This window comes from Pseudomonas linyingensis (assembly GCF_900109175.1).
Lineage (GTDB): Bacteria > Pseudomonadota > Gammaproteobacteria > Pseudomonadales > Pseudomonadaceae > Geopseudomonas > Geopseudomonas linyingensis.
In genome coordinates this window covers 1-56,827 of the sequence record NZ_FNZE01000022.1, presented here as the reverse complement: position 1 = coordinate 56,827, position 56,827 = coordinate 1, and the positions used below count along the sequence as shown (strand labels likewise).

Below are 56,827 nucleotides of genomic sequence, written 5' to 3'. Positions count from 1 at the left end.
AAGCGCGGACTGGATCGCGGCTTGCAGGCGGCCGTCGACTCGCTCAAGGCGCAGTCGCGCAAGGTGCAGACGCGCAAGGAGAAGGCCCAGGTGGCAGCCATCTCGGCGCACAACGACGCGCCCATCGGCGAGCTGGTCGCCGACGCGCTGGAGCGGGTCGGCGGCGAGGGGGTGATCTCCGTCGAGGAGTCGCGCACCACCGAGACGGTGGTCGACGTGGTCGAGGGCATGCGCTTCGACCGCGGCTACATCTCGCCCTACTTCATCACCGACCCGGAGAAGATGCAGGCGGTGCTCGATGATCCCTTCCTGCTGCTCTGCGACCACAAGATCGGCCTGCTCAAGGAGCTGGTGCCGCTGCTCGAGCAGATCGCCAAGAGCGGCCGCCCGCTGCTGTTCATCGCCGAGGACATCGAGGGCGAGGCGCTGGCCACCCTGGTGGTCAACCAGATCCGCGGCGTGCTGCGCGCGGTGGCGGTGAAGGCGCCGGGCTTCGGCGAGCGGCGCAAGGAAATGCTGCAGGACATCGCTGTATTGACCGCCGGCCAGGTGATCTCCAGCGAGCTGGGCCTGCGCCTGGAGCAGGTCGAGCTGCGCCAGCTCGGCCGCGCCAAGCGGGTGGTGGTCGACAAGGAGAGCACCACGCTGATCGGCGGCGGCGGGCGCAAGGAGGCCATCGAGGCGCGCATCGCGCAGATCCGCACGCAGATCGAGGCGGCGAGCAGCGACTACGACCGCGAGAAGCTGCAGGAGCGCCTGGCGCGGCTGGCCGGCGGCGTCGGGGTGATCCGCGTCGGCGCGCCCACCGAGGCGGAAATGAAGACGAAAAAAGATGCCCTCGACGACGCCATCGCCGCCACCCGCGCGGCCATCGAGGAGGGCATAGTCCCCGGCGGCGGCATGGCCCTGCTGCGCGCGGTGCCGGCGCTGGCCGCGCTGGAGGAACAGTGCGCCGGCGACGAGAGGACCGGCGTGCAGATCCTGCGTCGCGCGCTGGAGGCGCCGACCCGCACCATCGCCGAGAACTCGGCGGTGGACGCCGGCGTGGTGGTCGCGCGCATCCTCGGCGAGAGCGGGCCGGTCGGCTTCGACGCGGCGACCAACCAGTACGTCGACATGTACGACGCGGGCATCGTCGACCCGACCAAGGTGGTGCGCATCGCCCTGGAGAACGCGGTGTCGGTGGCCAGCGTGCTGCTGCTCACCGAGGCGACCCTGACCGAGGTGCCCGGCAAGGACGAGCACGAACACGAGCCGCCCATGCCGGGCATGGAGTGACGCCATGCGCGCTGACCGCATCGACAAGACTCCCGCCGCATTGCGGGTAACGCCCAACTGGCCGGCAACGGCCGAGGCGCGTGCTGCCTTCTCTTGGGAGGCCGAAGCCAAGGGGCTGACCGGTCTGCCCGGCGGCGGCCTCAACCTGGCCTTCGAGGCGGTCGACCGGCATGCCGCCGGCCCCCTGCGCGAACACGTCGCGCTGCGCCTGCTGTTTCGCGACGGCTGCCGCCGCGAGGTCAGCTACGGCGAGCTGGCGCGGCTGACCAGCCGCTTCGCCGGCGCCCTCGCGGGGCTGGGCGTCAAGCCCGGCGCGCGGCTGTTCGTGCTGTGCAACCGTGGCCTGGAGCTGTACCTGGGCGTGCTCGGCGGCCTCAAGGCCGGCTGCGTGGTGTCGCCGCTGTTTTCCGCCTTCGGCCCGGAGCCGCTGGAGACCCGCCTGCGCCTCGGCGAGGGCGCAGTGCTGCTGACCAGCGAGTCGCTGTACCGACGCAAGGTCGCGGCAATCCGCGACCAGCTACCCCTGCTCAAGCAGGTGCTGCTGTTCGACGACAACGGCGGCAAGGTGCAGATCCCCGGCACCCACGACCTGCGCCAGCTGATGGACCAGGCCGGCGACGACTTCCCGGTGGCGCCGACCAGCGCCGACAGCCCCTCGCTGCTGCACTTCACCAGCGGCACCACCGGCACGCCGAAGGGCGCGCTGCACGTGCACGGTGCGGCGCTCACCCACCTGGTCACCGCCAGGTACGCCCTCGACCTGCACCCGGACGACGTGTTCTGGTGCACCGCCGATCCCGGCTGGGTCACCGGCACCTCCTACGGCATCCTCGCCCCGCTGCTGCTCGGCGTCACCAGCGTGGTCGACTGCGCCGACTTCGACGCGGTGCGCTGGTACGGCATCTTGAGGAGCGAAAAGGTCAGCGTCTGGTACACCGCGCCGACCGCCATCCGCCTGCTGATCAAGGTCGGCGACGAGCTGGCCCGCGCCCATAAGTATCCGGCGCTGCGCTTCGTCGCGAGCGTCGGCGAGCCGCTCGACCCCGAGGCGGTGTGGTGGGGCCAGGAGGTGCTCGGCCTGCCGATCCACGACAACTGGTGGCAGACCGAGACCGGCGGAATCATGCTGGCCAACACCGCGGCCATGGCGATCAAGCCGGGCTCGATGGGCCAGCCGCTGCCGGGCATCGAGGCGGCCATCGTCCACCGGCGCGAGGACGGCTCGCTGGAGATGCTGGGGGATGAGGCCATCGGCGAGCTGGCGCTCAGGCAGCCATGGCCCGGCATGTTCCGCGCCTACCTCGGCCAGGAGGAGCGCTACCGGCGCTGCTTCGCCGGCGACTGGTACCTCAGCGGCGACCTGGCCCGCCGCGACGCCGACGGCTACTACTGGTTCGTCGGCCGCAGCGACGACGTGATCAAGTCGGCCGGCCACCTGATCGGCCCGTTCGAGGTGGAGAGCGCGCTGCTCGAACACCCGGCGGTGGCCGAGGCGGCGGTGATCGGCAAGCCCGACCCGATCCTCGGCGAGACGGTGAAGGCCTTCGTCTCGCTGAAGGGCGACTTCACCGCCAGCGCCGAACTGCACGACGGCCTGCTCGCTCACGCCCGCCGGCGCCTCGGCGCGGCGGTGGCGCCCAAGGAGCTGGACATACTGCCCAGCCTGCCGCGCACCCGCAGCGGCAAGCTGATGCGCCGCCTGCTCAAGGCCCGCGAGCTGGGCCTGCCCGAGGGCGACACCTCGACCCTGGAGAACCCGACATGAGTTCGGTGCCCTACCCGGCCGAGTTCGCCGTCACCCTGCTGCGCGACATGCTGCGCATCCGCCGGATGGAGGAGCGCGCCGCCGAGCTGTACGGCGAGGGCAGGATCCGCGGCTTCCTGCACCTGTACATCGGCGAGGAGGCGGTGGCCACCGGCGCGCTGCACGCGCTGGAAGCCGGGGACGCGGTGGTCGCCACCTACCGCGAGCACGGCCACGCGCTGCTGTGGGGCGTGCCGATGGACGCGATCATGGCCGAGATGTACGGCCGGCTGGAGGGCTGCTGCCACGGCCGCGGCGGCTCCATGCACCTGTTCGACGCCGCCACGCGCTTTCTCGGCGGCAACGCCATAGTCGCCGGCGGCCTGCCGCTGGCGGTCGGTCTGGCGCTGGCCGAGCGCATGCAGGGCGGCAGGCGGGTCACTGCCTGCTTCTTCGGCGACGGCGCGATGGCCGAGGGCGCCGCCGCCGAGTCGCTCAATCTGGCCGCGCTGTGGCGGCTGCCGGTGCTGTTCTGCTGCGAGAACAACCTCTACGCCATGGGCACCGCGCTGTCCCGCGCCCAGGCGCAGACCGACCTGGCCGCCAAGGCCGCGGCCTTTGGGGTGCCGGCCCGCGCGGTGGACGGCATGGACGTGGTCGCCGTGCACCAGGCCACCCGCCTGGCCGCCAAGCAGGTGCGCGCCGGCCACGGCCCGGTGTTCCTCGAGTACCAGACCTACCGCTTCCGCGCCCACTCGATGTTCGACCCCGAGCTGTACCGCGACAAGGCCGAGGTGGAGTCCTGGCGCCAGCGCGATCCGATCAAGGGCTACGCCGCGCGGCTGATCGCCGACGGCCTGCTCGACGCGAGCGGCGTGGCGGCGCTGGAGGCCGAGGCGGCTTCCGAGGTGGAGGCGGCGGTGGCCTGCGCCGAGGCCGGCAGCCTGGAGCCGGTCGAGTCGCTGCTGACCGACGTCTACACCCCGGAGCGGCAGCCATGAGCCGCACCAGCTACCGCGAGGCGCTGCGCGAAGCAATGCGCGAGGCACTGGCGCGCGACCCGCGGGTGTTCCTGATGGGCGAGGACGTCGGCCGCTACGGCGGCACCTTCGCGGTGAGCAAGGGCCTGGTCGACGAGTTCGGCGAGCAGCGCGTGCGCGACACCCCGCTGTCCGAGCTGGCCTTCGTCGGCGCCGGCATCGGCGCGGCGCTCGGCGGCATGCGGCCGATCGTCGAGGTGATGACCGTGAACTTCTGCCTGCTCGCCCTCGACCAGCTGATGAACACCGCCGCCACCCTGCGCCACATGTCCGGCGGGCAGTTCTCGGTGCCGCTGGTGGTGCGCATGACCACCGGCGCCGGGCGCCAGCTGGCGGCGCAGCACTCGCACAGCCTGGAGGGCTGGCTGGCGCACATCCCCGGCCTGAAGATCCTCGCCCCGGCCACCCTGGAGGACGCCCGCGGCATGCTCTGGCCCGCGCTCGAGGACCCCGACCCGGTGCTGCTGTTCGAACAGGGCGCGCTGTACAACGTCGAGGGCGAGCTGGACGAGACGGAGGTGGTCGGCATCCGCTCGGCGCGGGTGCGCCGGGCGGGCTCGGATCTGACCCTGATTGCCTACGGCGGCACCCTGGCCAAGGCGCTGGAGGCCGCCGAACAGCTGGCCGGCGAGGGGATTTCCGCCGAGGTGATCGACCTGCGCGTGCTGCGCCCGCTGGACGACGCCACCATCATGGAGTCGGTGCGCCGCACTCGCCGCGCGCTGGTGGTCGACGAGGGCTGGCGCAGCGGCAGCCTGGCCGCCGAGATCATCGCGCGCATCGTCGAGCAGGCGTTCTTCGACCTCGACGCGCCGCCGGCGCGGGTGTGCAGCGCCGAGGTGCCTACGCCCTATGCCAAACATCTTGAGGACGCGGCGCTGCCGCAGGTGCCGGCGATAGTGGCGGCGGCCAGGGGACTACTCGGCCGATGATCGAATTCCGCATGCCCTCCCTCGGCGCCGACATGGATGCCGGCACCCTGCTGCAGTGGCAGGTGGCACCGGGCGATGCGGTGCATCGCGGCCAGGTGGTCGCGGTGGTCGACACCGCCAAGGCGGCGGTGGAGATCGAGTGCTGGCAGGAAGGCCGGGTGTTCGAGCTGCTGATCCAGCCCGGCGACAAGGTGCCGGTGGGCACGCCCATCGCCACCCTGCTGGAGGCCGGCGGGTCGGCGGAAACCGCACCGCGCCGCCCAGCCCCAGTCGCAGCCAGGAAAGCAGCCCAGCCGCAAACACCGAATCCCCCGCCAGCCGCAACGCCCGGCGCCGCCCCGGCTACTCGTACCCGCATCACCCCCGTCGCGCGCCAGCGTGCCGCCGAGCTGGGCATCGACGCCGCCACGCTGACCGGCACAGGTCCGCAGGGCGCGGTGACCCTCGCCGACGTCGAGGCCGTCGCGACCCAAAAGCCCGCCGTGCAACCGGCCACGGCGCAGGACCGCCACGCCGCCATGCGCCAGGCCATCGCCGCGGCGATGAGCCGCTCCAAGCGCGAGATCCCGCACTACTACCTGAGCGAGACGGTGCCCATGGCGGTCGCGCTGGCCTGGCTCGCCGCCTACAACGCCGAGCTGCCACCGGAGCGGCGCCTGCTGCCAGGCGTGCTGGTGCTCAAGGCGGTGGCCCTGGCGCTGGGCGACTACCCGCAGCTCAACGGCTACTGGATCGACGGCGCCTTCCGGCCGGGCCCCGGCATCCACCTCGGCGTGGCGGTGGCGCTGCGCCAGGGCGGGCTGATCGCCCCGGCGCTGCACGACGTGGCGTCCAAGCCGCTGCCGCAATTGATGGAGGAGCTGGGCGATCTGGTGCAGCGCGCGCGCAGCTACTCGCTGCGCAGCTCGGAACTCTCCGAGGCCACCCTCACCGTCACCCAGCTCGGCGACCAGGGGGTGGATGGCGTGTTCGGGGTGATCTACCCGCCGCAGGTGGCGCTGGTCGGCGTCGGCCGCATCGCCGAGCGGCCGTGGGTGGAAGACGGCAGGGTGTGCGCGCTGGCCTGCGCGCAGTTCAGCCTGGCCGCCGACCACCGCGCCAGCGACGGCCACTACGGCGCGAGCTTTCTCGCCGAGGTGCGCCGCCGCCTGCAGCAACCCGACAGTCTGTGAGGAGCAACGACGATGGATGACGCGCAACTGCGCCGCGAGGTGCTCACGGCCCTGCAGGGCATCGCCCCGGAGGTCGAGCCCGCCACCCTGCGCGGCGACCGCCCCCTGCGCGACGAGGTCGACCTCGACTCGATGGACTGGCTGCGCTTTCTCGCCGCCCTGCACCAGCGCCTGGGGGTGAACATCCCCGAGGCCGACTACCAGCAGCTCACCACCCTGAACGTGCTGCTGGCCTACCTGCAGCGGCGTCTTGCGGCCGGATGACCGGGCCTCCATGGCCGGGGGCGCTCACCTATAGTCAGTCGACTGCTTCCTGCAGGAGACCGACCATGAACCTCGACCAATTCCGCCAGCGCGGCCCCTTCGAATGGGAAATGCCCCAGCACGGTGCCATGCGCGTGCCAGGGGTGATCTTCGCCTCGCGCGAGCTGCTCGATGCGATGGACGCCAAGGTCGGCGAACAACTGGCCAACGTCGCCGGCCTGCCGGGCATCGTCGACGCCGCCTACGCCATGCCCGACGCCCACTGGGGCTACGGCTTCCCGATCGGCGGGGTGGCGGCCTTCGACGCCGACGAAGGCGGCGTGGTGTCCGCCGGCGGGGTCGGCTTCGACATTTCCTGCGGCGTGCGCACGCTGCACACCGGGTTGAAACAGGCCGACATCGAGGCGGTCAAGGAGCGCCTGGCCGACGTGCTGTTCCGACGCATTCCGGCCGGCCTCGGCAGCACCGGCGCGCTGCGCCTGAGCGGCAAGGAGATGGGCGCGATGCTGCGCGGCGGCGCCAAGTGGGCGGTCGAGCAGGGCTTCGGCAGCCCGGCGGACCTGGCGCGCATCGAGGAAGGCGGCAGCATGGCCGGCGCGGTGCCGGCCGAGGTGTCGGCCGAGGCCAAGCATCGCCAGCGCGACGAGATGGGCACCCTCGGCTCGGGCAACCACTACCTGGAGGTGCAGGTGGTCGACGAGCTGTTCGATCTGACGGCGGCGCATGCCTACGGCCTGGCGGTCGGCGACGTGCTCGCCACCCTGCACTGCGGCTCGCGCGGCCTGGGCCACCAGATCGGCACCGATTTTCTGCGTGAGATGGTGATCGCCGCGCCGCGCGCCGGCATCGCCCTGGTCGACCGCGAGCTGGCCTGCGCACCGCTGAAGTCCGAACTGGGGCAGAGCTACCTCGGCGCCATGCGCGCGGCGATCAACTGCGCGCTGGCCAACCGGCAGATCCTCACCCACCTGGCGCGCGAGGCGTTCGCCGAGCTGTTCCCCGGCATCGCCATGCCGCTGCTCTACGACGTGTCGCACAACACCTGCAAGGAGGAGAGCCATCTGGTCGACGGCCAGCGCCGCCGGCTGTTCGTCCACCGCAAGGGCGCCACCCGCGCCTTCGGTCCCGGCCACCATGAGTTGCCCCCGGAATACCGCGCGGTCGGCCAGCCGGTGCTGATCGGCGGCAGCATGGGCACCGCGTCCTGGGTGCTGGCCGGCGGTGGCAGCCAGAGCCAGGCCTTCGCCTCGGCCTGCCACGGCGCCGGGCGGGCGATGAGCCGCCACGAGGCGCTGCGCCGCTGGCAGGGCCGTAGCGTGGTCGACGAACTGGCCCGGCGCGGCATCCTGATCCGCAGCCCGAGCCTGCGCGGCGTCGCCGAGGAGGCCCCGCTGGCCTACAAGGACGTCGCCGCGGTGGTCGAGGCCGCCGAGCAGGCCGGGCTGGCGCGGCGGGTGGCGCGACTAAGGCCGCTGGTCTGCGTCAAGGGCTGAAGCAACGCGGTGGCCAGCCCGAGCGCATTGCCCGAGCCATCGAAAAATAATCGAACATGCCCGTACCGATGCGACTCAGCGGGCCTTCTCCGGGCCGCGCAACAGCAGGAGCAGCGGAAGGGTCGCCAGGGTGATGAACATCATCAGGCGAAAATCCTGCAGGTAGGCCAGGGTGACCGCCTGGCGACTCACTTCGCGGTCGAGGGACGCCAACCCCTGCACCGTTTCCAGGTTGTAGACGCCGGCTTCACCCGCCTGTTTCAGCGCCTGGCTGAACGGCGTGAGGTAGTCGGCAAACGCCGCGTGGTTGGCCTGGGTGCGCTGTGCCAGATAAGTGATCACCAGCGAGATGCCGATACTGCTGCCAATGTTGCGCATCAGGCTGAACAGCGCCGTGCCCTCGTTGCGGTGGTGCGGCGCCAGGGTGGCGAAGGTGATGGTCGACAACGGCACGAAGATGAAACCCAGACCCAGCCCCTGGACGAAGCCGGTGCGCACGATGTCCCAGCCGCTCACGTCGAGGGTGAAGCCGGTCATCTCCCACAGCGACAGGCTGGTCAGCAGCAGGCCGGCGAAGATCAGGTAGCGTACGTCCATCCGTCCGCCCAGGCGGCCGACCGTCATCATCGCCAGCATGGTGCCCACGCCGCGCGGGGCGAGCAGCTGGCCGACATCGATCACCGGGTGACCCATCAGGTTCTGCATGAACGGTGGTAGCAGCGCCATGGTGGCCAGCAGGATCACCCCGACCATGAAGATGAACAGCAGACCGACGCTGAAATTGCGGTCGCGGAACAGCCCCGGCTCGATGAACGGCTGGTCGCAGGTGAAGATGTGCGCAACGAACAGGTACAACGCCAGACCGGCGAGCACTGCCTCGCCCACCACTTCGGGGCTGGAAAACCAGTCGAGCGATTCGCCGCGATCCAACATCATCTGCAACGCACCGATAGCCAGGCTGAGCATGGCGAAGCCGAACAGGTCGAAGCGCCGGGTGCGGTCGAGCGGCGTCTCGCGGACGAAAGCGGCCAGGCCGAACCAGGCCAGCAGGCCGAACGGCAGGTTGATGTAGAACACCCAGCGCCAGTTGTAGTACTCGGTCAGCCAGCCGCCGAGCGACGGGCCGAGGATCGGCCCGACCATCACCCCCACGCCCCACAGCGCCATCGCCGAGCCGTGGCGTTCGGGCGGCCAGGTGTCGAGCAGCACCGCCTGCGACAGCGGTACCAGGCTGGCACCGAACACGCCCTGCAGCAGGCGGAACAGCACCAGCTGCTCGATGCTCTGTGCCGCGCCGCAGAGCATCGAGGCCAGGGTGAAGCCGATCACCGCGCCGACGAACAGGCGCTTGCGACCGAGGCGGGCGGCGAGAAAGCCGGTCAGCGGCATGCAGATCGCAGCGGCGACGATGTAGGAGGTCAGCACCCAGGTGATCTGGTCCTGGGTCACACCCATCGCCCCCTGCATGTGCGGCAAGGCGACGTTGGCGATGGTGGTGTCCAGCGCCTGCATGGTGGTCGCCAGCATCACCGACAGGGTGATGAAGCCGCGGTGCGCGCTTTCCACTCCGGCTACGGTCATGGGACGAACCTCAGAGCGTCAGCCCCAACAGGCTGCGGCGATGGCCAGTGTCGATCGTCACCACGGCACTCAGCCCAGCGCGCAGTTGCGGCATGGCCGGCGCTGCGTCGAGGCGGATGCGCACCGGCACCCGCTGGGCGATCTTCACCCAGTTGCCGGTGGCGTTCTGCGCCGGGATCACCGAAAACTCCGCGCCGGTGGCCGGGCTCAGGCTCTCCACCACGCCATGCCAGCTCGCATCGGGATAGGTGTCGATGTGGATGGCGACCGGCTGGCCGGGATGCATGTAGGTAAGGTCCTTCTCGGTGAAGTTGGCCTCGACCCATAGGTTGCCGTCGACCACCAGCGTCAGCGCAGTGCCGCCGGCGTCGAGGTATTGCCCCGGCTTGGGCAGCCGGCTGACGGTTCCCGGCAGCGCGGCGCGTACCTCGGTGCGCGCCAGGTTGAGGCGAGCCTGCTCCCGCTCGGCCTGCGCCGCCAGGTAGGCGGGATGCGCCTCGACCGAGGCGTCGACGCTGCCGCCCAGCGACTCGCCGATGCGCCGCAGATCCTGCTCGAGGGCAATTATCTGCTGGGCGGCGACATCGCTGGCCTGGCGCACCTGGTCGAAACGGGCGGCGGAGACGAAGTTGCGCGCAACCAGATCGGCCTGGCGCCGCTGCTCGCGTACGGCGAAGGCATGGCGAGTACGAGCCAGGGTAATTTCCGCCTGCTTGGCACGGTAGCTGGCCTTGAGCGCGGCCAGATCGGTGCGTACCTGCGCCAGCCTGGCCTCCGCCCGGGCGACCGCAATGTGGAAGGTCGCGGGATCGAGACGGAACAGCAACTGGCCAGCAACGACCGCCTGGTTTTCCTGCACTAGCACCTCCCTGACGGTGCCGGAGACCTCGGCGCTGGCCGGAACCTTGTCGGCAGCGACGTAGGCGTTATCGGTCTCGACTTCGGTGCCGCCGCGCAGATAGACGAGGGCGCCGAGCAGCGCGGCGAGCAGTGGCACCACCACCAGCAGCAGCAAACGTTGACGCCGCCGCCGGAACGGGTTGACCGGCAACTCGGTAACAGGAAGCTCGGTGGCGGGCAGAGCTTGGCTCATGGCACGACTCCTGGTGAGAGTTCTTGTTCGTTCTTGCCGGAACATGCGCTGGCCCCGGCGCCCCGCGGCGCGCCGAGGTTGTCGCGCATCTGCCCCAGAGCGAACAGCAGCGTGGCGATCTGCTCCTCGTCGAGGCCGCCGAGGGCTTGGGTGCGGACCATGGTCGCGGCCTGGTCGATGGCCTGCAGATGGGGCGTAGCGGCGGGAGTCAGGAACAACTGGTAGGCGCGCCGGTCCTTGGGGTCGGCGCGGCGCTCGACCAGTCCGGCCTGCGCCAGTTGGTCGATCAGCCGCGCCAGGGTGATCGGCTGCACCTCCAGCAGTTCGGCCAGCTCGACCTGGCGGCAGCCTTCCTGGCGCGCCAGGTAAACCAGGGCCCGCGCTTGGGCCTGGGTCAGCGTGCTGCCCTCCAGTCGGCATTCGAAGGTGCGGCGCATCAGCCGGAAAACATCGGCCATCAGGAAGCCGAGACGGTTCTGGTAGAGATTCATAGGGCGCCTCGAAAATAATAAGTAAACCTTACTATATGCAAGGCATGCAATCACCCCGAAACGAGGGTTGCCCGACGCTTGAAAGTATGGCTGGCGAGGCACCCAAAACGCTGGCAAGCACGCTCAGCCGTGAACGAGCAGGCCCATCCCATGCGAATTTTGATACGAATTAAAGACTGGCTATCGGCGCAGCAGCGTGATAGGGTCCTTAGCGTTAGTACCAAGCTGAATGTCAATTCGGCAACTTGTCGCAGCAGCTGACAAGTGTCGAATCGTTGGTTATCAGAGCGGGCCAGACACCCAAGTCGCCCCCACGCTGACGGACCATACCGCATTGACCAGGCCACTCGGGACCGAACCTTTCCCAGTGAGCACCTGTCATCCTAAGTACATACCTGCCAGCTTAAACTTCGCCACAGTGCGCTGTTTCAACTAGCTGTCCCTGCTCCGACCAGGTTCATTCGGACCACCCAGCTGGGTGGCGATTTCGGAGTCTTTATCGAGCGGTCCTTTAGCCGCCATCCGTAGGAAACACACAACAATGTCGATTCAATTCCAGGCCCAGGCCGCCATGAGCGCCCTCGCCAATGCCTTCGCTCCCCATCAGTGCCAGTTCCTGGCCGCCACGCGCAAGGGCAACTTCAGCTTCACCGTGGTCAACGACAACGGCGTGGCCCGTCACAGCGAGCGCCTCTACCCCGATCAGTATCTGGGTTCCGGACGCCTCGAGAAGGTGATCGAGCGCGCCAAGAAGTCGCTGACCGCCTGATCATCCCAGCGTCCAACGAAGCCCCGCCCAGTGCGGGGCTTCGTGCATTCAGGCCCGGCGAAATGCCGCGAGCACCCGCCCGCGCTCAGGAAAAGCGCTCGTTGAGCAGCGCGAACAGCCGCTGGCGCTGCGCCTCGTCCTCGTTGACCAGGTGATGGCGCGCGCCGGGCAGGATCAGCTGCTCGGGATCGCGGAACTTGTCGCCCAGCACCTCGAGGTTGTGCTGCCAGTCCACCGTCATGTCGGCGTCGCCCTGGATGATCAGCGGGCTCTGCCCGGCCGAGCGCGGCGCGTTCTCGATGCGCGGAATCCAGCGCGCCAGCGCACCGACCCAGGCGGTGGGCAGCACCTGCGCCTGCAGAGGGTCGCGGCGCACGAAGTCGAGGAAGGCGCTGTCGCTGGAGTTGTCGGTGAAGCGCCGGGCGATCTGGCTGACGAACGGGTTGAGCAGGTGGTAGCTGAGCTTGGAGCGCCGCCAGGCGCGCGGCCGGATCAGCGGCGACAGCAGCACGGTCTGGCCGAGATTCGGCCGTGGTGCGCCGGTCAGCAGGTAGTCGAGGAGGATGGCGCCACCGGTGCTCTGCCCGAACAGGTGCCAGGGCTGCGGCAGGTTGAGCATCTCGGCGGCTTCGAACAGTGCGGCCAGCACGGCCTGGTATTCGGCGAAGTCGTCGATGCTCGCCGGCACCCCTTCCGACAGACCGTGGCCGGGCAGGTCGCAGGACAGCACGGCGAAGTTCATCGCCAGCGCCCAGTCGAACACGTGGCGGTACAGGCCCATGTGGTCGTAGTAGCCGTGCAGCAGCAGCAGCGTGGCGCGCGCACCGTCGCGCCACCAGCCCTGCACCGCCAGCCGGCGCCCGCCGACCTCCACCCAGCCGAGGCGGCTGTGAATGTCGGGACGGTGCTGCAGGCCGTAGTACTGCCGGTAGGCCTGTACCTGCGGGCCGTGCTCGGCCGCGGCGGCGGACAGCGGCGGCATTTGCTGGCGCAGGCGTTGGGGATCGAAGGTTTCGTTCATAAGGATTCGGCCGCGCCTTTCGCTAAAGTGCGCTGGAGTGCGCTGATCGGCCACTGCCTATGATCTTCAGACCGGACGCACAACATGGCAAGCTTGGCCGACATTTTCTGCCGACCCACCCGCCATGCCCCTGCCGCGCCGCAACACCATCCTCCTCAGCCTGCTCGCCCTCGCCGCTGCCCTGGCGCTGTGGAGCCTCAACCAGTGGTACCAGGCCCGCTACATTCGACCCTTCAGCGAGACCACCGTGCTGTTCGACGCCGGCACCCTGCGCCTGCCCGCCGAACTGGCCGGCCCCGGCAGCATCCGCGTGGTGCACCTGTGGGACCCGCCGTGCCCGTGCAACGTCGGCAACCAGCAGCACCTGGCCGAACTGCTCGAACGCTTCGCCGGTCAGCCGGTGAGCTTCCACGTCTGGCAGAAACCCGGCAGCCGCGGCCAGTTGCCGGATACCCTCAAGGCCCTCCAGCCGCTCGCCGAGCTGCCCGGCGCCGAACAGCTGCCGGCCAGTCCGGCGGTGGCGATCTGGGACCGGGACGGCAAGCTGGCCTATGTCGGCCCCTACAGCGAGGGCGCGGTGTGCACCTCGGCCAACAGCTTCATTGAGCCGGTGCTCGAGGCGCTGCTCGCCGGACGGGCGGTGCACAGCACCGGCAGCCTGGCGGTGGGCTGCTATTGTGCGTGGAACGACTAGAGGGACCGCTTATGGCTCTGCTATTCCCCCCACCGCTGGTGGTCGTGATGTTCGCCGGCCTGATGTGGCAGCTCGCCAGGCACCTGCCGTTCGGCGGCTTCGCCTTCGCCCTGCAGCGGCCGCTGGCCGCGCTGGTGCTGCTGGCCGGACTCGGCCTGATGGCGGCGGCAGCCTGGACCCTGCTGCGCGCGCGCACCACGGTCAATCCGCTCAAACCCGAGCGCACCACGCGGCTGGTGACCCACGGCGTGTTCGCCCACTCGCGCAACCCGATCTATCTGGGCGACGCGCTGCTCCTGCTCGCCCTGGCGCTGGGCCTGGGCAACTGGCTCAACTTCCTGCTGCTGCCGCTGTTCGTCGCCTTCATCGACCGCTTCCAGATCGCCCCGGAGGAGCACGCGCTGCAGCGGCTGTTCGGGGACGAGTTTCGCGCCTACTGCATGCGGGTCAGGCGCTGGCTGTAGGGCGGGTTAGCCGCGCAGCGGTGAACCCTACGCATCCCGAGCCTCACAGCTGTTCCAGACACCCCGCCAGCCGATCGCCAAGGTTCTTCAGCAGCCGCTCGTAGCCGCCGGCCTCGGCCTCCAGTTCGAAGCCCAGCGCATCCAGCTCGGCCAGGCGCACCGGCAGGCCTTCGCTGAGGGTCTGCGCCAGGCGCGGGCGCAGAGGCGGTTCGCTGAACACGCAGCTCGGTCCGGCAGCCTGCAGCTGCTCGCGCATGGCAGCGACGTGGCGGGCGCCCGGCTGCACCTCGGCGCTGACCGCGAACACCCCTGCGTGCTGCAGGCCGTAGGCCTCCTCGAAGTAGTCGAAGGCCTCGTGGAAGACGAAGAACGGCTTGTCTTTCAAGGGTGCCAGGCGTGCCTTGAGGCGTGCGTCGGTGGCAGCCAGGCGCTGCTCGAAGGCGGCCAGGTTGGCCTGGTAGCGCGCGGCGTTGGCCGGATCGGCCTTGGCCAGGTCGGCGGCCATGCGCGCGGCGATCACTCGGGCGTTGGCCGGCAGCAGCCACAGATGGGCGTCCAGCATGCCGGGGCGGTGGGCGTGGTCGTGCTCTTCGGCCGCAGCGGTGTCGGCATGGCCGTGTGCGGCGTGCTCGTCGTGTTCCTCGTGATCGTGCGCCGCGTGATCGTCGTGCTCGTGCTCGTGCTCGTCATGCTCGTCGACGTGCTCCTCCTCGGCGTGGCGGTGCGCCGCGCCGAAGTGACGCAGGTGCAGGCCGGCCAGTTCCTGCACGGCCAGGCTGGGTCGCTCGCGGCCTTCCAGCACCCGCGGCAGGAACACTTCCAGGTCCGGGCCGATCCAGTACAGCAGCTCCGCCTCGCGTACCCGGCGGATGTCGGAGGGGCGCAGCGCGTAGTGGTGCGGCGAGGCGCCCGGCGGCAGCAGCACCTCGGGCGTGCCGGCGCCGTCCTGCACGGCGGCGGCGATCAGTTGCAGCGGCTTGATGCTGGTCAGCACGCGGACCTCGGCCAGCGCCGGAGTGGCCAGCAGCCAGGACAGGGCTGCGGCCAGGGCAGTGGCGGGCAGCAGAGAAGACAGACGGGGCACGATGGCATCACTCATGGCAGGGGAACGGTTATATAATAACGTCCCTTTACTCGGGAGTGTCGGCCATGACATCCACTCCGCTCGCCTGTCACCCCCACGACCACAGCCATTGCGTGGCCAGCGCCCTCGCCACCGCCGACGACCTGTGCGCGCGCAGTGGCGCGCGTCTGACCTCCCTGCGCCGCCGCGTGCTGGAGCTGGTGTGGGCCAGCCACCGCCCGCTCGGTGCCTACGACATCCTCGGCGTGCTGAGCGTCGAGGACGGCCGCCGCGCCGCGCCGCCGACCGTGTACCGGGCGCTGGACTTCCTCCTCGAACACGGCCTGATCCACCGTCTGGCCTCGCTGAACGCCTTCATCGGCTGCAACCATCCCGGCCAGGTGCATCAGGGCCACTTCCTGATCTGCCGCCAGTGCGGCACCGCCATCGAGGTCGAGCAGCCGGCTATCGGTGCCGCGATCATCGCCGCCGCCAGCGAGGTGGGCTTCGTCGTGGAAGGTCAGATGGTCGAAGTGGTCGGCCTGTGTGCGCAGTGCCGGGAGGCCGCATGAGCGACGCACTGATCCGCCTCGACGGCGTTGGCGTCAGCTTCGCCGGCAATCCGGTGCTGCAGGACGTGCAGCTCGCCCTCAAGCCCGGCGAGATCGTCACCCTGATCGGCCCCAACGGCGCCGGCAAGACCACCCTGGTGCGCGTGGTGCTCGGCCTGCTCAAGCCGCACCACGGCAGCGTGTGGCGCCGCGACAGGCTGCGCATCGGCTACATGCCGCAGAAGCTGCACGTCGAGCCGACCCTGCCGCTGTCGGTGCTGCGCTTCCTGCGCCTGGTCCCCGGCGTCGACCGCGCCCGCGCCCTGGCGGCGCTCGGCGAAGTCGGCGCCGCCCAGGTGATCGACAGTCCGCTGCAGCGCATCTCCGGCGGCGAGCTGCAGCGCGTGCTGCTGGCCCGCGCCCTGCTGCGCAAGCCGGAACTGCTGGTGCTCGACGAGCCGGTACAGGGCGTCGACGTCGCCGGCCAGGCCGAGCTGTACCGGCTGATCGGCCGCCTGCGCAAGCGCTACGGCTGCGGCGTGCTGATGGTCTCCCACGACCTGCACCTGGTGATGAGCGCCACCGACCGGGTGATCTGCCTCAACCGCCACGTGTGCTGCTCCGGCCACCCGGACCAGGTCAGCAGCGACCCGGCCTTCCGCGAGCTGTTCGGCAACGACGCGCGCAGCCTGGCGATCTACCACCACCAGCACGACCACACCCACGACCTGCACGGCAGCGTGGTCGCGCCCAAGCAACCCCACATCCACGGCCCGAACTGCAAACACTGACCATGCCCGATTTCCTCCTCAACGCCCTGCTCGCCGGCCTCGCCCTGGCGCTGGTCGCCGGCCCGCTCGGCTCCTTCGTGGTCTGGCGGCGTATGGCCTACTTCGGCGACACCCTCGCCCACGCCGCCCTGCTCGGCGTGGCGCTGGGCTTCCTGCTCGACGTCAGCCCGACCCTCGCAGTGACCGTCGGCTGCGTGCTGCTCGCCGTGCTGCTGGTGACCCTGCAGCAACGCCAGCCGCTGGCCTCCGACACCCTGCTCGGCATCCTCGCCCACAGCACCCTGTCGCTCGGCCTGGTGACCATCAGCCTGCTCGACGAGGTGCGCGTCGACCTGATGGCCTACCTGTTCGGCGACCTGCTGGCGGTCAGCCAGGGCGACCTGCTGTGGATCATCGGCGGCAGCGCGCTGGTGCTGGCGGCGCTGGCCTGGCTGTGGCGCTCGCTGCTGGCGATCACCGTGCACGAGGAGCTGGCGCAGGTCGAAGGCCTGCCGGTGGCCGCCATCCGCCTGGCGCTGATGCTGCTGATCGCCGTGGTGATCGCCGTGGCGATGAAGATCGTCGGCGTGCTGCTGATCACCTCGCTGCTGATCATCCCCGCCGCCGCCGCCCAGCGCCACGCGCGCACCCCCGAACAGATGGCCGCCGGCGCCAGCCTGATCGGCCTGGTCGCGGTGTGCGCCGGCCTCGCCCTGTCCTGGTACCAGGACACCCCGGCCGGGCCGTCCATCGTGGTCAGCGCCGCCGGCGTGTTCCTGCTGAGCTTCCTGCTGCCGCGCCGCGCGGTGTAGAATTTGGCTACTTTGTGAACACCCCGAGGCTTGAGCCATGACCCGTGCCCTTCGCTGCCTGCCGTTGCTGGTCCTGCTGCTGCTCGGCTCCTGCCAGAGTTCGCCGCAGGGCGACGCCGGCAGCCCCGCGCCGCAGGCACAGCAGCCGACGCAGCCGGCACTGTCTGCAGCACCGGACGGACTGCGTCAGCAGTTCGAGACACAGCTGGCGAGCGGCCAGCTGGCGGCGGCCGGCGCCACCCTCGAGCGGCTGCGCCAGCAGGAAAGCAGCGCGCCCGCCCTCGACAGCTATCAGCGCCTGCTCGCCGATGCCTGGCTACAGCGCAGCCAGCAGGCTCTGGAGAAGGGTGACCTGAACGCCGCCACCACGGCGCTGACCAAGGCCCGCACGCTGATGCCCAAGGCGCCGGCGCTGACCGGCGGCGCTCTGCAGCCCAAGGCACCGGCCGCCGTCGACAGCGAGAGCGTGATCCCCGAGTAAGCGAATCTCGGCATTCAGCTATATCAATAGTCGTCCAAAGCATTTTCCGCACTAAAGACGGGCCGCTAGACTGAGCACCCTCGGCACGGCCCGTTCCCCCACCCACAAGGTTTTCCCGTGATCCAATTCGACAACGTCCACAAGGCGTACCGGGTCAATGGCCGCGATATCCCCGCCCTGCAGGCCACCTCCCTGCAGATCGGCGCCGGTGAGATCTTCGGTCTGATCGGCCACTCCGGCGCCGGCAAGAGCACCCTGCTGCGCCTGATCAATCGCCTCGAGGAGCCCTCCGGCGGACGCATCCTGATCGACGGCGAGGACAGCACCGCCCTCGACGCCAGCGCTCTGCGCGGCCTGCGCCAGCGCATCGGCATGATCTTCCAGCACTTCAACCTGCTGGCCTCGAAGACCGTGGCCGACAACGTCGCCCTGCCGCTCAAGCTGGCCGGCGAGCTGCCGCGCACGGCCATCGACGCCCGCGTCGCCCAGCTGCTGGAGCGCGTCGGCCTCAGCGAGCACGCGCACAAGTACCCGGCGCAACTCTCCGGCGGCCAGAAGCAGCGCGTCGGCATCGCCCGCGCGCTGGCCACCGAGCCGAAGATCCTCCTCTGCGACGAGGCGACCAGCGCCCTCGACCCGCAGACCACCGCCCAGGTGCTGCAGCTGCTCGCCGAGATCAACCGCGAACTGCAGCTGACCATCGTCCTCATCACCCACGAGATGGATGTGATCCGCCGCGTCTGCGACCGCGTGGCGGTGATGGACGGCGGCGCGATCGTCGAGCAAGGGGCGGTGGCCGACGTGTTCCTCCACCCCCAGCACCCGACCACCCGGCGCTTCGTGCTGGAGGCCGAGCATGTCGACGAGGGCGAGCAGCGCGACGACTTCGCCCACGTGCCGGGGCGCATCCTGCGCCTGACCTTCCGCGGCGAGGCCACCTATGCGCCGCTGCTCGGCCAGGTGGCGCGCGACACCGGGGTCGACTACAGCATCCTCGCCGGACGCATCGACCGCATCCGCGAAACCCCCTACGGCCAGCTGACCCTGGCCCTCACCGGCGGCGACCTCGACGCCGCCCTGGCGCGCCTCGATGCCGCCGACGTGCATGTCGAGGTACTGCGCTGATGCTGGAAAAACTGCTGCCCAACGTGTTCTGGCCGGAAATCTGGCAGGCCAGCCTGGATACCCTGGCGATGCTCGGCGGCTCGCTGCTGTTCACCGTGCTGTTCGGCCTGCCGCTCGGCGTGCTGCTGTTCCTCACCGGCCCGCGCCAGCTGTTCGACCACAAGCCGCTGTACCGCCTGCTCTCCCTGGTGGTCAACGTGCTGCGCTCGGTGCCCTTCGTCATCCTGCTGATCCTGATGATCCCGCTCACCGAGCTGATCGTCGGCACCTCGCTGGGCGCCATCGGCGCCATCCCGCCACTGGTGGTGGGCGCCACGCCGCTGTTCGCCCGCCTGGCGGAGACCGCGCTGCGAGAGGTCGATCGCGGCATCATCGAGGCGACCCAGGCGATGGGCGCGACCACCCGGCAGATCGTCCTCAACGCCCTGCTGCCCGAGGCGCGCCCGGGCCTGCTCGCCGCCCTCACCGTCACCGCCATCACCCTGGTGTCCTACACCGCCATGTCAGGCCTGATCGGCGGCGGCGGCCTCGGCGATCTGGCGGTGCGCTATGGTTACCAGCGCTACCAGCCCGACGTCATGGCGGTCACCGTGATCCTCCTGCTGGTGCTGGTGCAGCTGCTGCAGAGCGTCGGCGACCGCCTGGTGGTGCGTTTCTCGCGCAAGTGAACCGGACTTACCCCGCGTCGCCGCGGCCATCCATTGCGGCGGCGCTCCATCCCACAAGGAGTTCAACAATGAAGAAACTGCTGGCCGCCGCGACCCTGTTCGCCGCCTTCTCCGTCACCGCCCAGGCACAAACCCTCAACGTCGCCGCCACCCCGGTGCCGCACGCGGAGATCCTCGAAGTGGTCAAGCCGCTGCTGGCCAAGCAGGGGGTGGAGCTGAAGGTGCGCGTGTTCACCGACTACGTGCAGCCCAACCTGCAGGTGCAGCAGAAGAATCTGGACGCCAACTTCTTCCAGCACCAGCCGTACCTGGACGAGTTCAACGCCAGCCGCAAGACCGAGCTGGTCAGCGTGACCGGCGTGCACATCGAGCCGTTCGGCGCCTACTCCAGCAAGCTGAAGAGCCTCGACGAGCTGCCCGAGGGCGCCAGCGTGGCCATCCCCAACGACGCCACCAACGGCGGCCGCGCCCTGCTGCTGCTGGCCAAGGCTGGGGTGATCACCCTCAAGGAAGGCGCCGGCATCACCGCCACGCCGAAGGACATCGCCGAGAATCCCAAGCACATCAAGGTCCGCGAACTGGAAGCCGCCACCCTGCCGCGCGTGCTCAAGCAGGTCGACCTGGCACTGATCAACACCAACTACGCCCTGGAAGCCGGCCTGACCCCGACCAAGGACGCCCTGGCCATCGAGGGCAACGACTCGCCCTACGTGAACATCCTGGTCAGCCGCGCCGACAACAAGGACAGCGAGGCCATGCAGAAGCTGGCCAAGGCCCTGCACAGCGACGAGGTGAAGGCCTTCATCGCCGACAAGTACAAGGGCGCGGTGGTGCCGGCATTCTGAGCGCCGGCCGATAACTCCCTGTGAAACACGAAGCCCCCGCAATGCGGGGGCTTCGTGCTTGTGGGCCGAGAATCGCCGGGTGGTGCAAAGACAGAAATCTGCGGCGCGGGTTTTCTTGCGCCCCTAGAGCCGTTTTACCGCATCGCCGAGCTTGTCGATCAGGCCCTGAACGCTGCCGAGTGCATGCCGCTCCTCTTCCAGAACGCTCTCGTACGCTCTTTTCTTGAGCGCCGCAACGTCAAAGCCCTTGCGCAGCTTGACTGGCACCGTGCTGATCAGGATATCGAACAGGCGGTCCACCGCATTCAGTCGCCCCCACAGGTAGTCGTTTTCACGGATCGAGCGACCCAGGAAGCCGCCGAAGCTGGCGAAAGCACTGCCAAGCAGCACCTCCTTGCGCAAGTCGAAAGTAATGTTGCGGGCATCTTCCGGGCTGATGCGGTCCACCAGGATCTCCTCGATGGTCTCGGCCTTCTGCGACAAGGCACTGGCGGTGGGGCGCAGGATCATGTCCCAGAAGAAGTAGCCGAGATAGCCGGTCAGAATCGCCAGACGGCTTTGCTCTCTCAGCTTCAAGAACAGCGGCGAAGCAAACACCGCGTCGGAATTGTCGACCATCCGCGCGAGATCGTACTCCTGGCCCAGACGCTCGATCAGATGCGACAGCTCGGTGCAGGCCAGCGGGTCGCCCTGGATCGCCTCGGCCGAGTACTCCCGAATCGCCTCGTCCTGGTGGAAGATCTCGCGGCAGGCCGTCACCGCCTGGCGGCTGAGGAAGTCCGGATCGTCGCAAAAGGCCAGGTCGCTGATGCACTTGTGAATCTTGATCTTCAGCAGATCCAGGGTTTCCGACTCGGCATCCGCGGCGGCCCCCTCGGCTACATCGGGGTACAGGTCGTTGATTTCGTGCAGCACGAAATTCAGCCGGCGCCTCTTGTAGATCACCCCGAAGTCCATGATCGTCCTGACAAACAGCGGCAGTTCTTCATTTCTGTAGACCTGCTCGGGTATCCGGTAGGTGGCGCTGATCACGCCCTGATGCCTGGCCCAGGCCTCGACCACCTCCTGAACGCGGCAAGCTTCAGGAGAGTCAGCTACGTATTGGCATGCCCAGCAGACGATTTGCACGACGAAGTCCAGGGCCTCGAAAACCAGTGAGCGCATCCAGGCGTCATAGGCGATGGACAGCCCGGCGACGGGGGTGAAGGAAAGCATCCTCCATTGCTGCAGATCATCGATGGTGAACCTGCCCTTCAGGCGGCCTGCGGTCTTCTCCTCGAGGTACTCGACGACCTGCGGTCGGGCACTGAGGATCGCCTCCTTGAGCCGGCGGGCCTGCACGTTGTGCCGACTGAGCATGGCCAGCTCGTTGTACACCGGATCCTGCCGGGGCAGATCAGTCAGTGCCCCGCGCAGGGTCGCGAAAAAGCCTGGCACGCCAGTGCCTGCCGACACGCGCCGGCCTTTCGGCCGCGGATCGACATAGACCAGCCGGCGATCCACCTCGCGGAAGGCGCTATGCATCCTGATGGCCTCGACACAGGCCATGATCGGCTTGTTGTCGAGAATGCTGCCATCCACCAGCACCGCCTCCTCGGGATCCTCGCCACGCTCGCGGTAATTGCGGAAATTCTCCTCGATGAAATGCGAACGAGCCGGCCAGGGCATGTGCCGCGCGGCCAACAGATCGTCCATCTCGCGTATCTGGGCAGGCGGAAACGCTCCCGGGTAGGAAGCCGACGCCCGCCCGGCGAAGGCCAGCGAGGGGAAGTTGTCGACATTGAACTCGCTGAGCAGATGCCCGGTCCTGCGGTGCTCGAAGCCGAAGCGCAGCAGGTGCCGATGCTCGCGCTCGTTGGCAACCGGCGGGTCATGGATGAAGATGGGCCGCTGCAGACCGTGGAAATCCGTCACCGTCAGCAGCAAATCGAGCTTTTCGCCCTTGGGCAGCAGTGACTCCCACTTCGAGGTCGAGGCATCCATCGCGCTCAGCCCATCGAGGATCAGTCCGGACAGGCGTGTCCCGTCGAGCGGCGGCTTGAACCAGAGGGAGCGCAGGAACACCGAGATACGCTTGGCGATGTCGGCATCGCCCTCGCCCGGAATCAGCCCCTCGCGTCCGAGGCGGCTCATCAGCGGCCGCATCAGCGGCCAGAAGTACCACTTGCTCCACAACCGCGCCTTGGCTCCCGGGGCCAGCAGGCTGAGCATGTCGGCCTGTTCCAGCCACAGGTCGGTGATCGGCTTGAGCGTGCGATCGTGGGCCAGCGCCGCAGCCAGTGTCACCCCGTTGATCGCGCCAGCCGAAGACCCGGCAATGACATCGACGATGACCCGCAGCGCCATGTCCTTGCCGAGGATCTGCAGGAATTGCAGGTAGGCATCCCCGGTCGAGCTTTCCGGCTCATCGGGATAGTGCCGATGAAAACTGCCGGTTACGTTCTGGGGTTCTTCGCGGGCTGGGGGAGCGTGGTAAAGCTTCGAGGCGCGAACGAGGTTGAGAATTTCCCGATTGATCCCATGCTGATAGACCGCCAGCGAAACGCCACCGAACAGGACGAGCGCCAGTCGCAGCTCTTTCTCTTTCATCGTCCGTCGACACCGCGTGAATCTCTCGTCCGGGGGCGACGGGAGCCTGCACCTGCAATCAAAGCTAGCCCAGAAACTGGTCGCGTAAAGCTGGTGCCATCGCAGCGGCTACCAGCGGGCACCTCTGAAAACCATTGGTACAACATCATCGTCGCTGCGCCACGCTGACCACAACCCGGTCCGTTACAGACAGAGCAGGGCCGTTGCTGCCCGTCACGAATCGCCAAGCCCACTCAGGGAAGACTCAACTTGACCATCCGTCCCCCATCCACGGTGAAGATCTGTTCGGTTATGAAGCTCGCCTCTTCCGCAGCGAGGAACGCCACAAGAGACGCCACTTCCTCCGCGGTTCCGGTTCGTCCCACAGGATGAATGCGGCCGATATCGCGTCGGAATGCGGCCGGGGCCGGCATACTCTCGATGAGCTCGACGTTCAGCTCGGAATCGATCCAGCCCGGTGCGACCGCATTGCAGCGGATGCCTTCATGACCGTGATCCACAGCTACCGCCCTGGTCAGCCCGTGCAGCCCGGCTTTGGAGGCGCAGTAGGCCGCATGGCCGGGGTTGGCACTCAGCCCTTCGATGGACCCGGTGTTGACGATGCTGCCTCGGGTCTTGCGCAAGTGCGGCAGGGCTGCACGGATCATCAGGAACGGCGCAGTCAGGCTCACCGCCAGGCTGCGCTGCCAATCCTCGAAGCTGGTTTCCTCGATCGCCGCCTGCTGCATCATGCCGGCGTTATTGACCAGCACGTCGAGCCTTCCGGCCTGCGCCATGAACTCAGCCATGATCCGCTGCGGCGCCTGCGGATCAGTGAAATCGGCCTCGATACCGTCGAACTCCCCGTCCTCCCCCCCGCTGCGCGGTGAAGACTTTCGCACCCTCGTCGCGCAACCTACGGGCGATAGCTCATCCGATCCCCGATCGCCCGCCGGTGAAGAGTGCCACCTTGCCTGCAAAGAGCCTCATGCTTACACCCTCATCCATTGGCCCCGATCAGACCCAGGCATGTCGTGTGATACCCCCATTCGAGCGAGACCTTGAGCCCCGCCGGCCGCAGGGCCCAAGGTCGCCCGGTCAGAACAGCTCGAGCGGATACTCAGTGATCACTCTCAGCTCATCCACATCGCCGCCCGCGCCACGGTGCGTTGCATAACGGACACGCAGCGAGAGGTCCTTGGCTACGCCCGACTGCACGACATAGCGAGCCTCGAGATCACGCTCCCACTCCTTGCTCGCAGCGGCCGCATAAGCGTAAGGGCCGTCACTACTGGAGTAACCGGAGCCGTCGATGTCGCCCTTGATATAGCGCGCCATCAAGGCCAGGCCCGGTATCCCATAGGCGGCCATGTCGATGTCATAGCGCGCCTGTACGGAGGATTCATTCGGACTATTGAAGTCCGAGTACTGCGAGGAGTTCGCGAGATAGATCGAGTCTCCGGCATTGATGCCGTCCATCAGGATATAGTCAAAGGGGGTGTTGCCGTTCACCTGCTGATGGGCCAGGGTGAAGCTGTGTGCGCCGAGCCTGTAGGCGGCTGACAATGACCAGGCCAGATTGTTGATTTCGCCTGCGAGCTCCCTGCCCTCGCTGCGACTGTCATAGAGGTTGAAGTTGAAGGTCAGGTCCCGATCGCTCGAGAGTGGCAGCGCATAGAGGATGTTGGCGTAGTACTGATTCCAGACATCTTCCAGATTGGCGCCATACAGGGACACGTTGAATCGATCGGATATCGAGTAGTTTCCGCCGATGTACCCGGCGCTGGGTGCATCCACCACGCCGGCATAGGTCAGATCTATTGACCCATCGCGATTGGTCGAGCCGCTGCCGTCGCGGATGGCGGTGAAGTAACCGGCATCGAGGCTGAGATCGGCAATGTCCTGACTCACGATCTGAAGGCCGCGCGCCGTGCTGGTGAACAGGCGCGTGGTCGTGGTGGCGAAGACCGGAGCAGTGGGGATGACATCGCCGATCTTCAGTTCGGTCCTGGAAACACGCGCCTTCACTGCGGCGCCGGCATAGGAGAACTCGTCGTCCACCTGTCCGTCACTGCCCACCGGTAGCAGGCCGGTGCCAGAGGTACCGCCGCCGCTGTCCAGTTTGATACCGAGCGCAGCATATGCATCAAGCCCCAGCCCAATGCGACCTTGCGTATAGCCAGATTCGAAGCGTGCCTGAATACCATGCGCCCACTCTTCCCGGTAATTCTGGGCGGCGCCTGGATCACGGTACTCTCGATTGAAATAGAAGTTGCGATTTATCAGCGAGAGGCTGCTGCCGTCCAGAAATCCACTTCCCTGGATATGTTCTTCCCCATGACTAATTTGCGGCAAAAAAGCAAGGGCAAGCACGGCACACTTATTAAATTTCATCATTATTTCCTTTTTTATTTTTTTAATTCCGCAAGTCTTTTGAATCAAACAAAAAAGATCTCGGCAGCACTCATGAATTCGTCGTAAAAATATTCAACCTCACCCAACCAGAACTTCTCTGGGCGGCGACTGCTTGCGCCTGAATCGGCACCCAGGATAATTAGACCACTACAACTCACGCCTCAGCGGAACATGCAGATGCTCGTCGCCTAACTGACCAAGGCCATTTCCATTCTCCCTTTCCACCCCTGCCCATCCACGAGGCATCAGCCGCAACAGGATGATGAAAATCGCCGCGACAGCAATAATGATCGAAACAACCTTCATCACAGTTCTCCTGGTCGAGCTCTGACCAATACGGCGACAGCACGCCGAGACAACCAGTAAACCCGACTGAATTTATTGAACGGTTCAATCTGCAGAAAACCCCGCGGCAAGAAAAACCACCGCGACAAGTCTTGGCAAAGCCATGGCGGGCAATGGCAACGCGGTATCGGGGCATGGGCGCCGGAATTGACCTACTGAGCGAACCAGGCAGGCCGCCAGGTACTGGCCATCGACCAAGGAAGCGGGGCTACGGACTATCCCGGCCCCTGCTTCTTCAGTACGGATCCCGCGTCCGGGTCAGCTGCGCGCTTCCTGGCACAGGGCCTTGAGGAAGCCGATCATCAGCAGCAGCATCAGCGCCATGAAGGGCAGGCCCATGGCCACCGCACCGGCCTGGATACCCTGCAGCGCCTTGTCACCACCGATCACGAACAAGGTGATGGTCACGATCGCGATCATCCCCAGCCAGAGCACCCGCTGCCCACGGTGGGTATTCGGGTCGCCACCGGACGCCAGGTTATCCACCACCAGCGCTCCGGAGTCGACCGAGGTGACCATGAAGATCACCAGCAGGAGCACCACCAGCCCCGAGGTGATCAGCGGCATCGGCAATGCATCGAGGAACTGGAAGATGGCCATGTTCACGTCGGTCAGCCCCTGGGCTAGGGTGCTGCTGCCGGCAACCACCTGGGCGATGGCGCCGCCACCGAAGGCGGTGAACCAGCAGATGGCCGCCACGGTCGGCGCCAGCATCACCATCGCCACCATCTGGCGCAGGGTCCGGCCACGGGAAACCCGCGCGACGAACACCCCGACCAGCGGACCCCAGGTGCACCACCAGGCCCAGTAGAACACGGTCCAGCCATGGAACCAGTCCTGGTCGGGACGCTCGATCCAGTTGCTCAGCGGCAGGAAGTACTGGGCGTAATCGATGCTCGAATTCAGCACGCCGGCGCCGAAATTGAGCACGCCGACGCCGACGACCACCAGCACGAACAGCGCCAGGGCGAGCAGCATGTTGAGGTTGCTGAGCAGCTTGACCCCGGCATCCAGCCCGCGCCACAAGGAAAGGGCTGCCAGTCCGGTCACCGCCAAGATGAACAGCAGCTGAAAGCCGAACGAGTTGGGCAGACCCAGCACATGGGTGATGCCGGCCGTGGCCTGCATGGCGCCCAGGCCCAGCGAGGTGGCCAGGCCGAACACCGTCAGCACCACGGTGAACACGTCCACCAGTTGCCCCGGCAGGCCCTTGTGCGCCTTGCCGATCAGCGGCTGCAGACCGGAGCTGAGGGAGAACGGCAGCCCCCGGTTGTAGGCGAAGAATCCGACCACCAGGGCGCTGACCAGATAGATCGCCCAGGGATGGAAGCCCCAGTGGAACAGGGTGGCGCCCATGGCCGCATGGGAAGCCTCAGGGGTCAGCTTGGTCACGTTGAGCGGCGTCTTCCACCACTCGGTGTACTGCGCCACCGGCTCGGCGACGCCCCAGTAGAGCAGGCCGACGCCCATGCCGGCGGCGAACATCATGGAGAACCAGGACAGGGTGCTGAACTCCGGCCTGGCGTCCTTGCCGCCCAGACGGATCCGCCCCAGCGGCGAAATCGCCACCCCGGCGCAGAACAGCACGGCCAGGTTGCCCATGATCATGATGAACCAGTCCAGGTTCTGCAGGATCCAGCCCTTTACACCTTCCAGGTTCTGCGCAAAGGCGTCTGGATTGCCCAGCGCCAGCGCGACCATGACCATCACGATGGCCAGCGAGGCGGGAAATATCACTCGGTGGAAGTTGAAACCCATCAGGCGGATATTGCTCGCTGGCATATATGCCTCACCGCCCGCCGACTGCTCGTAGACAGGTACGTCTTTCATGCAAGGACCCTCACTTTCTTATTATAGATTCGGGAGTGCATGTGGCCTCTTGAAAACATCATCCAGAGACCCATGCCTTGTTTATCGCTCTTGGATGGTCATTTACCCACCCCGTCCCGACAAATCATTTTTACTGTCGCAATTGGTGAGAAATTGTCATCAATAAGTCTGCACAGACCAGCGCTACAGCACGAACCAGCAGGCCATTCATGAGCAAATACCTGCTTCACACATGGATCCTCATAAAAACATGATTATTTATAAGAGTCCGGACAATTACGCCCGGACATGCGCACCAGACTTTGCGAAGTCCGCCCCGCCGCTCAGACCAGCCAATCTTCTTCCCACGGATAATTCGACAGCGGCACGCAACCATTCGCCGTCAGCAGAACTTGCTGTTCGAGTTTGACGCCCTGCGCTCCACCGCGCTCGCCGATATAACTTTCAACGCAGAGAACCATGTTTTCCTCGAACACACCGTCATAGCCGCTGCTTTCCCAGTCGGCGCCGCGGTGAGCCAGTGCCGGATATTCGTCGGCCAGACCGACGCCGTGCACCACGCAGCAATAGCGGTTGTGCCAGTAGGGCTCGGGAATCGGCCAGGCGCGCTCGACGAATTCGCGGTGACTGAGTCCCGGACGGAGCAGGTCCATGTTGTGCTGCACCTGCTCATGGGCCAGGCGATAGAACTTGCGCTGCTCGGCGCTCGGCGCAACGTGGCCTACCGTCCAGGCGCGGGAGATGTCGGCGCAGTAGCCATAGGGGCCGATCAGGTCGGTATCGAAGCAGACCAGTTCGCCTTCCTGCATCACCCGGTCGCTGGACTCCTGCATCCAGGGATTGGTGCGCGGCCCGGAGGCCAGCAGGCGGGTCTCGATCCACTCGCCGCCGTGGCGGACGTTCTCGTAGTGCAGCCAGGCCCATAGCTGGTTCTCGGTCATGCCCGGGCGCAGCTCGTCGTGCATGCGCTGGATGCCGCGCTCGCACACGGCGATGGTCCAGCGCATCAGCTCCAGCTCCTCGGCGGATTTGATCTTGCGCGCCTCCTCCATCAGGCTGTGTCCCTCGACCAGGCACAGGCCCTGCTCGCGCAGCAGGTCGAGCCCCTCCAGGTCGGCCCTGTCCACCGCCAGACGGGCCTTGTCGCCGGCATGCCGGTGCAGCACCGCGCGGATGTCGTCGGCCCAGGCCAGCGCCTTCTCGCCGATCCGCGAGCCGGCGCCGAAGTAGCTCCAGTTGATCGCCGGACGGATCTGGTCGAGCAACTCGTTGCCTTCGTGCAGGTGCTCGCAGTTGTGGAACTCGAACAGCACCACCGGCCCTTCGGCGAACACCAGGGCATAGCGGGCGTAGTTGTGCAGCGTCCACACCTGCATGTTGGAGGTGTCGGTGGCGTAGCGGATGTTGACCGGATCGTAGAGCAGGATCGCCGCGCAGTCGGCGGCGAGCAGCTGCTGGCGGACCCGCTGCAGACGGTAGCCACGCGCCGTCCGCAACACCTCCGGGGTCACCGGGTTGCGCAGGGGCTGGTCCGGGGTGGATGTCAGGTATTTTTTCTTGTTTTCGAACATCGTTGTCTCCTGATGAAAACCATGCGCGGGCCTCAAGGCCCGCTCACGCGACGGGCTCCGGCGGAGGTGCGGCGGATGCCCCCTCCTCGGCCACGCAAGGTTGCGGCAGTGCCTCGCCCGGTTCGACGGCGGCCGCCAGAGTCGCACTGGCCAGGCCGTTGGGAGTCGCCTGATGATGCAGGGGCGCGCCCTCCTGCAGGTGCTCCCCAGTCACCTTGCGCTGACTGGCCAGCAGACCGAGCAACGCGGCACATCCGGCGAAGAATGAGTACAGGCTGGAGGGGCCGAAGGACTCCATCAGGAAGCCGGCCAGCAGCGGGCCGATGCCCGCGCCAAAGCCGAAGGTGAGCAGCAGCATGCCGGCCAGCGAAACCCGCAGTTCCGGCGCGATGTTGTCGTTGGCCAGGGCCACGCCCAGCGGGTAGAGGCAGAACTGCAGACAGCCGACCAGGGCCCCGCACAGCAGCAGGGACTGGAACGGCAGATCCTGCAACAACGCCAGCGGCAGACAGGCCAGCGCCAGCAGCAGCGCCACCCAGCGGATCAGCGCGGCGCGCGGCAGGCGGTCAGAGAGCAGCCCCAGCGGAACCTGCGCCAGCAGACCGGCACCGACGCTGAAGGCCATGAACTGCGCCACCTCATGGGTATCCAGCCCCTGCCGGCTGGCATAGATCGAAGCCAGGCCGAAGAAGCTGCCGTTGATGGTGCCGGACGCCAGGGTGGCCAGCAGCGACTGGGGTACCCGGCGCAGGAACAGCCCGATCGCCAGCGGGGTAGTCCGCAGCGGCCGTGGATGCATGCCGCGGGTCAGGGCGACCGGCACCTGGCACAGAGCAAAGGCCATCGCCACGCCCAACAGCAGGCGTACCCCCAGCCCATCGTCCAGGCTCAGGGCCAGCTGACCGAGGATCATGCCGATATAGGTCGCTACCATGTACAGCGCCATCACCCCGCCGCGCTGATCGCTCCGCGCGCAGTCGTTGAGCCAGCTCTCCAGCACCATCAACTGGCACATCATCGCCAACCCGACCAGGGCGCGCAGCAGCAGCCAGAACGACAAGTCCGTACTGAACTCGTGGCCCAGCACGGCCGTGGCAATCACTCCGGCGCAGGCGACATAGGCGCGCATATGGCCGACGCGGACGATCAGCCATTGTCCGGCCTTGCTGCCGACCACCATGCCCAAGGCATTGGCAGCCATCAGCGCACCGCCCCAGGACGCCGACACGCCGTCGGCGCTCAGGCGCAGGGCCAGATAGGTGATCAGCAGGTTCGAGCCCAGCTGCATCAGGATGCAGGCCAGGTAAAGGGAGCTGAACGTCCGGGTCAGGCCAAACATGGACACCTCCACCGGGGAGCAGCGATATTCATCGCATCAGGCCAGGCCATGGCGCTGCTTCCAGTCGCCGGGATGGACCACGTAGCCGAACAGCGCGTGGCCACCGTAGACCAGCTCGGTGCCCTCGGGGATCCACAGCAGCTGGCCGGGCTCGACGCGATACAGCTCGCCGTTGGCACGCAGCTCGAAGCAGCCTTCAATGACGAAGATCACCTCGTCGTAGAGCAGGGACCAGGCCACCTCGGCGCCTTCCCAGCGGGCGAAGCCGATGCCCATGTTCGGCGAGATCTCGTTGCTGACCGCCCGCGCCACCCAGGCCGCCCCGGGTGGGCCGCCGCGCGGCAGGAAGTCGAGGTCACGCTGATCGACCTTGAGTACCGGCCCCTTACCGGAAACGACCTGGCTCATAGTTCGCTCCTGCTGCTCCAGGACGCCAGGCGGATGCGCGAGCGCACGCCGAGGCCGAGGAAGGGTTCCGGCGGATTCAGCGAGGGCATCCCGGTGACCGCGCGGATGTCGCGCAGCTGCTGCGACTCGGCACCCACCACCTGGTCGGCCAGCATGGTTCCGGAGATGGTGCCCCAGGCCACGCCGACGCCGTTGTCGCAGGCCGAGGCATGCACCCCCGGCTCCAGCTCGCCGAAGAAGTTGGTGAAGTTGCGCGAGATGGCGTAGACGCCGCCCCAGGTATGGGTGAAGGGCACCTCGGCCAGCTGCGGGTAACGCGCCAGCAGGGAGCGGCGGTGACCGACGCGGATCTGCTCGCGCATGCCGTCGCTGGTGCTGCTGCCATACTTCGGCACGTGCTTGTAGGTGTTGCGGATGATCAGCCGGCGATCCTGAGTCATGCGCACCGTGGTGCCGGCATGGTCGGCCGGGGTCAGGCCCCAGTCGAGCTGGCCGCCATAGGCCGCCATTTCGGCGTCGCTGAGCGGACGGGTCCAGCTGGCAAAGGTCATCACCGGCAGCAGACGGTTGCGCAGGTAACCGAACTCCTGGGTGAAGATACTGGTGGCGAGCAGGACCTGCGGGGTGCAGATGTGTCCGTTGCGCCCGTGCAGGATCCAGCCGCCCTGCCCGTCGCGCTCCAGGCGCTGAATCGGCGACTCCTCGAGCAGCTCGACGTTGGCCGGCAGGCTGTCGGCCAGGCCGGCGACCAGCGCAGCCGGCTGCATCAGGTAGCAGCCGGGGGTGAAGATCGCCCTGCTGTAGTGGCCGGTGCCCAGCACCCCGCCCAGTTCGGCGCGCTCGACCCAGCGGTACGGCTCGCCGAGATCGCGCAGCAGGTGCTCGAAGTGCTCCAGGTAGGCCAGCCCGCGAGGACCGACGGCGCCCTGGTACTTGCCGGCATGCGACCACTGGCAGGCGATGCCATACCGCTCTATCAGGCCCTGCAGCTGGGAGATGGCGGTGCGGTTGAGTCCGAGCAGCCGCTGCTTGTGCGCCGGATCCGGATGTTCGAGGGAGAATTTGTGCGGCAGGTCGATGGCGAAGCCGGAGTTGCGCCCCGAGGCGCCTTCGCCGACACGCTGGGCATCGACCAGCAGGATGCGCGCCTCGGGCAGGTGTTCGGCCAACCGCCGTGCGGCGGCCAGGCCGGCATATCCGGCGCCGATCACTGCGTAGTCTGCACGCTGTTCGCCCTGCAGGCGCTTGCAGTCCGGCCGGGGCGGCAAGGCCGCGTACCAGCCGCAACTGCGGTCATCGTTGGGTAGATTGATCTTGTTGTTCATGAGCACGCCTCAGGCCACTTCTTGTTGTTGTGCGTTCTGGCAGGACTGCAGCCAGGTATTGCGTTGCAGCTGCGCCTGACGGCCGAGCAGCACGAAGCCGCGCAGTGCCGATCCAGCGTCGTAGAAACCGGCGGTGAGTCCGTCCTCGGTCGCCGTGCAGCGCCACTCGCCGACGCAGCCGGGCGGCGGCGGCAGCAGGCACAGCGGTGCGACCGGGGTCTTCACGGTGACCGGCATCAGCGGATAGCTGACCGGCGTCGGCTTGCCGAGCAGGGTCTTGCTCAACGAGCGGATACCCTGGCTGATCGGCGCCAGATAGGGCAGCAGCTGGCCGTCGATCTCGATGCAGTCGCCCAGGGCGTAGATGCCCGGCTGCGAGGCCTGCAGGCAGGCATCCACCTGGATGCCGCGACCAGTGGCCAGCCCGGCCGCCTGGGCCAGGGCCAGCTCGGGGCGCAGGCCCACGGCCGACAACAGCAGATCGGCACCCAGGCTCTGCCCGTCGTTCAACTGCAGTCGATAGCCGTCGCCCTCGCGCTCGACGCGCTGCAAGCTGTTCTGCAGATGCCAACTGACCCCCAGCCCGGCCAGCGCGGCCTGCAGTTGCTGGCCAGCCTCGGCCGGCAGCAGGCGCGCCATCGGCCACTCTCCGAGGCCGATGACGCTGACCTCGAAGCCGCTGGCGGCCAGGTCGTTGGCGAACTCGCAACCGATCAGGCCATCGCCGAGAATCGCCACCCGGCGCTTGCCGGCCAGCTGCTCACGGAAGCGCCGGTAGTCCTCGAGGTTGTTGACGCTGATCAGCGCATCGCCCTCGCCCTCGACCACCACGCGCAGCGGCGCGGCACCGCAGGCCAGCACCAGCTGGCCGTAGTCCATCACCCCGAAGCTGGTGTGCAGCTGGCGAGCCTGGGCATCGATCCGCTGCACATTGCAGTGCGGGTAGATACGGATGTTCAGTCGGCGCTCGATCTCCAGGGCGGATTCCGTGGCCAGCGCCTGAGCATCCTTGCTCTGCGCCAGACCGATCGACAGCGCCGGCTTGGAGTAGAGCTGCCCGGACTCGCGGGTCAGCACGCGGATCTCGACCTTGGGATCGGCCTGACGCAGCGCCTGGGCCAGGCCGTAGCCGGCATGGCCGCTGCCGATGATCACGATCGGCTGCGCCGCCGCGACCATGGCCAGTGGCTTCTGTGCGAGCGGAGCGCTGCTCGGCGCACTGGCCGCCGCACTGGCCGGCTCGCTGATCTCGATCATCTCGAAGTCGGCCTTGCCCACCTTGCAGTCCGGACACAGCCAGTCGTCGGGCACGTCCTCCCAGCGGGTTCCGGGAGCGATACCGTCATCGGGCCAGCCCAGCGCCTCGTCGTAGATCCAGCCGCACACCACACAGAGCCACTTTTTCATGATCGCCTCCGCTTACTCGCCAGCCACGCGGATAGCCACGTTCTTGGTACGCACGTAGCTGTACAGGGCCTCCTGTCCCTTCTCGCGGCCAAAGCCGGACAGCCCCACCCCGCCGAACGGGGTTTCGATGCCACCGGCATACCACTCGTTGATGAACACCTGGCCCGCGCGCAGACGGCGGGCACAGCGCATGGCGCGGTCGATGTCGCGGGTGAACACCCCGGCGACCAGACCGAAGTCGGTGTCGTTGGCGATGGCGATGGCCTCCTCCTCGCTGTCGAAGGGGATCACCGCCAGCACCGGACCGAACACTTCCTCGCGGGCAATGCGCATCTGCGGCGTGACATCGCGGAACACCGTCGGGCGCATGAAATGGCCTGCCCGGTCGCTGTAGGCCTCACCGCCTGTGGCAACCACCGCGCCCTCATCGACAGCCTGCCGACAAATGGCCTGGATGCCGGCCAGCTGCTGGGCGCTGATCACCGGGGTGAGATCGGGATCGTCCTGGCCGCGGCCGACGCTGAGCCCTTCGGCCAGCTCGACCACCGCCGCGACGACGTCCTCGTAGATGTCGCGCTGCACCAGCAGGCGCGACATGGCCGAACAGACCTGCCCGGCATTGAAGAAGATGCCGCTCTTGACGCTGGCCAGCAGCTTTTCGCGATCGGCGTCGGCGAACGCCAGCGCCGCCGACTTGCCGCCCAGCTCCATCACGCTGGGGATGGCGTATGCCGCCGCCGCACGGAGGATCGACTGACCGGTCGGCACCGAGCCGGTGAAGACGATCTGGTCGGCCATCCGGCTCTCCACCAGATAGGCGCCCACCTCACGGCCCTGGCCGCAGATCAGGTTGACCGCGCCGCGCGGCAGGCCGGCGCGCTCGATCGCCTGCAGCAGCACGCACAGGCCCAGCGGCGACAGCTCCGGCGACTTGATCACCACCGCGTTGCCCGCGGCCAGCGCCGGCGCCAGGGAGCGCGCGCAGATCGACACCGGGAAGTTCCACGGCACGATCTGCGCCGAGACGCCCATCGGCTCGTAGACGGTGAAGTCCATGTAGCCGTTGCCCAGCGGGATCGAGGTGCCCTCGATCTTGTCGGCCATGCCGGCGTAGTACTCGAAGTAGCGGGCCGCCTCGACGAACTCGTCGCGGGCATCGCGCAGGCCCTTGCCGTTCTCCTGGCAGAGCACCCACGCGCCTTCCTCGGTGACCGCGCGGATCTCCTCGGCGATGCGCAGCAGCCAGGTGACCCGCTGCGCCGGGCGGGCGCGGGTCAGCTCGCCGCTGTCGGCGCAGCGGCGCGCCGCCTGCAGCGCACGCTCGGCATCGGCCGTGCTGGCCTGGGCGATGGTCGCCAGCGGCTCACCGCTGCCGGGATTGTTCACCGTCAGCGGGACCGGGCTGTCGACCCACTCCCCGTCGATGAAGTTGAGCCAGTGGGTGGCGATAGGATGCATGGCGACCTCCTCAGGCGGACTGCTGGGCAGCCAGCAGCTGACGTGCGGCCCAGAGGTGGAAGTAGTGGGTGGGAACGTCCATTTCCGGCGAGAAGGCACCGCCCTGGAAACCCGGGGAATGACGACCCTGCTGCATGCCCTCGACCGAGGCGATGTCCTCGCCGAACACCACGCGCCAGGACTCCAGGATGGCGTCGCGGCAGCCGGCGTACTCGTCACCCAAGGCCTCGTCGCCGACGTAGAACAGGCGCAGGTGCTCGATGGTCTTACCCGGCGCGACCGGCTCGAGCATGATGGCGAAGGCGTGGTCGGCCTGGATGCCGAGCAGCACGTTGGGGAAGAAGGCCAGGTACTCGGCGTTGCGCAGGCGGTCCTGCGGCCAGCTGGGGAACTTCGGCAGGTGGGTGCCGGCAATATCGGACAGGTTGTAGGCGTAGCTGCCCTGACCGGAGAAGCACTCGTCGAACTGGATGTTGTAGTGATCCTCCAGGCGCGAATAGCTGTTCAGGCTCGGATGGACCCACGGCAGGTGGTAGGCCTCACAGTAGTTCTCCACCGCCAGCTTCCAGTTGCAGTTCACTTCCAGGCTCAGCGTGCCGCCCATCGACTCGCGACGCATCAGGCCCATGCCGTCCCTGCCGAGGAACTGTTCCCAGCGCGCAGTGACCGGCGCCAGCACTTCCTGCAGCGGCGCGGCCTTGCCGGACAGGTTGACGAACACCATGCCCATCCAGATCTCGCTGCGCAGCGCCTTCAGGCCATGCTTCTCGCAGGCGAAGCGCTCGTCCTTGTGCTGGTTGATGCCACCGACGTGCGGGGTGCCCTTGAGGCCGCCGTTGAGGTCGTAGGTCCACGAGTGGTAGGGGCAGCGCAGCACACCCTGCACTTCGCCTTCCTTGTCCACCAGCTTCATGCCGCGGTGGCTGCAGACGTTGTGGAACACCTGCACCAGGCCCTCGCGGTTGCGCATCAGCAGCAGCGGCAGGCCCATGAAGTCCACCGGCTTGACGAAGCCGTTCTTCGGCAGGTCGCCCTCGAAGCCGACGCAGGCCCAGGTGCTGCCCATCAGCTGGTCGCGCTCGAGATCGAAGAAGCGCTGATCGGTGTAGAACTCGTTGCTCAGGCCGGTGGCTTCATGGATCGGGGCCAGCACCGCTTCCAGCACCTGGGTGGGGATGAGGCGAGAGGTGGAGTTGGTCATTGTTATTCTCCCTTGCTTGCACGATGGGGGTGATCGAAACAGGCACTGAGCGCCTGTGCGTGCAGCAGAGTTTTCAGCAGGGGAGAATTCCGGACAAACGATATTTACAGGGGCATTAGTGACTTTTAGTCATCAATAAAAATCCGCCACGGACATATATCCGGGCGGACTTCGAGGAAGACTCTTTCGCCAATTAATGCGAAAAAATCATTAATATCGGAAATAAAATGATGCGTCGGACGCGCGCCACGGGGGCCCGCCCCTGCTCAGGCAGCGCTCTGCGGCTGCTCGCCGACAGCGGGCAGCTGCTCCAGCAGCCACTGGCGGAAGCGCTCGATGCTCTGCCGCGGGCGCCCGCGCCCTTGGTGCTCGAGCAGGCAGAACTGCGCGTCGGTATCCAGTACCGCCTCGATCGGCCGCACCAATGCGCCGGTCTCCAGATGGGTGTTGACCAAGTTGTTCCAGGCCAGCGCCACACCCTGGCCGATCAGCGCCGACTGGATCAGCATCGAGTAGCTGTTGATGTTGATGCGATGGCGGGGCTCGGGCGGGGTGAGGCACAGGCGGCGATACCACTCCGGCCAGCCGATCCAGTCGCGCTGCGGATCCTCCAGCCACAGCCAGGTGCAGACGGCCAGTTGCTCCGGGCTCTGCAGGTTGGGAAAGCGCGCCAGATAGTCGGGGCTGCAGACCGGGAACACCCGCTCGGAAAACAGCGGGGTGACCTCCATGTTCTGCGGCGGGGTCCGGCAGTAGTACAAAGCCAGATCGCAGTCTAGGCGGGAGTAATCCTTGACGTGATCGTAGGCGATGATGCGCAGGTCGATGTCCTCGTGGGCCTGCTGGAAAGCGGCCACCTTGGGCAGCAGCCAGAGGGAGGCCATCGCAGTGCTGGTCGCCACCGTCACCTGATGGGCGCCCCGCCAGTGACGCAGCTCACCGGTCGCCTGGGCCAGGCGCAGCAGGGTTTCCTGCACCACCTCGTAGTACTGGCTGCCCGAAGGGGTGAGGTGCATGGCCCGGGTAGTGCGCTCGAACAGGCTCTTGCCGAGAAAGTCTTCCAGATGGCGCACCTGGCGGCTGATCGCGCCCTGGGTGACGCTGAGCTCCTGGGCCGCCAGGGTAAAGCTCAGATGCCTGGCGGCAGCCTCGAAGGCCACGAGGCTGTTGAGCGGAGGCATTGGCTGAATTTTCATGGGCACGCAAACCGCTTTGTCGTTGTATTTGTAGACGCGGTTATAGCAAGCGCCCGGCCAAGCGCCTAGTGCAGTGCGGACCATTCGGCCGAAGAGTCCGCGACACCCACCTGCACATCAGCCAAGTCGGCGAGCAGTGAGCCGTCCAGCGCGTGGCTGGCGCAGCGGATAGCGAGCGCCAGCCAGATCGGCCAGCATGCAGTGACGACGCGAAGAGCCTCACTGCGCCGTACGGGGCGCCCCGGCGTCCGGGTACAGGCCATGCACCCGCGCAAACAGGCGCGTCAGACCGAGCAGGGCATCGATGTTGGGGGTGTCGACGCCGAGGCGCCGGCCGATCTCCTGCACCGCGCCGACGATGCTGTCCAGCTCGATGGCGCGGCCCGCTTCGGCGTCCTGCAGCATCGAGGTCTTGAAGGCGCCCAGCTTGCGGGTCACCGCATGGCGCTCGTCGGGGCTCTGGGTGACGTCGCAGCCGATCAGCCGGCCGATGGCGGCGGCTTCGCCCATCGCCGCCGAGCAGAACTGGCGCACCAGATCGTCGTCGAGCAGGCGGTCGATGGTCGCGCCGGTGATCGCCGAGACCGGATTCATGGTCAGATTGCCCCACAGCTTGTACCAGATGTCGTAGCGGATATCGGCGCTGACGGTGACCGCAAAGCCGGCCCTTTCCAGCAGCTCGGCCAGTTGCTGCACCCGCGTGGAGGCGCCGCCAGCCGGTTCGCCGATGATCAGCCCGTTGCCCATCACGTGGCGCACCAGCCCGGGCTCCGGGCAGGTGCAGCTGGCGTGCACCACGCAGCCGACGACCCGCTCGAACGGGATGGGCCGCGCGATGGCACCGGCCGGATCGACGCTGGCCAGCGGCGCCTCGAAGCCCGGCAGCCCCTGACAGAACCACCAGGGCACGCCGTTCATGGCCGGCAGCACCAGGGTTTGCGGCCCGACCAGCGGCGCGAGGCGCGGCGCCAGATCGGCCAGGGCCTGGCCCTTGACCGCGATGATGACCAGGTCCTGCTCGCCGAGCTGCTCGGCACTTTCGGCCGCCTCGACTGGCGCCTGGATCAGGCCTTCGGCGGTTTGCAGACGCCAGCCGTGGCTTTGCAGCGCCTCCAGAGTGGCGCCGCGGGCCAGGGCGCTGACGCTGGCGCCCGCTGCGGCGAGTTTGCTGCCGAGGAAACCGCCGATGGCACCGGCGCCGACTATGCAGACCTTCATGGTTGCTTCTCCTGTGAGGCCAAGGGAGTCTTATATGACCGTCTGCGAACATTCAACAAGAGCTGCCAGCCGAAAGCCCCGGGAGCGCCGACTCCCGGGGCGCTGCTGGCACTTAGTGGCGGTAGCCGGGATCGATGCGGTCGATCAGGCGCGTGAACGCGCAGAAGGCATCCTCGCCGGCGCCGTACTTCGGATCGAAGTTCAGCGAGTCGGCCACGCACTTGCGCAGCACGTCTTCGGGAATCATCCGTGCCTTGCCCATCGAGCGGGTCGCCAGTTGCACCTCGCAGGCCCGCTGCACCAGCCACATCAGCGAGAAGGCCTGCGCCAGGGTTGCGCCGATGACCACCGGGCCATGGTTGCGCAGCAGCAGCACCGGTTTGCCCTGGGCGCTGTCGAGGATCCGCTCGCCCTCGGCGGCATGCACGGTGATGCCCTCGAACTCGTGGTAGGCGATCTTGCCGAACAGCTGCGCGGCGTAGAAGTTGCTGAATTCCATGCCCTCCTCGAGGCAGCAGACGCCCATGGTCGGCGTGGTGTGCACGTGCACCACGCAGTGCCCATCGGGCACACGGTCGTGGATCACCCCGTGGAAGGTGAAGCCGGCCGGGTTGATCGGCCAGTCCGAGTGGCCGATCACGTTGCCCTGCACGTCGACCTTGACCAGGTTGGAGGCGCACACCTCGGAGTAGTGCAGACCGAAGGGGTTGGTCAGGAAGTGCTTGTCCGGACCGGGCACGCGCAGGGAGATGTGGTTGTAGATCGACTCGGACCAGCCGAGATGGTCGAAGATCCGGTAGGCGGCGGCCAGTTTGACCCGCGCCTGCCACTCCTCTGCGCTGAAGCGCTGGGGACGCTCGTAGTAGTTGTTGCTCATGCTTCTCTCCTCCTGAAGTGGGCTTTTCGATGGGTCAGCGAGCAGCCTGGGGCTGCGCCGTCAGGGCGCGTGCGGCGTCGAGCAGCGCCTGGCCGTCGATGCCCTTGGCCGCCGCCTCGGCGACCCACTGCTGCTCGACCGGGCGCAGGCGCTCGAGCACCTGGCGGTAGTCGTCGTCGGCCAGGCGATGGACCTCGTGGCCGTCCTCAATGACCTTCTGCCGCGTCGCCTCGCCGGCCTCGTCCCACACCCGGCCGAAGCGCTCGACCAGGGCCAGGCCGCTATGCTGGTCGACGATTGCGCGCAGGTCGGCCGGCAGGCGGTCGTAGGTGCGCTTGTTCATCAGCATGGCCAGCACGGTGGCGCCCAGCACCGGCTGGTCGGCCGGGGTGTCGAGGTGATGGTGGGTGATCTCGTCCATCTTGGTCGGCGTCACCACCTCCCAGACCGCCGAGGCGCCGTCCACCACGCCCTTGGACAGCGACTCGGTGACCAGCGCCGGCGGCATCGCCACCGGCACCACGCCGAGCGCCTCGAGGGTGCGCGAGATGGTGCGGTTGGGCGCGCGCAGGCGCAGGCCCTGCAGGTCGGCCGAGCGGCGCAGCGGGCGGCTGGTGGTGTGCAGGTTCATGCCGCCGTCGCCGTGCAAGGCGAGCACCTGGTAGGGCGCGTACTCGTCGGCCAGGTGCTGCTGGTAGAAGCTCCAGATCACCCGCCCGGCGGCCAGACCGCCCTGTGGCAGGACGCCCGGCAGCTCCAGCGCCTCGGTCTTCGGGAAGCGGCCGGCGGCATATCCCGGCGCCGTCCACACCACGTCGGCCACGCCCTGGCGGACCTGATCGGCCAGCTTGGCCGGGGTGCCGCCCAATTGCATGGAGGGATAGATCTGGCAGACCAGGCGTCCTGCCGAAGCCTGGTTCAACTCGTCGCACCAGGGCTGGATGACCTTCTGCTGGGCATTGGAGGTGGAGGGCAGGAAATGCGCGACCTTGAGGGTGACGGGGGCGGCCAGGGCTGAACCTGCTCCGCAGGCCAGCAACAGGGGCACGGCCAGGCGCGTGAGTACGGGCTTCATGGGGAACCTCGCAATTTTTGTTTTTGTTGGCACCACGCAGAGCATGGCGGTCAGGCAGGCGAAGCTTGGCCGACGGGCACGGCTGGGGCTATCCGCATCCGGCCGGGGCTGTCCAGATCGGGCGGAAATTGCTCAGAGCCTGCCCACGATCTCGCGAGCTAGAGCCAGGCAAGGCGAGATCAGTTGAGGAAGCGGAGTTTACGAGTGGTAAATGAGCATTCCGAAACCGATCTCAACGCAGCATGGCCGACGCGCAGCAGATCGTGGCCAGACTCTCAGGGGCGGCGTAGGGTCGCCGAGGGCGCCTCGCCGAAGCGGCGCAGGTAGTCGCCGGCGAAGCGGCCGAGGTGAGCGAAGCCCCAATGCAGGGCGATGCTCGCCACGCTCTCGTGCGGCCGGGCCTGCTGCAGGTGGTGGCGCACCGCCTGCAGGCGCTGCTCCTGCAGCCAGCGCATCGGGGTGGTCTGGCGGAACTGGCGAAAGCCCGCGGTGAGGCTGCGGATGCTGGTGCCGCTCGCCTCGGCGATGGCCGCGAGGGTCAGTGCCTCGCCGAGATGGGCACGCATGTACTCCTCGGCGCGCCGCACGTGGCGGGGCGCCGGCAACGGCGGCGCGGCGCTGCACAGGGCGGCGTGGCTGTGCGGCTGCTCGGTCAGCAGCAGGAGCATCACCATCTCCTCGAGCGGCCCGAGCAGGGTTGGCGCCGAGGGTGCGCCAGACTGGCTGGCCACCAGACGCAGCAGCGCCAGCCAGCGCTCGTGCAGGGCGCTGTCCTGCCGGATGGCGGGCTGGAACTGCATCGGTCCGCGCAGGGGGCGCTCGTAGAGGCGTTCGAACAGACGCTCGATGGCCTGGCGCTCGATGCGCAGGTTCAGACGCCAGCTGTCCCGGCTGAAACGCTTGGTGACCGGGGTTTCCGGCGAGTCGATGACGATCAGTCCGGCAGCCCCCTCCACTTCGCAGCCCAGGGTACGGATCTGCGAGTGGCCGCACAGCTGGGTGGTCACCAGCACGAAGTCGGTGGTCCAGGCCTGCTCCAGCTCGACCTCGGTGCCAAACGACAGGCTGCTCAACTCCAGGCTGCCCACCGGATGGCGCGCCAAGCGCATGTCGAACGCCTGCGGATCGCCATGCAGGTGCATGCGATGCGGGCTGTAACTCTGGTGCAGGCCGCTCGAGGCCTGCTCGGGGTCACGGGTGCTCAGGCGCCAGTGGGCGGCCTGACGCAACTGCTCGGCATGCTGGCTCAGGTAGTCCAGCTCGGCCAGCAACGGCGTGGCGGAGGCAGGCAACTCGGGGACATCATGCACGGCGAACTCCAGCGAACGGGCCAACCATCTCTATCACGCAGCCCGGCAGGTGCCAAGCTGCCGGCTGTCGTCAGCCCTCAACCAAAGAACCAGTAGCACACTCCGATCGACGCCAGCACGCCGGCCAGATCGGCGAGCAACGCGCAGCCCACCGCGTGGCGGGCGCGCTGGATGCCGACGGCGCCGAAGTACACCGCCAGCACGTAGAAGGTGGTCTCGGTGCTGCCCTGCATGGTCGCGGCGACCAGCGCCGGGAAGCTGTCGACGCCGTGGCTCTGCATGGTCTCGATCAGCATCGCCCGCGCCGCGCTGCCGGAGAACGGCTTGACCAGCGCGGTGGGCAGGGCGTCGACGAAGCGCGTGTCCCAGCCGAGCGCCTCGATCAGCCAGCGGATGCCGTCGAGTCCGAACTCCAGCGCTCCGGAGGCGCGCAGCACGCCCACCGCGCAGAGCATGGCGACCAGGTAGGGCAGCAGGCTCTTGGCCACCTCGAAACCTTCCTTGGCACCCTCGACGAACGCCTCGTAGACCGGCACGCGCTTGAACGCGCCGCACAGCAGGAAGGCGAGGATCAGGCCGAACAGCGTCAGGTTGCCGAGCAGCGACGACAGCGCCGCCAGCGCGCTGGCCGACAGCCCGGCGAGGAAGGCCATGAAGGCGCCCAGCAGCAATGCCGTACAGCCGAGCCAGGCCAGCACCACCGGATCGTGCAGGCGCAGGCGCTGCATGAAGGCCACCGACAGCAGGCCGACCAGGCTCGAGGCGCTGGTCGCCAGCAGGATCGGCAGGAACACCAGGGTCGGATCGGGCGCGCCCTGCTGCACCCGGTACATGAAGATCGACACCGGCAGCAGGGTCAGCGACGAGGCGTTGAGCACCAGGAAGAGGATCTGCGCGTTGCTCGCCGTGGTCTGGCTGGGGTTGAGTTCCTGCAGCGCGCGCATCGCCTTGAGGCCGATGGGCGTGGCGGCGTTGTCGAGGCCCAGGCCGTTGGCGGTGAAGTTGAGGGTGATCAGCCCCAGCGCCGGATGCCCGGACGGCACCTCCGGCATCAGCCGGCGGAACAGCGGCGCCAGCAGCACCGCGAGGCGCTCGACCAGCCCGGCGCGCTCGGCGATGCGCAGGAAACCCAGCCACAGGGTCAGGGTGCCGAACAGCACCACCATCACCTCGACCGACAGCCTGGCCATGGCGAACAGGCTCTCGACCATGGCGGCGAACACCCCGGCATCGTCGCCGATCAGCCAGCGACTGCAGGCGGCGATGGCCGCGACGACGAAAAACCCCAGCCACAGGCCGTTGAGCATGTTGAATCTCCCCCGGATCAGGCGACGGATGATAGCGGTCCGCAGTGGCCAGGGTCACCCACCCGCGGGTGCGCCAGGCGCCGCAGCGACTGCTAGGCTGAACGGGCACATTTCTCTGTGGAATCGGGTCGATGAAAAAGGTTCTGGTGCTGTACTACTCGATGTACGGGCATATCGAACGGATGGCCGAGGCGGTGGCGGCCGGCGCCGCCAGCGTGCCGGGGGTCGAGGTGACCCTCAAGCGCGTGCCGGAGACCATGCCCGAGGACGTGGCGCGCCAGGCCGGCGCCAAGCTCGACCAGAAGGCGCCGGTGGCCACGCCGCAGGAGCTGGCCGACTACGACGCCATCCTGTTCGGTACGCCGACCCGTTTCGGCAACATGGCCGCGCAGATGCGCACCTTCCTCGACCAGACCGGCGGCCTGTGGGTCAAGGGCGCGCTGATCGGCAAGCTCGGCAGCGTGTTCACCTCCACCGGCACCGGCGGCGGCGGGGAAACCACCATCACCTCGTTCTGGCACACTCTCGCCCACCAGGGCATGGTCATCGTCGGCCTGCCCTACAGCGCCCCGGAGCTGAGCGACATCAGTGAGCTGCGCGCCGGCTCGCCCTACGGCGCGGCGACCATAGCCGGCGCCGACGGCTCGCGCCAGCCCAGCGCCAAGGAGCTGGCCCTGGCGCGCTTCCAGGGCGAGCACGTGGCCAAGCTGGCGGTGCGCCTACAGTAGCCGCAGGGGGAAAGGCCCTGCATTCTGTGCATGCAGGCCGACACGGCGGTATGGCACCATCGCCCGAAAGAGGAAGGGGGCTCCCTATGGTCAAGCTGTCGCGCACGCCGTTCATTCGTCTGGTGACACTGACCTATTGCCTGCTCGCGCTCGGCTGGATATTCCTCTCCGACAACCTGCTGGCCCTGTTCGCCGACCGGGACGCCATCCTGCGCGCCTCGAGCTGGAAGGGCGGCCTGTTCGTGCTGGCCACCTCCACCCTGCTGTACTTCGCCCTGCGCGCCGTGCCGCCGCCCCAGGCCGAGGGCACCGCCAGTCTGCTCGACCGCCTGACCCTGCGCAGCCTGCCGGGGCGCAGGCGAGGCTGCTTCGTCTGCCTGTTCGCGCTAGCCATCACCCTGGCCACGCTGGGGCTGCGGCAGAGCCTGAGCGGGGTGCTCGACGGCCGCCCGCTGCTGATCCTGTTCATCCTGCCAGTGGCCCTGAGCGCGCTGCTCGGCGGCCTGCTGCCCGGCCTGCTGGCCACCCTGGGCGCTGCCCTCGGCGTTGCCCTGCTGTTCCTCGCGCCCGCCGGCGAACTGGCCGTCGACTCGCAGGCCGAGCGCCTGCAGCTGTACTTCTTCGTCCTGACCGGCGCCGCCCTCAGCGTCATCATCGAGCTGCTGAAACGGGCACGCGAAGGGCTGGATTTCAACCGCCGGCTGCTCGACGCGATCGTCTCGGGCACCTCGGACGCCATCTTCGTCAAGGACCGCGATGGACGCTACGTGCTGGCCAACCAGGCCGCCGCCGACTTCGTCGGCCGCTCGCTCGACGAGTTCATCGGCAAGTCCGACCGCCAACTGTTCTCCGCAGCGACCGCCGAGCTGATCGCCCGCCACGACGAGGAGGTGATCCGCACGGGGCAGCCGCGGACCTGCGACGAACAAGCGGAGACCGAACAGGGACGCCAGCTGGTGTTCTCGGTCAGCAAGGGAGCGCTGCTCGACGAGTCCGGCGCCGTCTCCGGGCTGTTCGGCATCGCCCGCGACATCACCGAGCGCAAGAGCATCGAGCTGGCGCAGCAGGAGGCGGCGACGGTCTTCGAGTCCAGCTACGAAGCCATCATGGTGCTCGACACCGCACGGCGGATCGTGCGCGTCAACCCGGCCTTCGTGCGCATCACCGGCTACAGCGCGGCCGAAGCGCTCGGCCAGCCGCCGTTGTGGCTGGATGCCGAGGAGCCCGACGCCGACCTCGACACCACGCCGTGGACCGTCCTGCAGGAGCAGGGCTTCTGGAGCGGCGAGGTGTGCAGCCGGCGCAAGAACGGCGAGCGCTATACGCAGTTGCTGTCGCTCTCCTCCGTGCGCGATGGCGACACCGTGCAGCACTACATCGGGCTGTTCTCGGATATCAGCCAGCTGAAGAACCACCAGGCGGAACTCGACCGGGTGGCGCACTACGACCCGCTGACCGGCACCCCCAACCGTCGCCTGCTGGCCGACCGACTGGAGCAGGCGATTGCCCGTTGCGCACGCACCACCCAGTCGCTGGCGGTCTGCATGCTCGACCTCGACGGCTTCCGGCAGGTCAACGAACAGCACGGTCACAGCGCCGGGGATGCCCTGTTGCGCGCCGTGGCCAACAACCTCAAGACGGTCCTGCGCACCGGCGACACCCTGGCCCGCCTCGGCGGCGACGAGTTCGCCCTGCTGCTGGCCAATATCAACTCCCCGGAAGACTGCTCGAACATCCTCGCCCGCGTGCAGGCCGCCATCGGCACACCGGTGGTGGTCGCCGGTACGCCCCTGCGCACCTCGGCCAGCATCGGCGTCAGCCTGTATCCCGACGACAACGTCGACGGCGACACCCTGCTGCGCCATGCCGACCAGGCCATGTTCCTGGCCAAGGAAGCCGGCAAGAACTGCTATCACCTGTTCGACCCGGAAAGCCACCGCAAGGCCCAGGGCCACCGCCTGCACCTGGAGCAGCTGCGCATCGCCTTCGAGCGGGGCGAGTTCGTACTGCACTACCAGCCCAAGGTCGACCTGGCCGACGGCCGAGTGTTCGGGGTCGAGGCGCTGATCCGCTGGCAGGACCCCGGACGGGGCCTGGTCCCGCCGGGCGAATTCCTCCCCTACATCGCGAGCGTCGAGGCCATGGAGCGGGCGCTGGGCGAATGGGTACTGGACACGGCACTGGCCCAGCTCGACCAGTGGCTGAGCAGCGGGCTGCAGATCGACGTGAGCGTCAACATCAGCGCCCACCAACTGATGCACGCCGACTTCGTCGACAGCCTGGACCGCCTGCTGTGCCGCTACCCCGGGATTCCCCGCGCGCGGCTGGAACTGGAGATCCTCGAAACCGCGGCAATCGCCGACATGCCGCGCGCCATCGCGGTCATGCAGCGCTGCGCGCAGCTGGGCATCCGCTTCGCCCTCGACGACTTCGGTACCGGCTACTCCTCGCTCACCTACCTGCGCAAGCTGCCGGTGGACACCCTGAAGATCGACCAGAGCTTCGTGCGCGACATGCTGGTCGACCCCGACGACCGCGCCATCGTCGACGGCGTGATCCGCCTGGCCGCCGCCTTCAACCGCCACGTCATCGCCGAGGGCGTGGAAACCCTCGAGCATGGCCAGGCCCTGCAGCGCCTCGGCTGCCGGCTCGCCCAGGGCTACGGCATCGCCCGGCCGATGCCGGCGGAGCAACTGCCCGTCTGGCTGCAGGACTGGCAGCAGCGGGCGGTCTGGCGGAGCCTGGCGGTCAGCTAGCGCCGAGCTGCTTCACCGCCTCCAGCCAGGCCGGATCCAGGCGCGGCTGGTCGGTGTCCATGCCCAGCGCCTCCATGGCCACCCTGTGCTCGTCGATCTCGCGCACCATCTGGCTGAGGGCGCTGGAGTTGCCGTCCAGCTGGTGCATCTGGGTCAGCCCCAGGTGATAGAAGCGCAGCAGCTGCATGGCCACCGGATCGCGGGCCGCCACGCCGGCTTTGACGTGATGCATGACGTTGGTGACGCTCATCAGGCTGCGCTTGAGCTGCCAGCCATAGACCGCCGCGGCCATCCACGGCTGCGCCCAGAACACCTTGCGCACCAGCAGCACGGTCAGCAGCACGCCGGCAATCACGCCGCCCAGACTCCAGCGGAAATTGTCGCCTCCGGGTTCGCCGAACAGCAGCACGGCGAGGCCGGCCAGCAGCATGGCCAGCGGCGCGAAGACCAGCAGCACGATCAGGGTGCTGCGGCGCGTCTGCCGGCGGTAGATTTCGGGGTTCATCGGCTTGATCTCGAACATCACTGGCGCAGGGCTCCTTCATTGCGTGGATGACAATCACCGCATTATCACCCGTAAGCCCGCGAACCATGCAGAAAGGCGGATGGCCATGCAACGCAGGGCAACGCTGGCGGCATGCGCCGGTGATTGGAGGGCGCCGCCATTGCCTCTATGATGCTCGACGCTGTCTGCGCGCTGCCCGCAAGGCGTGGCCGCAGCGGCGCGGAATGAATGCCTGCAGGGAAGCTGGCCGGTTTTGCGGGGGCTTGCCCCCGGACCGACGGCGGGCCGGATTGCCAGCCCTCAGGGACTTGATGCGCGACAGGGGATATGGACCCCAGGGAGAAGTGTCGATGACGGATGCAGTGTATGCGGTGGTGTTCCGGGGCGAGGTGCTCGAGGACTTCAGCAGGGCGCAGGTGCAGGCGAGCTTCGCCCGCCTGCTGGGGCTGAACGCGGAGCGCGTGGAACAGCTGTTCACCCAGCCCCGCACGGTGCTGAAGCAGGGGCTGGGCCATGCGGAGGCCGTGCGCTATCGCGAGGCCCTGCAGCGCCTCGGCGCCGTCGTCAGCGTGGAGGCTGCGCTCGCCCAGCCAGCCCCGCCGCCAGTCGCGCAACAGCAGCCCGCGCACCCGCCGACGACGGCCACGCGGGCTGTCCCGCTCGCCCGGCAGGACGCTGGCGGCGACAACGCGCGCAGCCAGGGGGATGGCGCACCGCCGGCGGGGGTGAGCGCGCAGGGCAAGGCCGCCGCCAGTGCCGCGCCACGGGAGCTGGCCTTCGAGTTTCGCGGTGAAGGCTTCGAGTTCTTCCGCATCTGGATCGTCAACATCCTGCTTTCCATCGTCACCCTCGGCATCTATTCGGCCTGGGCCAAGGTGAGGACGCAGCGCTACTTCTACGGCAACACCCAGCTCGACGGCAGCAGCTTCGACTACCTGGCCGACCCCGTGAAGATCCTCAAGGGGCGCCTGATCGCCTTCGCCTGCCTGGTGGTCTATTCCGTGGCCGGCGAGCTGTCGATGGCGCTCGGCGCGGTGATGGGCCTGCTGCTGCTCGTCGCGCTGCCGTGGATCATCGTGCGCGGGCTGAGCTTTCGCAACAGCAACAGCGCCTGGCGCGGCGTGCGCTTCGGCTTCGATGGCAGCTATGGCGGCGCGGCGATGGCCTTCCTGGTGTGGCCGCTGCTCGGCGCGCTGACGCTGGGCATCCTGATGCCGCTGGCGATACACAAGCAGCAGCGCTTCATCGCCGGCAACAGCCGCTACGGCACCTCGTGCTTCCAGCTCGACGTCGGCGCCCGCCCGTTCTACATGATCTTCCTGGCGATGCTGGGTATCGGCGTCGCGGCCGGCGCGCTGGTAGCCGTGCTGAGCGGCCTGAGTCCGCTCCTGGCGTCGGCGATCGGCGCGGTGACCTATCTGCTGCTGTTCGCCTTCTTCAACGTCAGGTTCACCAACCTGGTCTATGGCAACCTGGCGTTGGGCGACAACCACCTGGTTTCGCAGTACGAGCTGGGCAGCTACAGCGTGCTGATGCTGGTGAACATGCTCGGCATGCTGCTGACCCTGGGCCTGTTCTATCCGTGGGCGAAGGTGCGCAACGCGCGCTATGCCGCCGAACACATGGCGCTGGTGGCCGGCGACGATCTCGACGGCTTCATCGCCGCCCGGCGCCAGGAGGTTTCCTCCCTCGGCGGCGAGTTCGCCGAGATGTTCGACGTGGGTCTGGCCCTGTGAGCACAGCGGCTGTGCACGAGCTTGCCGGCATCTGGTTCGGCGGAGCGTCGTCACGGCCGGTGGCCGCCACGCTGGTCGTCGCCGACGGTTGCCTGCGGGTGACCGCCGGCGACGTCCTGCTGGCCGGGCCGCTGCCGCTCGGCGAAGTCGTCGTCAGCTCGCGCCTCGGCAACACGCCGCGCATGCTGCGCCTGGCCGACGGCGCCACCTTCGAGACCGCCGACAACGCCGGCGTCGACCGGCTGCTCGCCGGCCAGGGCAGGCACTACGGCCTGATCCATCGCCTGGAGTCCAGCCTGCGTTATGTGCTGATCGGCCTGGTGGCGACCATCGCCTTCGCCTGGGGCGGCGTGCGCTACGGCATTCCGGCGCTGGCCGAGGCCAGCGCCTTCGCCCTGCCGGAGGCGGCCAGCCGGCAGATCGGCGCGGGCGTGCTCGAGCTGCTCGACGACGAGGTGCTGTTTCCCTCCGAGCTGACGGTCGAGGAGCAGACGCGCCTGCGCCGGCGCTTCGCGCCGCTGATGGCGAGCAGCGGCCTGGCGATTCAGCTCGAATTCCGCAAGGCGGCGCGCGAGCTGGGCGCCAATGCCTTTGCGCTGCCCTCGGGCACGGTGATCTTCACCGACCAGCTGGTGAAGCTGGCCGAGCGCGACGAGGAGCTGCTGGGGGTGCTGGCCCACGAGATCGGCCACATCGAGCGGCGTCACGGCCTGCGCCAGGTCCTGCAGGGCTCGGCGCTCGGCCTGCTGGCGATGACGGTGACCGGCGACGTGTCCTCGGTATCGTCGCTGATCGCGGGCATTCCGCTGATCCTGACCCAGCTCGGCTATTCGCGCAGCTTCGAGCACGAGGCCGACCGCTTTGCCGCCGACATGCTGGCGAGCCATGGCATCGACGCGGCCCACCTGGGAAACATGCTGCTGCGCCTGGAGACCGCCATGCGCAATTGTCCCGAGGCGGAGCGCTGCGCGGACCCGGACAGCGACTGGACCAGCTACCTTTCCACCCACCCGCCCACGGCCGAGCGCCTGCCCCGGCTCAACGGCCGCTGACGCCGCCAACCCAGGGAAGGCCCGCCCCTACGGCCGCAACCACAGCACCCCGCGCGCCTCGGCGTCGATGGTCGCTGCGTCCAGGTGCAGCGGCCGGTAGTCGCCGCGCAGGTAGGCGGCGGCCTGGTCGGCGTAGTGGGCATCGAAGGGCACGCCGCTCTGCCCCAGCGGGCTGCTGCCCAGCGCCTGCTCGGGGGCGGCGAAGTCGACCAAGCGGCGGATCGACGGGCCGTAGACCACCGGCCAGGGCGCCGGGCCGAACTTGTGCGCGAGGTTGTTGGGTACCTCGTGGCTGCCCGGCGCGGCGAAGCTGCCGACGTTGAGCAGGCGATCCAGCGGCTCGACGCGGCCCAGCGGGTGCTCGAAGGTCAGGGTATGCGCGCGGCCCCACTGCCAGCCGGCCGGATCGGCGCCCAGCACGACCTGCAGATGCTTCAGGCTGGCCTGCCAGGCGCGCGCGACGATCGCCGCGCGCGTCTCGCGGCCGGGCGTGGCGCGGTCGTCCCACCAAGGTGACGCGGCATCGGCGGCCAGCTCCGGCAACGCGCTGTTGATCGCCCGGGTGGCCAGCAGCGCGGCGAAGAACTCCTCGCCCAGTTCGTCGGCCAGCGCCTCGCGGGCCAACTGGTAGAGCAGCTGGTTGAACAGCACCGCGGCGCGCGAGTCGAGGCGGTGCTCGCCGTCCCAGGCGGCCAGCTCCTCGAGCAGGGCGCGCTGCTCCGCCGTCACCGCGGCGCGCAGCTCGGCCAGCAGCGGCGTCAGCAGGCGCCGCGGCAGGTCGTTGCCGCCCTCCAGCTGCAGGGCCTGGCTGTTCTCCACGTCCCAGCGCCGGTCGGCGTTGTCGAGGCGCTCGCGCAGGCGCTGGTAGCGCTCCGCCGGGTTGTAGTAGCCGGGCACCGCGAAACCGGCCGGCGCCTGGTTGGCCGACAGCACGTAGCCGCGCAGCGGGTTTTCCTCGCGCGGGTTGGCGTCGAACGGCAGCGGCCGGGGCGCCGTCGCCGCGGCACTGGCGCCGTCGATAACGAAGGACGGATGGGCGCCGGCCGGGCGCTCGAGCAGGCGCCCCGCCGCCCACCAGGCGATGTCGCCGGCCGCCGAGGCCCAGACGATGTTCAGCCCCGGCGCCTCGATGCCGGCCGCCGCGCTGCGCGCCTTGGCCAGGCTGTCGGCGCGATTGAGCTGGTGGAAGGCGGCGAGGATCGGGTTGGCCGACTCGAGGAACACCCAGCGCAGCGCCAGCGGCGTCGGCCCGGCCAGCGCGCCGAGGGCGTCGTTGACCAGCGGGCCGTGGGGCGAGCGGCGCAGGGTCAGCGCGACCGGCGCGGCGTCCTTCACGGCGATCCGCTCGGTGCGGCTTTCCAGCGTCTCCCACTGCCCGGCGTGCCAGACCTGCTCGGGATCGGCCGGGTTGACCCGCTCGGCGATCAGGTCGAGATCGTCGTTCTGGAACATGGTCAGGCTCCAGCCGAAGTCGCGGTTGTGACCGAGCAGGGCGAAGGGGATCAGCGCATGGTGCTGGCCGTACAGCTCGAAGCCGGGCGCCGACAGGTGGGCGCTGTACCACACCTGCGGCACGCTGAAGCGGATGTGCGGGTCGCCGGCCAGCAGCGGCTTGCCGCTGGCGGTGCGTGCGCCGCTGAGCGCCCAGGCGTTGCTGCCCTCGAACTGGCTGAGACCGCCGCGCCCCGGCGCGGAACCGGCCAGCTGGGCCAGGGCGTGCAGGCCGCGCCAGTCGGCGGCGGCCAGCGCCGGGCCGTGGCCCTGCCCCGCCGCCGCGGCGTCGAGGCCGAAGATGGCCAGGTAGTCGGCCCCGAGGCGGTCGCGGATGTGGGTCAGCACCGGCTCGGTGCGCAACGCCGCGGCGAAGCTGTAGGCCATGTAGCCGATCACGCTGAAGGTGTCCTCGGCGCTGAACGGCCGCGGTTGGATGCCGAGCAGGTCGAACTCCAGCGGCAGCGGGCGGCTGGCCTGGTAGTGGTTGATGCCTTCGAGGTAGGCCTGCAGGCCCTGCCAGGCCGGCGCTGCCTTGTCTTCGGCTGCCACCATGGCGGCAGCCCGCTCGCCCAGGCGCAGGCTGCGGAACAGGCGGTCGGTGTCGACCAGCTTGGCGCCGAGCACCTCGGCCAGCTCGCCGCGCGCCAGGCGGCGCAGCAGCTCCATCTGGAACAGGCGGTCCTGGGCATGCAAGTAGCCCAGCGCGCGGTACAGGTCGCTCTCGTTCTCGGCGCGGATGTGCGGCACGCCCTGGGCGTCGAAGCGCACCGCCACCGGCGCGGCGAGGCCGGGCAAGGTCAGCTCGCCGGCGCGCTGCGGGCGCTGGTCGTTGAGATACAGCGTGCCGCCGGTCGCGCCGAGCACCAGCACCCCGGCCAGGGCGGCCAGCCAGCGGCGCAGGCGCCGTGGGCGGCGAACGGCGGACGGGGAGGAACTGGGCAGGGACACGGCAACGCTCCGGCAGGCAAAACGGGGCGCGTATGTTACTGCCTCGCCCGCCTGCGCGGCTGCCCGCCATCGGCCACAAGCGGTTCCCGCACTTTGTGTGCGCCTACCGCACACAAGCCGCCGCAGCGGATTGTCCCCACCCCGCCCGCCCACCAGCATAGGCTGCGGCCCGCGACGGGCCGCACTCGCACCTTCGACCCAACAAGAAAAAGGACAGTCACGGTGAAACTTCTGCGTACCACTCTCGCGGCGCTGTGCATGAGCAGCAGCCTGGCGGCCACTGCCGCCACCCCACAACCGGCGGTCGTCACCCTCAAGGTGCACCACTTCATGCCCCACGATTCGGTCACCCAGCGCGAATTCCTGCAGCCCTGGGCCGACAAGATCAGCCGCGAATCCGCCGGGCGCATCCGCTTCCACTTCTTCCCGGCGATGCAGCTCGGCGGCAAGCCGTCGCAGCTGGTCGACCAGGTGCGCGACGGCACCGCGGACATCGTCTGGGCGCTGCCCGGCTACACCAGCGGCCGCTTCCCGCTGACCAGCGCCTTCGAGCTGCCGTTCATGAACCGCTCCGCCGAGGCCAGCAGCCAGGCCATGTGGGACTTCCTCCAGGCCCATGGCCAGAAGGAGTACCAGGGCATCCAGCTGCTCGCCACCCACCTCACCGACAGCGTGCTGCTGCATACCCGCAAGCAGCCGATCCGCAGCATGGCCGACTTCGCCGGCCTCAGGCTGCGCACCGCCAATCCGGTGCAGAGCCGGCTGATCGCGCTGTTCGGCGGCCAGCCGCAGGCCATGCCGATCAATCCGGTGCCCGCCGCGCTGGCCCGCGGCCTGCTCGACGGCGCCGCGGTACCGTGGGACGTGGTCACCTCGGTCAAGCTGCAGGAACGGGTCAAGTACCACACCGAAATGGCCGAGGGCATGCCCAAGCTGATGCACGCGGCGCTGGTGGTGGCGATGAACAAGGCGCGCTACGACAGCCTGCCGGACGACCTGCGGCAGATCATCGACGCCAACAGCGGTCGCGCCCTGTCGGCGCGCGCCGGCCGCCTGTGGGATACCGGCGTGGTGGAAACCGGCCGCCAGCGGGCCCGCGAGCGCAACAACGAGATCCACTTCCTCGCCGCCGAGGAACAGCAGCGCTGGATGGACGCCGCGCGCAGCCTGGACGGCGACTGGGTGAGCGAGGTGGAGAGCAAGGGCTACGCCAACGGCGCCGGCCTGCTCAGGGAGGCGTGCCAGCTGGTGACCAAGTACAGCGGCCAGGCGGCGCGCTGAGGCGGGCATGGCGGTCGGTGCGTACCGGCCGCCAGCGGTAGTCGGTGGCCGGGCGCAGCGGGTGCTGCGTCCGGACACCGACAGCGGGACTTACTTGCGGAGCTTGCTGGCCGGCTCGCCAGCGATGCCCCAGTGGTCCTTCGGCAGCTCGGTGATCAGCACCCGCACGCGGTCGAGCGGCGAGTCGAGGGTGCGCGCCAGCGCCTCGCTGACCTCGCGGATCATCGCTTCCTTCTGCTCGTCGCTGCGGCCTTCCATGATGTGGACATGGGCAATCGGCATGTGCAGGTTCCTCGCTAAAAAGGCCCCGGCCGATGGCCGGGGCAAAAGGGGTGACTCAGACGAAACGGGCGGAAACGCTGCCCAGACCCTGGTAGCGCACGGTGACGTTGTCGCCCGGCGCCACCGACACCGCGGCGGTGATGCCGCCGGTCATGATGAAGGTGCCGGCCGGGATGTGCTCGCCGCGCTCGGCCAGCAGGTTGGCCAGCATCGCCACGCTGGACAGCGGATGACCGAGCACCGCGGCGCCGGCGCCGACTTCCACCACCTCGCCGTTCTTCTCCATCACCACGCCGAGGGTGCGCAGGTCGACGTCTTCGAGGTTGGCCATCTGACCGCCGGTGATGTAGCGGGTCGACGAGGCGTTGTCGGCCACCACGCTGATCAGGTCGAACTTGAAGTTCTCGTAGCGCGAGTCGATCACTTCCACGGTGGGGATCACGTAGTCGACGGCGGCGATCACGTCGCCGATGTGGCAGCCCGGGCCACGCAGCGGCGCCTTGGTGACCACCGAGATCTCCGCCTCGATCTTCGGGTGGATCAGCTTGGAGCAGTCGATGGTGCCGCCGTCCGGCACGCTGAAGTAGTCGGAGAGGAAGCCGTAGATCGGCGTTTCCACGCCCATCTGCGCCATCTTCGCCCAGGAGGTCAGGCCCATCTTCAGGCCGACGGTCTTGTTGCCGCGCGCTTCCTTGCGGCGACGGATTTCCCACTGGATGTCGTAGGCGTCGGCGAAGGTCATCTGCGGGAAGTCGTTGGTCACCTTGCTGATGTCGTGGACATTCAGCTCGGCGCCTTCGACGTGCTCGGCCAGGGCCAGCACCTGCTCGCGGGTCAGGGTACGGTTCATCAGTTGTGCTCCTTACGGGCGGCCAGCAGGTCCAGCGCCACATCAACGATCATGTCTTCCTGGCCGCCGACCATGCGGCGACGGCCCAGTTCGACGAGGATATCCAGGGTCTTCAGGCCGTACTTCTCGGCGGCCACTTCGGCGTGGCGCAGGAAGCTCGAATACACGCCGGCGTAGCCGAGGCCGAGGGTCTCGCGGTCGACGCGCACCGGACGGTCCTGCAGCGGGCGCACCAGGTCGTCGGCGGCGTCCATCAGGCGATAGAGGTCGGTGCCGTGGTTCCAGCCCATGCGCTCGGCGGCGGCGATGAACACTTCCAGCGGCGCGTTGCCGGCGCCGGCGCCCATGCCGGCCAGGCTGGCGTCGATGCGGTCGCAGCCCTCTTCCACCGCGGTGATCGAGTTGGCCACGCCGAGGCTGAGGTTGTGGTGGGCGTGCATGCCGGTCTGGGTGGCCGGGTCGAGCACGGCCTTGAACGCGCGCATGCGGTCGCGGATGTCCTGCATGTTCATCGCGCCGCCGGAGTCGGCCATGTAGATGCACTGGGCGCCGTAGCTCTCCATCAGCTTGCCTTGGGCGGCCAGCTGCTCGGCGGGGATCATGTGGCTCATCATCAGGAAGCCGACGGTGTCCATGCCGAGCGAACGGGCGTACTCGATGTGCTGCTTGGACACGTCCGCTTCGGTGCAGTGGGTGGCGATGCGCACCGAACGGGCGCCGGCATCGTAGGCGGCCTTGAGGTCGTGCACCGTGCCGATGCCGGGCAGCAGCAGCACGGTGATCCGCGCGTGCTTGATCACGTCGGCGGCGGCCTCGATCCACTCCAGGTCGGTGTGGGCGCCGAAGCCGTAGTTGAAGGAGGAGCCCTGCAGGCCGTCGCCGTGGGTGACTTCGATGGCGTCGACCTTGGCCTCGTCCAGCGCGCGGGCGATGTCCTGCACGTTCTGGATCGAGTACTGGTGGCGCACGGCGTGGCTGCCGTCGCGCAGGGTGACGTCGGAGATGTACAGCTTCTTGCCGGGATTGAAGGTCATGGCGGCGCTCCTTACGCGTTCTGCAGCTGCGGCTGGGACAGCATCGACAGCGCCATGCGCTCGGCGGTAGCCAGCGCGGCGGAGGTCATGATGTCGAGGTTGCCGGCGTAGGCCGGCAGGTAATGGGCGGCACCTTCGACTTCGAGGAACACCGAGGTCTTCAGCCCGGAGAAGGTGCCGTGGCCCGGGATGGTCAGCGGCTTGTCCTCGGGAATGACGTCGAACTGCACCTTCTGCTTCAGGCGATAGCCCGGCACGTAGGCCTGCACGGCCTGGGCCATTTCCTCGACGCTGGCCTCGACCTTGGCCTGGTCGACCGCTTCGGAGAGCACGAACACGGTGTCGCGCATGATCAGCGGCGGCTCGGCCGGGTTCATGACGATGATCGCCTTGCCCTTGGCGGCGCCGCCGATCACTTCGATGGCCTGGGTGGTGGTCTCGGTGAATTCGTCGATGTTGGCGCGGGTGCCGGGACCGGCGGATTTCGAGGCGATCGAGGCGACGATCTCGGCGTAGTGCACCCTGGCCACGCGGGACACCGCGGCGACCATCGGGATGGTGGCCTGGCCGCCACAGGTGACCATGTTGACGTTCAGCGCATCCAGGTGCTCTTCCAGGTTCACCACCGGCACGCAGTACGGGCCGATGGCCGCCGGGGTCAGGTCGATCAGGCGGATATTCGGCTTGAGCGAGCGCAGGAAGGCGTCGTTCTTGACGTGGGCACCGGCGCTGGTGGCGTCGAAGACGAAGTCGATGTCCTTGAACACGTCCATGCGGGTCAGGCCTTCGACGCCTTCGTGGGTGGTGGCCACGCCCATGCGCGCGGCGCGCGCCAGGCCGTCGGAGGCCGGGTCGATGCCGACCATGGCGCCCATTTCCAGGTTCTTGCCGTTGCGCAGGATCTTGATCATCAGGTCGGTGCCGATGTTGCCGGAGCCGACGATGGCGACTTTGAGTTTC

The 56,827-nt window shown here is 68.1% G+C and carries 51 protein-coding genes and 1 pseudogene (1 of these 52 cut by a window edge); 22 read left to right on the top strand and 30 right to left on the bottom strand.

Features of this window, described 5'->3' with window-relative positions; translation table 11 throughout:
* From groL to BMZ19_RS20105, 7 genes are all read left to right on the top strand, one after another.
* Positions 1–1,278: the 3' portion of a chaperonin GroEL gene (gene groL, locus BMZ19_RS20135; RefSeq protein ID WP_090313371.1), read on the top strand. It extends 348 nt beyond the left edge of the window; only the last 1,278 of its 1,626 coding nucleotides appear in the window; the start codon falls outside the window, past its left edge; its stop codon occupies positions 1,276–1,278.
* 4 nt (positions 1,279–1,282) lie between these two features.
* A complete protein-coding gene (acsA, locus tag BMZ19_RS20130) occupies positions 1,283–3,043 on the top strand; it encodes an acetate--CoA ligase (RefSeq protein WP_090313370.1) in 1,761 nt (586 codons plus the stop codon).
* Positions 3,040–4,023 (top strand): pyruvate dehydrogenase (acetyl-transferring) E1 component subunit alpha, encoded by a 984-nt coding sequence (gene pdhA / locus BMZ19_RS20125; protein ID WP_090313369.1) that lies wholly within the window; start codon positions 3,040–3,042, stop codon positions 4,021–4,023. Before acsA ends, pdhA begins: the two co-directional genes overlap by 4 nt.
* Positions 4,020–4,994, top strand: coding sequence for an alpha-ketoacid dehydrogenase subunit beta (locus BMZ19_RS20120; RefSeq protein ID WP_090313368.1), 975 nt, complete (start codon positions 4,020–4,022; stop codon positions 4,992–4,994). The genes pdhA and BMZ19_RS20120 overlap by 4 nt, the downstream gene beginning before the upstream one ends.
* Positions 4,991–6,166, top strand: a complete 1,176-nt coding sequence (locus BMZ19_RS20115; protein ID WP_090313367.1) for a dihydrolipoamide acetyltransferase family protein — start codon at positions 4,991–4,993, stop codon at positions 6,164–6,166. The genes BMZ19_RS20120 and BMZ19_RS20115 overlap by 4 nt, the downstream gene beginning before the upstream one ends.
* Positions 6,167–6,178: 12 nt before the next feature.
* The gene (locus BMZ19_RS20110; RefSeq protein ID WP_090313366.1) at positions 6,179–6,430 is read left to right on the top strand and encodes an acyl carrier protein; all 252 of its coding nucleotides are present in this window, start codon (positions 6,179–6,181) and stop codon (positions 6,428–6,430) included.
* Between the two features lie 65 nt (positions 6,431–6,495).
* Positions 6,496–7,923 (top strand): RtcB family protein, encoded by a 1,428-nt coding sequence (locus BMZ19_RS20105; protein WP_090313365.1) that lies wholly within the window; start codon positions 6,496–6,498, stop codon positions 7,921–7,923.
* A 75-nt stretch (positions 7,924–7,998) separates the two neighbouring features.
* Here the strand turns inward: BMZ19_RS20105 and BMZ19_RS20100 are convergent, their stop codons facing one another.
* From BMZ19_RS20100 to BMZ19_RS20090, 3 genes are read right to left on the bottom strand one after another with little or no spacing between them, the layout of a single operon-like run.
* Positions 7,999–9,504, bottom strand: coding sequence for a DHA2 family efflux MFS transporter permease subunit (locus BMZ19_RS20100; protein ID WP_090313364.1), 1,506 nt, complete (start codon positions 9,502–9,504; stop codon positions 7,999–8,001).
* A 10-nt stretch (positions 9,505–9,514) separates the two neighbouring features.
* The gene (locus BMZ19_RS20095) at positions 9,515–10,597 is read right to left on the bottom strand and encodes an HlyD family secretion protein (protein WP_090313363.1); all 1,083 of its coding nucleotides are present in this window, start codon (positions 10,595–10,597) and stop codon (positions 9,515–9,517) included.
* Positions 10,594–11,088 carry a MarR family winged helix-turn-helix transcriptional regulator gene (locus BMZ19_RS20090; protein WP_090313362.1) on the bottom strand — a complete coding sequence of 165 codons (495 nt, stop codon included), beginning with the start codon at positions 11,086–11,088 and terminating at the stop codon, positions 10,594–10,596. The genes BMZ19_RS20095 and BMZ19_RS20090 overlap by 4 nt, the downstream gene beginning before the upstream one ends.
* Before the next feature lie 541 nt (positions 11,089–11,629).
* Between BMZ19_RS20090 and BMZ19_RS20085 the strand changes: the two genes are divergently transcribed.
* Positions 11,630–11,857, top strand: coding sequence for a hypothetical protein (locus BMZ19_RS20085; RefSeq protein ID WP_090313361.1), 228 nt, complete (start codon positions 11,630–11,632; stop codon positions 11,855–11,857).
* An 85-nt stretch (positions 11,858–11,942) separates the two neighbouring features.
* Here BMZ19_RS20085 and bipL read toward each other — a convergent pair whose 3' ends face one another.
* Entirely contained in the window at positions 11,943–12,878 is a 936-nt protein-coding gene (gene bipL / locus BMZ19_RS20080) for a phospholipase BipL (protein WP_090313360.1), read from the bottom strand.
* A 124-nt stretch (positions 12,879–13,002) separates the two neighbouring features.
* Between bipL and BMZ19_RS20075 the strand changes: the two genes are divergently transcribed.
* Both BMZ19_RS20075 and BMZ19_RS20070 read left to right on the top strand, forming a co-directional pair.
* The gene (locus BMZ19_RS20075) at positions 13,003–13,572 is read left to right on the top strand and encodes a DUF6436 domain-containing protein (protein ID WP_090313359.1); all 570 of its coding nucleotides are present in this window, start codon (positions 13,003–13,005) and stop codon (positions 13,570–13,572) included.
* Positions 13,573–13,583: 11 nt separating this feature from the next.
* Positions 13,584–14,036 carry a methyltransferase family protein gene (locus BMZ19_RS20070; RefSeq protein WP_090313358.1) on the top strand — a complete coding sequence of 151 codons (453 nt, stop codon included), beginning with the start codon at positions 13,584–13,586 and terminating at the stop codon, positions 14,034–14,036.
* 43 nt (positions 14,037–14,079) lie between these two features.
* Here BMZ19_RS20070 and znuA read toward each other — a convergent pair whose 3' ends face one another.
* Positions 14,080–15,135 carry a zinc ABC transporter substrate-binding protein ZnuA gene (gene znuA / locus BMZ19_RS20065; protein ID WP_090313357.1) on the bottom strand — a complete coding sequence of 352 codons (1,056 nt, stop codon included), beginning with the start codon at positions 15,133–15,135 and terminating at the stop codon, positions 14,080–14,082.
* 50 nt (positions 15,136–15,185) lie between these two features.
* Between znuA and BMZ19_RS20060 the strand changes: the two genes are divergently transcribed.
* The 7 genes from BMZ19_RS20060 to BMZ19_RS20030 all read left to right on the top strand — a co-directional run bounded on the left by BMZ19_RS20060 (position 15,186) and on the right by BMZ19_RS20030 (position 20,351).
* Positions 15,186–15,671: a Fur family transcriptional regulator gene (locus tag BMZ19_RS20060; RefSeq protein WP_090313356.1), complete on the top strand. Its 486-nt coding sequence runs from the start codon at positions 15,186–15,188 to the stop codon at positions 15,669–15,671.
* A complete protein-coding gene (znuC, locus tag BMZ19_RS20055; protein WP_090313355.1) occupies positions 15,668–16,441 on the top strand; it encodes a zinc ABC transporter ATP-binding protein ZnuC in 774 nt (257 codons plus the stop codon). Before BMZ19_RS20060 ends, znuC begins: the two co-directional genes overlap by 4 nt.
* A gap of 2 nt (positions 16,442–16,443) precedes the next feature.
* The gene (gene znuB, locus BMZ19_RS20050; protein ID WP_090313354.1) at positions 16,444–17,232 is read left to right on the top strand and encodes a zinc ABC transporter permease subunit ZnuB; all 789 of its coding nucleotides are present in this window, start codon (positions 16,444–16,446) and stop codon (positions 17,230–17,232) included.
* A 37-nt stretch (positions 17,233–17,269) separates the two neighbouring features.
* Positions 17,270–17,713 (top strand): hypothetical protein, encoded by a 444-nt coding sequence (locus BMZ19_RS22940; protein WP_425287190.1) that lies wholly within the window; start codon positions 17,270–17,272, stop codon positions 17,711–17,713.
* A 117-nt stretch (positions 17,714–17,830) separates the two neighbouring features.
* Positions 17,831–18,838 (top strand): methionine ABC transporter ATP-binding protein, encoded by a 1,008-nt coding sequence (locus BMZ19_RS20040; RefSeq protein WP_090313353.1) that lies wholly within the window; start codon positions 17,831–17,833, stop codon positions 18,836–18,838.
* Positions 18,838–19,506, top strand: a complete 669-nt coding sequence (locus BMZ19_RS20035; RefSeq protein ID WP_090313352.1) for a methionine ABC transporter permease — start codon at positions 18,838–18,840, stop codon at positions 19,504–19,506. Before BMZ19_RS20040 ends, BMZ19_RS20035 begins: the two co-directional genes overlap by 1 nt.
* Before the next feature lie 68 nt (positions 19,507–19,574).
* Entirely contained in the window at positions 19,575–20,351 is a 777-nt protein-coding gene (locus BMZ19_RS20030) for a MetQ/NlpA family ABC transporter substrate-binding protein (protein ID WP_090313351.1), read from the top strand.
* A gap of 123 nt (positions 20,352–20,474) precedes the next feature.
* On the opposite strand, the gene BMZ19_RS20025 is transcribed toward BMZ19_RS20030, so the two are convergent.
* From BMZ19_RS20025 to BMZ19_RS19945, 19 genes and pseudogenes are all read right to left on the bottom strand, one after another.
* Positions 20,475–22,940 carry a patatin-like protein gene (locus BMZ19_RS20025; protein ID WP_090313350.1) on the bottom strand — a complete coding sequence of 822 codons (2,466 nt, stop codon included), beginning with the start codon at positions 22,938–22,940 and terminating at the stop codon, positions 20,475–20,477.
* 233 nt (positions 22,941–23,173) lie between these two features.
* Complete coding sequence (locus BMZ19_RS20020) at positions 23,174–23,728, bottom strand: SDR family NAD(P)-dependent oxidoreductase (protein WP_244517291.1); 555 nt, start codon at positions 23,726–23,728, stop codon at positions 23,174–23,176.
* 289 nt (positions 23,729–24,017) lie between these two features.
* The gene (locus BMZ19_RS20015; protein ID WP_090313349.1) at positions 24,018–25,313 is read right to left on the bottom strand and encodes an OprD family porin; all 1,296 of its coding nucleotides are present in this window, start codon (positions 25,311–25,313) and stop codon (positions 24,018–24,020) included.
* Positions 25,314–25,481: 168 nt separating this feature from the next.
* On the bottom strand, positions 25,482–25,640 hold the full coding sequence (locus BMZ19_RS22485) for a hypothetical protein (protein ID WP_170847816.1): 159 nt from the start codon (positions 25,638–25,640) through the stop codon (positions 25,482–25,484).
* A gap of 297 nt (positions 25,641–25,937) precedes the next feature.
* Positions 25,938–27,509, bottom strand: coding sequence for a BCCT family transporter (locus BMZ19_RS20010; protein WP_090313348.1), 1,572 nt, complete (start codon positions 27,507–27,509; stop codon positions 25,938–25,940).
* Positions 27,510–27,832: 323 nt separating this feature from the next.
* On the bottom strand, positions 27,833–29,080 hold the full coding sequence (locus BMZ19_RS20005) for a M24 family metallopeptidase (protein ID WP_090313347.1): 1,248 nt from the start codon (positions 29,078–29,080) through the stop codon (positions 27,833–27,835).
* 43 nt (positions 29,081–29,123) lie between these two features.
* The gene (locus tag BMZ19_RS20000) at positions 29,124–30,419 is read right to left on the bottom strand and encodes an MFS transporter (protein WP_170847815.1); all 1,296 of its coding nucleotides are present in this window, start codon (positions 30,417–30,419) and stop codon (positions 29,124–29,126) included.
* Between the two features lie 36 nt (positions 30,420–30,455).
* Complete coding sequence (locus BMZ19_RS19995) at positions 30,456–30,827, bottom strand: ethanolamine utilization protein EutQ (protein ID WP_090313346.1); 372 nt, start codon at positions 30,825–30,827, stop codon at positions 30,456–30,458.
* Positions 30,824–32,152, bottom strand: coding sequence for an NAD(P)/FAD-dependent oxidoreductase (locus BMZ19_RS19990; protein ID WP_090313345.1), 1,329 nt, complete (start codon positions 32,150–32,152; stop codon positions 30,824–30,826). Before BMZ19_RS19990 ends, BMZ19_RS19995 begins: the two co-directional genes overlap by 4 nt.
* Positions 32,153–32,161: 9 nt before the next feature.
* Positions 32,162–33,331: an FAD-dependent oxidoreductase gene (locus tag BMZ19_RS19985; RefSeq protein WP_244517293.1), complete on the bottom strand. Its 1,170-nt coding sequence runs from the start codon at positions 33,329–33,331 to the stop codon at positions 32,162–32,164.
* A 66-nt stretch (positions 33,332–33,397) separates the two neighbouring features.
* Positions 33,398–33,559: pseudogene (locus tag BMZ19_RS22720) on the bottom strand (rubredoxin); the annotation flags it as partial.
* Positions 33,560–33,571: 12 nt separating this feature from the next.
* Positions 33,572–35,017, bottom strand: a complete 1,446-nt coding sequence (locus tag BMZ19_RS19980) for an aldehyde dehydrogenase family protein (protein WP_090313343.1) — start codon at positions 35,015–35,017, stop codon at positions 33,572–33,574.
* A gap of 10 nt (positions 35,018–35,027) precedes the next feature.
* On the bottom strand, positions 35,028–36,218 hold the full coding sequence (locus BMZ19_RS19975) for an aromatic ring-hydroxylating oxygenase subunit alpha (RefSeq protein WP_090313342.1): 1,191 nt from the start codon (positions 36,216–36,218) through the stop codon (positions 35,028–35,030).
* A 266-nt stretch (positions 36,219–36,484) separates the two neighbouring features.
* Entirely contained in the window at positions 36,485–37,414 is a 930-nt protein-coding gene (locus BMZ19_RS19970) for a LysR substrate-binding domain-containing protein (protein WP_090313341.1), read from the bottom strand.
* Between the two features lie 219 nt (positions 37,415–37,633).
* Positions 37,634–38,632, bottom strand: a complete 999-nt coding sequence (locus tag BMZ19_RS19965) for a 2-dehydropantoate 2-reductase (protein ID WP_090313340.1) — start codon at positions 38,630–38,632, stop codon at positions 37,634–37,636.
* 112 nt (positions 38,633–38,744) lie between these two features.
* On the bottom strand, positions 38,745–39,509 hold the full coding sequence (locus BMZ19_RS19960; RefSeq protein WP_090313339.1) for a class II aldolase/adducin family protein: 765 nt from the start codon (positions 39,507–39,509) through the stop codon (positions 38,745–38,747).
* Between the two features lie 34 nt (positions 39,510–39,543).
* A complete protein-coding gene (locus BMZ19_RS19955) occupies positions 39,544–40,584 on the bottom strand; it encodes a TRAP transporter substrate-binding protein (protein ID WP_090313338.1) in 1,041 nt (346 codons plus the stop codon).
* Between the two features lie 275 nt (positions 40,585–40,859).
* Positions 40,860–41,894, bottom strand: coding sequence for an AraC-like ligand-binding domain-containing protein (locus BMZ19_RS19950; RefSeq protein WP_139214718.1), 1,035 nt, complete (start codon positions 41,892–41,894; stop codon positions 40,860–40,862).
* Between the two features lie 77 nt (positions 41,895–41,971).
* Entirely contained in the window at positions 41,972–43,201 is a 1,230-nt protein-coding gene (locus tag BMZ19_RS19945; protein WP_090313336.1) for a nucleoside recognition domain-containing protein, read from the bottom strand.
* A 131-nt stretch (positions 43,202–43,332) separates the two neighbouring features.
* On the opposite strand from BMZ19_RS19945, the gene wrbA reads away from it, so the two are divergent.
* Positions 43,333–43,929 carry an NAD(P)H:quinone oxidoreductase gene (wrbA, locus tag BMZ19_RS19940; RefSeq protein WP_090313335.1) on the top strand — a complete coding sequence of 199 codons (597 nt, stop codon included), beginning with the start codon at positions 43,333–43,335 and terminating at the stop codon, positions 43,927–43,929.
* Positions 43,930–44,015: 86 nt separating this feature from the next.
* Positions 44,016–46,685: a putative bifunctional diguanylate cyclase/phosphodiesterase gene (locus BMZ19_RS19935; RefSeq protein WP_090313334.1), complete on the top strand. Its 2,670-nt coding sequence runs from the start codon at positions 44,016–44,018 to the stop codon at positions 46,683–46,685.
* Here the strand turns inward: BMZ19_RS19935 and BMZ19_RS19930 are convergent.
* Positions 46,678–47,208 carry a DUF3087 domain-containing protein gene (locus tag BMZ19_RS19930; protein WP_090313333.1) on the bottom strand — a complete coding sequence of 177 codons (531 nt, stop codon included), beginning with the start codon at positions 47,206–47,208 and terminating at the stop codon, positions 46,678–46,680. The genes BMZ19_RS19935 and BMZ19_RS19930 overlap by 8 nt on opposite strands.
* A gap of 332 nt (positions 47,209–47,540) precedes the next feature.
* Here BMZ19_RS19930 and BMZ19_RS19925 point away from each other — a divergent pair, with 332 nt between their 5' ends.
* Positions 47,541–48,926 (top strand): YjgN family protein, encoded by a 1,386-nt coding sequence (locus tag BMZ19_RS19925; RefSeq protein ID WP_090313332.1) that lies wholly within the window; start codon positions 47,541–47,543, stop codon positions 48,924–48,926.
* An 11-nt stretch (positions 48,927–48,937) separates the two neighbouring features.
* Positions 48,938–49,978 carry a M48 family metallopeptidase gene (locus tag BMZ19_RS19920; protein WP_212633258.1) on the top strand — a complete coding sequence of 347 codons (1,041 nt, stop codon included), beginning with the start codon at positions 48,938–48,940 and terminating at the stop codon, positions 49,976–49,978.
* 27 nt (positions 49,979–50,005) lie between these two features.
* Here the strand turns inward: BMZ19_RS19920 and BMZ19_RS19915 are convergent, their stop codons facing one another.
* Positions 50,006–52,372: a penicillin acylase family protein gene (locus tag BMZ19_RS19915; RefSeq protein ID WP_244517292.1), complete on the bottom strand. Its 2,367-nt coding sequence runs from the start codon at positions 52,370–52,372 to the stop codon at positions 50,006–50,008.
* A gap of 270 nt (positions 52,373–52,642) precedes the next feature.
* On the opposite strand from BMZ19_RS19915, the gene BMZ19_RS19910 reads away from it, so the two are divergent.
* On the top strand, positions 52,643–53,701 hold the full coding sequence (locus BMZ19_RS19910) for a TRAP transporter substrate-binding protein (protein ID WP_244517290.1): 1,059 nt from the start codon (positions 52,643–52,645) through the stop codon (positions 53,699–53,701).
* A gap of 90 nt (positions 53,702–53,791) precedes the next feature.
* Here the strand turns inward: BMZ19_RS19910 and BMZ19_RS19905 are convergent, their stop codons facing one another.
* From BMZ19_RS19905 to BMZ19_RS19890, 4 genes are all read right to left on the bottom strand, one after another.
* Entirely contained in the window at positions 53,792–54,028 is a 237-nt protein-coding gene (locus BMZ19_RS19905) for a 4-oxalocrotonate tautomerase (protein WP_483153917.1), read from the bottom strand.
* Between the two features lie 10 nt (positions 54,029–54,038).
* Positions 54,039–54,833: a 2-oxo-3-hexenedioate decarboxylase gene (dmpH, locus tag BMZ19_RS19900; RefSeq protein WP_090313327.1), complete on the bottom strand. Its 795-nt coding sequence runs from the start codon at positions 54,831–54,833 to the stop codon at positions 54,039–54,041.
* Entirely contained in the window at positions 54,833–55,867 is a 1,035-nt protein-coding gene (gene dmpG, locus BMZ19_RS19895; RefSeq protein WP_090313326.1) for a 4-hydroxy-2-oxovalerate aldolase, read from the bottom strand. The genes dmpH and dmpG overlap by 1 nt, the downstream gene beginning before the upstream one ends.
* A gap of 11 nt (positions 55,868–55,878) precedes the next feature.
* On the bottom strand, positions 55,879–56,827 hold a 949-nt coding region (locus BMZ19_RS19890), incomplete at its 5' end, for an acetaldehyde dehydrogenase (acetylating) (protein WP_139214717.1).

Coding starts and splice junctions, on each gene's coding strand:
- acsA (WP_090313370.1), top strand. CDS start 1,283: ATGCGCGCTGACCGCATCGACAAGACTCCCGCCGCATTGCGGGTAACG.
- pdhA (WP_090313369.1), top strand. CDS start 3,040: ATGAGTTCGGTGCCCTACCCGGCCGAGTTCGCCGTCACCCTGCTGCGC.
- BMZ19_RS20120 (WP_090313368.1), top strand. CDS start 4,020: ATGAGCCGCACCAGCTACCGCGAGGCGCTGCGCGAAGCAATGCGCGAG.
- BMZ19_RS20115 (WP_090313367.1), top strand. CDS start 4,991: ATGATCGAATTCCGCATGCCCTCCCTCGGCGCCGACATGGATGCCGGC.
- BMZ19_RS20110 (WP_090313366.1), top strand. CDS start 6,179: ATGGATGACGCGCAACTGCGCCGCGAGGTGCTCACGGCCCTGCAGGGC.
- BMZ19_RS20105 (WP_090313365.1), top strand. CDS start 6,496: ATGAACCTCGACCAATTCCGCCAGCGCGGCCCCTTCGAATGGGAAATG.
- BMZ19_RS20100 (WP_090313364.1), bottom strand. CDS start 9,504: ATGACCGTAGCCGGAGTGGAAAGCGCGCACCGCGGCTTCATCACCCTG.
- BMZ19_RS20095 (WP_090313363.1), bottom strand. CDS start 10,597: ATGAGCCAAGCTCTGCCCGCCACCGAGCTTCCTGTTACCGAGTTGCCG.
- BMZ19_RS20090 (WP_090313362.1), bottom strand. CDS start 11,088: ATGAATCTCTACCAGAACCGTCTCGGCTTCCTGATGGCCGATGTTTTC.
- BMZ19_RS20085 (WP_090313361.1), top strand. CDS start 11,630: ATGTCGATTCAATTCCAGGCCCAGGCCGCCATGAGCGCCCTCGCCAAT.
- bipL (WP_090313360.1), bottom strand. CDS start 12,878: ATGAACGAAACCTTCGATCCCCAACGCCTGCGCCAGCAAATGCCGCCG.
- BMZ19_RS20075 (WP_090313359.1), top strand. CDS start 13,003: ATGCCCCTGCCGCGCCGCAACACCATCCTCCTCAGCCTGCTCGCCCTC.
- BMZ19_RS20070 (WP_090313358.1), top strand. CDS start 13,584: ATGGCTCTGCTATTCCCCCCACCGCTGGTGGTCGTGATGTTCGCCGGC.
- znuA (WP_090313357.1), bottom strand. CDS start 15,135: ATGAGTGATGCCATCGTGCCCCGTCTGTCTTCTCTGCTGCCCGCCACT.
- BMZ19_RS20060 (WP_090313356.1), top strand. CDS start 15,186: ATGACATCCACTCCGCTCGCCTGTCACCCCCACGACCACAGCCATTGC.
- znuC (WP_090313355.1), top strand. CDS start 15,668: ATGAGCGACGCACTGATCCGCCTCGACGGCGTTGGCGTCAGCTTCGCC.
- znuB (WP_090313354.1), top strand. CDS start 16,444: ATGCCCGATTTCCTCCTCAACGCCCTGCTCGCCGGCCTCGCCCTGGCG.
- BMZ19_RS22940 (WP_425287190.1), top strand. CDS start 17,270: ATGACCCGTGCCCTTCGCTGCCTGCCGTTGCTGGTCCTGCTGCTGCTC.
- BMZ19_RS20035 (WP_090313352.1), top strand. CDS start 18,838: ATGCTGGAAAAACTGCTGCCCAACGTGTTCTGGCCGGAAATCTGGCAG.
- BMZ19_RS20030 (WP_090313351.1), top strand. CDS start 19,575: ATGAAGAAACTGCTGGCCGCCGCGACCCTGTTCGCCGCCTTCTCCGTC.
- BMZ19_RS20025 (WP_090313350.1), bottom strand. CDS start 22,940: ATGAAAGAGAAAGAGCTGCGACTGGCGCTCGTCCTGTTCGGTGGCGTT.
- BMZ19_RS20020 (WP_244517291.1), bottom strand. CDS start 23,728: ATGGCTGAGTTCATGGCGCAGGCCGGAAGGCTCGACGTGCTGGTCAAT.
- BMZ19_RS20015 (WP_090313349.1), bottom strand. CDS start 25,313: ATGAAATTTAATAAGTGTGCCGTGCTTGCCCTTGCTTTTTTGCCGCAA.
- BMZ19_RS22485 (WP_170847816.1), bottom strand. CDS start 25,640: ATGAAGGTTGTTTCGATCATTATTGCTGTCGCGGCGATTTTCATCATC.
- BMZ19_RS20010 (WP_090313348.1), bottom strand. CDS start 27,509: ATGAAAGACGTACCTGTCTACGAGCAGTCGGCGGGCGGTGAGGCATAT.
- BMZ19_RS20005 (WP_090313347.1), bottom strand. CDS start 29,080: ATGTTCGAAAACAAGAAAAAATACCTGACATCCACCCCGGACCAGCCC.
- BMZ19_RS20000 (WP_170847815.1), bottom strand. CDS start 30,419: ATGTTTGGCCTGACCCGGACGTTCAGCTCCCTTTACCTGGCCTGCATC.
- BMZ19_RS19995 (WP_090313346.1), bottom strand. CDS start 30,827: ATGAGCCAGGTCGTTTCCGGTAAGGGGCCGGTACTCAAGGTCGATCAG.
- BMZ19_RS19990 (WP_090313345.1), bottom strand. CDS start 32,152: ATGAACAACAAGATCAATCTACCCAACGATGACCGCAGTTGCGGCTGG.
- BMZ19_RS19985 (WP_244517293.1), bottom strand. CDS start 33,331: ATGGTCGCGGCGGCGCAGCCGATCGTGATCATCGGCAGCGGCCATGCC.
- BMZ19_RS19980 (WP_090313343.1), bottom strand. CDS start 35,017: ATGCATCCTATCGCCACCCACTGGCTCAACTTCATCGACGGGGAGTGG.
- BMZ19_RS19975 (WP_090313342.1), bottom strand. CDS start 36,218: ATGACCAACTCCACCTCTCGCCTCATCCCCACCCAGGTGCTGGAAGCG.
- BMZ19_RS19970 (WP_090313341.1), bottom strand. CDS start 37,414: ATGAAAATTCAGCCAATGCCTCCGCTCAACAGCCTCGTGGCCTTCGAG.
- BMZ19_RS19965 (WP_090313340.1), bottom strand. CDS start 38,632: ATGAAGGTCTGCATAGTCGGCGCCGGTGCCATCGGCGGTTTCCTCGGC.
- BMZ19_RS19960 (WP_090313339.1), bottom strand. CDS start 39,509: ATGAGCAACAACTACTACGAGCGTCCCCAGCGCTTCAGCGCAGAGGAG.
- BMZ19_RS19955 (WP_090313338.1), bottom strand. CDS start 40,584: ATGAAGCCCGTACTCACGCGCCTGGCCGTGCCCCTGTTGCTGGCCTGC.
- BMZ19_RS19945 (WP_090313336.1), bottom strand. CDS start 43,201: ATGCTCAACGGCCTGTGGCTGGGGTTTTTCGTCGTCGCGGCCATCGCC.
- wrbA (WP_090313335.1), top strand. CDS start 43,333: ATGAAAAAGGTTCTGGTGCTGTACTACTCGATGTACGGGCATATCGAA.
- BMZ19_RS19935 (WP_090313334.1), top strand. CDS start 44,016: ATGGTCAAGCTGTCGCGCACGCCGTTCATTCGTCTGGTGACACTGACC.
- BMZ19_RS19930 (WP_090313333.1), bottom strand. CDS start 47,208: ATGTTCGAGATCAAGCCGATGAACCCCGAAATCTACCGCCGGCAGACG.
- BMZ19_RS19925 (WP_090313332.1), top strand. CDS start 47,541: ATGACGGATGCAGTGTATGCGGTGGTGTTCCGGGGCGAGGTGCTCGAG.
- dmpH (WP_090313327.1), bottom strand. CDS start 54,833: ATGAACCGTACCCTGACCCGCGAGCAGGTGCTGGCCCTGGCCGAGCAC.
- dmpG (WP_090313326.1), bottom strand. CDS start 55,867: ATGACCTTCAATCCCGGCAAGAAGCTGTACATCTCCGACGTCACCCTG.